The sequence below is a fragment of the Acinetobacter brisouisimilis genome (assembly GCF_000368265.1).
GTDB lineage: Bacteria > Pseudomonadota > Gammaproteobacteria > Pseudomonadales > Moraxellaceae > Acinetobacter.
Genome location: NZ_KB851219.1, coordinates 1 through 56800 on the forward strand (window position 1 = coordinate 1; position 56800 = coordinate 56800).

General features: G+C 43.5%; 47 protein-coding genes, 2 tRNA genes, 5 rRNA genes and 1 pseudogene. 35 read left to right on the forward strand and 20 right to left on the reverse strand.

Going from position 1 to position 56800, the window contains the following annotated elements; genetic code table 11:
- Positions 1-221 precede the first annotated feature (221 nt).
- The 4 genes and pseudogenes from F975_RS03665 to F975_RS03680 all read left to right on the forward strand — a co-directional run bounded on the left by F975_RS03665 (position 222) and on the right by F975_RS03680 (position 7001).
- Positions 222-3115 (forward strand): 23S ribosomal RNA (locus F975_RS03665).
- Between the two features lie 205 nt (positions 3116-3320).
- Positions 3321-3435 (forward strand): 5S ribosomal RNA (gene rrf / locus F975_RS03670).
- Positions 3436-3767: 332 nt separating this feature from the next.
- A pseudogene (locus F975_RS03675) lies at positions 3768-4367 on the forward strand (glutathione S-transferase family protein).
- A 258-nt stretch (positions 4368-4625) separates the two neighbouring features.
- Positions 4626-7001 (forward strand): YgiQ family radical SAM protein, encoded by a 2376-nt coding sequence (locus tag F975_RS03680; RefSeq protein ID WP_004750494.1) that lies wholly within the window; start codon positions 4626-4628, stop codon positions 6999-7001.
- Positions 7002-7056: 55 nt separating this feature from the next.
- Here the strand turns inward: F975_RS03680 and F975_RS03685 are convergent, their stop codons facing one another.
- The 4 genes from F975_RS03685 to rplM form a co-directional block, all read right to left on the reverse strand.
- A complete protein-coding gene (locus F975_RS03685; protein ID WP_004750496.1) occupies positions 7057-7710 on the reverse strand; it encodes a hypothetical protein in 654 nt (217 codons plus the stop codon).
- Between the two features lie 19 nt (positions 7711-7729).
- Positions 7730-8140 (reverse strand): ClpXP protease specificity-enhancing factor, encoded by a 411-nt coding sequence (locus F975_RS03690; RefSeq protein ID WP_004750497.1) that lies wholly within the window; start codon positions 8138-8140, stop codon positions 7730-7732.
- Positions 8141-8287: 147 nt separating this feature from the next.
- Positions 8288-8674 carry a 30S ribosomal protein S9 gene (rpsI, locus tag F975_RS03695; protein WP_004750500.1) on the reverse strand — a complete coding sequence of 129 codons (387 nt, stop codon included), beginning with the start codon at positions 8672-8674 and terminating at the stop codon, positions 8288-8290.
- Positions 8675-8686: 12 nt separating this feature from the next.
- Positions 8687-9115, reverse strand: coding sequence for a 50S ribosomal protein L13 (gene rplM, locus F975_RS03700; protein WP_004695096.1), 429 nt, complete (start codon positions 9113-9115; stop codon positions 8687-8689).
- Between the two features lie 465 nt (positions 9116-9580).
- Between rplM and pdxA the strand changes: the two genes are divergently transcribed.
- From pdxA to F975_RS03715, 3 genes are read left to right on the forward strand one after another with little or no spacing between them, the layout of a single operon-like run.
- Complete coding sequence (gene pdxA / locus F975_RS03705) at positions 9581-10552, forward strand: 4-hydroxythreonine-4-phosphate dehydrogenase PdxA (RefSeq protein WP_004750502.1); 972 nt, start codon at positions 9581-9583, stop codon at positions 10550-10552.
- 19 nt (positions 10553-10571) lie between these two features.
- Positions 10572-11384: a 16S rRNA (adenine(1518)-N(6)/adenine(1519)-N(6))-dimethyltransferase RsmA gene (gene rsmA / locus F975_RS03710; RefSeq protein ID WP_004750503.1), complete on the forward strand. Its 813-nt coding sequence runs from the start codon at positions 10572-10574 to the stop codon at positions 11382-11384.
- A gap of 1 nt (position 11385) precedes the next feature.
- Positions 11386-12228: a symmetrical bis(5'-nucleosyl)-tetraphosphatase gene (locus F975_RS03715; protein WP_004750505.1), complete on the forward strand. Its 843-nt coding sequence runs from the start codon at positions 11386-11388 to the stop codon at positions 12226-12228.
- Positions 12229-12272: 44 nt separating this feature from the next.
- Here F975_RS03715 and F975_RS03720 read toward each other — a convergent pair whose 3' ends face one another.
- The 4 genes from F975_RS03720 to hflX all read right to left on the reverse strand — a co-directional run bounded on the left by F975_RS03720 (position 12273) and on the right by hflX (position 15282).
- A complete protein-coding gene (locus tag F975_RS03720) occupies positions 12273-12713 on the reverse strand; it encodes a DUF2147 domain-containing protein (RefSeq protein WP_004750507.1) in 441 nt (146 codons plus the stop codon).
- A 105-nt stretch (positions 12714-12818) separates the two neighbouring features.
- Positions 12819-13487, reverse strand: coding sequence for an LrgB family protein (locus F975_RS03725; RefSeq protein WP_004750510.1), 669 nt, complete (start codon positions 13485-13487; stop codon positions 12819-12821).
- Positions 13488-13497: 10 nt separating this feature from the next.
- The gene (locus F975_RS03730; RefSeq protein ID WP_004750511.1) at positions 13498-13869 is read right to left on the reverse strand and encodes a hypothetical protein; all 372 of its coding nucleotides are present in this window, start codon (positions 13867-13869) and stop codon (positions 13498-13500) included.
- An 81-nt stretch (positions 13870-13950) separates the two neighbouring features.
- Positions 13951-15282: a ribosome rescue GTPase HflX gene (gene hflX / locus F975_RS03735; protein WP_004750513.1), complete on the reverse strand. Its 1332-nt coding sequence runs from the start codon at positions 15280-15282 to the stop codon at positions 13951-13953.
- Positions 15283-15672: 390 nt separating this feature from the next.
- Between hflX and F975_RS03740 the strand changes: the two genes are divergently transcribed.
- Entirely contained in the window at positions 15673-16488 is an 816-nt protein-coding gene (locus F975_RS03740; RefSeq protein ID WP_004750515.1) for a lysophospholipid acyltransferase family protein, read from the forward strand.
- Position 16489: 1 nt separating this feature from the next.
- Here F975_RS03740 and F975_RS03745 read toward each other — a convergent pair whose 3' ends face one another.
- Entirely contained in the window at positions 16490-18091 is a 1602-nt protein-coding gene (locus tag F975_RS03745; RefSeq protein WP_004750517.1) for a phospholipase D-like domain-containing protein, read from the reverse strand.
- Between the two features lie 87 nt (positions 18092-18178).
- On the opposite strand from F975_RS03745, the gene F975_RS03750 reads away from it, so the two are divergent.
- A complete protein-coding gene (locus F975_RS03750) occupies positions 18179-19189 on the forward strand; it encodes a metallophosphoesterase (RefSeq protein WP_004750518.1) in 1011 nt (336 codons plus the stop codon).
- 40 nt (positions 19190-19229) lie between these two features.
- On the opposite strand, the gene polA is transcribed toward F975_RS03750, so the two are convergent.
- The gene (polA, locus tag F975_RS03755; RefSeq protein WP_004750520.1) at positions 19230-21995 is read right to left on the reverse strand and encodes a DNA polymerase I; all 2766 of its coding nucleotides are present in this window, start codon (positions 21993-21995) and stop codon (positions 19230-19232) included.
- Positions 21996-22137: 142 nt separating this feature from the next.
- Between polA and F975_RS03760 the strand changes: the two genes are divergently transcribed.
- Positions 22138-24714: a DUF2339 domain-containing protein gene (locus tag F975_RS03760; protein WP_004750522.1), complete on the forward strand. Its 2577-nt coding sequence runs from the start codon at positions 22138-22140 to the stop codon at positions 24712-24714.
- A 38-nt stretch (positions 24715-24752) separates the two neighbouring features.
- Here F975_RS03760 and F975_RS03765 read toward each other — a convergent pair whose 3' ends face one another.
- The 6 genes from F975_RS03765 to F975_RS03790 all read right to left on the reverse strand — a co-directional run bounded on the left by F975_RS03765 (position 24753) and on the right by F975_RS03790 (position 29992).
- Positions 24753-25622, reverse strand: a complete 870-nt coding sequence (locus tag F975_RS03765; RefSeq protein ID WP_004750524.1) for a mechanosensitive ion channel family protein — start codon at positions 25620-25622, stop codon at positions 24753-24755.
- A gap of 8 nt (positions 25623-25630) precedes the next feature.
- Positions 25631-26434, reverse strand: coding sequence for a DUF432 domain-containing protein (locus F975_RS03770; RefSeq protein ID WP_034425715.1), 804 nt, complete (start codon positions 26432-26434; stop codon positions 25631-25633).
- Between the two features lie 131 nt (positions 26435-26565).
- Positions 26566-27390, reverse strand: a complete 825-nt coding sequence (locus tag F975_RS03775) for a carbon-nitrogen hydrolase family protein (protein ID WP_004750528.1) — start codon at positions 27388-27390, stop codon at positions 26566-26568.
- A gap of 26 nt (positions 27391-27416) precedes the next feature.
- Positions 27417-27938 (reverse strand): anti-anti-sigma factor GigB, encoded by a 522-nt coding sequence (gigB, locus tag F975_RS03780; protein ID WP_004750530.1) that lies wholly within the window; start codon positions 27936-27938, stop codon positions 27417-27419.
- Positions 27939-28050: 112 nt separating this feature from the next.
- Positions 28051-29019 (reverse strand): RsbU family protein phosphatase GigA, encoded by a 969-nt coding sequence (gene gigA / locus F975_RS03785; protein ID WP_004750532.1) that lies wholly within the window; start codon positions 29017-29019, stop codon positions 28051-28053.
- A 70-nt stretch (positions 29020-29089) separates the two neighbouring features.
- Entirely contained in the window at positions 29090-29992 is a 903-nt protein-coding gene (locus F975_RS03790; protein WP_004750534.1) for an MlaA family lipoprotein, read from the reverse strand.
- Positions 29993-30565: 573 nt separating this feature from the next.
- Between F975_RS03790 and F975_RS03795 the strand changes: the two genes are divergently transcribed.
- The 7 genes from F975_RS03795 to F975_RS03825 all read left to right on the forward strand — a co-directional run bounded on the left by F975_RS03795 (position 30566) and on the right by F975_RS03825 (position 37060).
- A 16S ribosomal RNA gene (locus F975_RS03795) occupies positions 30566-32103 on the forward strand.
- A 60-nt stretch (positions 32104-32163) separates the two neighbouring features.
- Positions 32164-32240, forward strand: a tRNA-Ile gene (locus F975_RS03800).
- 67 nt (positions 32241-32307) lie between these two features.
- Positions 32308-32383: transfer RNA gene (locus F975_RS03805), tRNA-Ala, on the forward strand.
- Between the two features lie 401 nt (positions 32384-32784).
- Positions 32785-35678 (forward strand): 23S ribosomal RNA (locus F975_RS03810).
- 205 nt (positions 35679-35883) lie between these two features.
- A 5S ribosomal RNA gene (rrf, locus tag F975_RS03815) occupies positions 35884-35998 on the forward strand.
- The 16S, 23S and 5S rRNA genes sit together here with 2 tRNA genes alongside, the layout of an rRNA operon.
- Before the next feature lie 222 nt (positions 35999-36220).
- Positions 36221-36643 carry a cupin domain-containing protein gene (locus F975_RS03820; RefSeq protein WP_004750536.1) on the forward strand — a complete coding sequence of 141 codons (423 nt, stop codon included), beginning with the start codon at positions 36221-36223 and terminating at the stop codon, positions 36641-36643.
- 105 nt (positions 36644-36748) lie between these two features.
- Positions 36749-37060, forward strand: coding sequence for an ankyrin repeat domain-containing protein (locus tag F975_RS03825; protein ID WP_004750538.1), 312 nt, complete (start codon positions 36749-36751; stop codon positions 37058-37060).
- 62 nt (positions 37061-37122) lie between these two features.
- Here F975_RS03825 and F975_RS03830 read toward each other — a convergent pair whose 3' ends face one another.
- Positions 37123-37656, reverse strand: coding sequence for a lytic transglycosylase domain-containing protein (locus F975_RS03830; protein WP_051064848.1), 534 nt, complete (start codon positions 37654-37656; stop codon positions 37123-37125).
- A gap of 295 nt (positions 37657-37951) precedes the next feature.
- Between F975_RS03830 and F975_RS03835 the strand changes: the two genes are divergently transcribed.
- The 8 genes from F975_RS03835 (at position 37952) to F975_RS03870 (ending at position 45492) form a co-directional block, all read left to right on the forward strand.
- Positions 37952-39409, forward strand: a complete 1458-nt coding sequence (locus F975_RS03835) for an RNA polymerase factor sigma-54 (protein ID WP_004750542.1) — start codon at positions 37952-37954, stop codon at positions 39407-39409.
- A 162-nt stretch (positions 39410-39571) separates the two neighbouring features.
- Positions 39572-39910 (forward strand): ribosome hibernation-promoting factor, HPF/YfiA family, encoded by a 339-nt coding sequence (gene hpf / locus F975_RS03840; protein WP_004750545.1) that lies wholly within the window; start codon positions 39572-39574, stop codon positions 39908-39910.
- Between the two features lie 139 nt (positions 39911-40049).
- Positions 40050-40301 carry a BolA family iron metabolism protein IbaG gene (ibaG, locus tag F975_RS03845; protein ID WP_004750547.1) on the forward strand — a complete coding sequence of 84 codons (252 nt, stop codon included), beginning with the start codon at positions 40050-40052 and terminating at the stop codon, positions 40299-40301.
- Between the two features lie 6 nt (positions 40302-40307).
- Positions 40308-41567: a UDP-N-acetylglucosamine 1-carboxyvinyltransferase gene (murA, locus tag F975_RS03850; protein ID WP_004750549.1), complete on the forward strand. Its 1260-nt coding sequence runs from the start codon at positions 40308-40310 to the stop codon at positions 41565-41567.
- A gap of 3 nt (positions 41568-41570) precedes the next feature.
- Entirely contained in the window at positions 41571-42266 is a 696-nt protein-coding gene (gene hisG / locus F975_RS03855; RefSeq protein ID WP_004750551.1) for an ATP phosphoribosyltransferase, read from the forward strand.
- Positions 42267-42496: 230 nt separating this feature from the next.
- Entirely contained in the window at positions 42497-43804 is a 1308-nt protein-coding gene (hisD, locus tag F975_RS03860) for a histidinol dehydrogenase (protein ID WP_171063137.1), read from the forward strand.
- A gap of 53 nt (positions 43805-43857) precedes the next feature.
- Positions 43858-44943: a histidinol-phosphate transaminase gene (gene hisC / locus F975_RS03865; RefSeq protein ID WP_004750555.1), complete on the forward strand. Its 1086-nt coding sequence runs from the start codon at positions 43858-43860 to the stop codon at positions 44941-44943.
- A gap of 75 nt (positions 44944-45018) precedes the next feature.
- Positions 45019-45492, forward strand: coding sequence for a surface-adhesin E family protein (locus F975_RS03870; RefSeq protein ID WP_004750557.1), 474 nt, complete (start codon positions 45019-45021; stop codon positions 45490-45492).
- Between the two features lie 96 nt (positions 45493-45588).
- Here the strand turns inward: F975_RS03870 and F975_RS03875 are convergent, their stop codons facing one another.
- Together F975_RS03875 and F975_RS03880 are read right to left on the reverse strand one after the other, a co-directional pair.
- The gene (locus F975_RS03875; protein WP_004750559.1) at positions 45589-46941 is read right to left on the reverse strand and encodes an anthranilate synthase component I family protein; all 1353 of its coding nucleotides are present in this window, start codon (positions 46939-46941) and stop codon (positions 45589-45591) included.
- A 96-nt stretch (positions 46942-47037) separates the two neighbouring features.
- Positions 47038-47586 carry an NUDIX hydrolase gene (locus tag F975_RS03880; RefSeq protein ID WP_004750561.1) on the reverse strand — a complete coding sequence of 183 codons (549 nt, stop codon included), beginning with the start codon at positions 47584-47586 and terminating at the stop codon, positions 47038-47040.
- A 107-nt stretch (positions 47587-47693) separates the two neighbouring features.
- On the opposite strand from F975_RS03880, the gene F975_RS03885 reads away from it, so the two are divergent.
- The 7 genes from F975_RS03885 (at position 47694) to fghA (ending at position 53715) form a co-directional block, all read left to right on the forward strand.
- Complete coding sequence (locus tag F975_RS03885) at positions 47694-48311, forward strand: CoA pyrophosphatase (protein WP_004750563.1); 618 nt, start codon at positions 47694-47696, stop codon at positions 48309-48311.
- 37 nt (positions 48312-48348) lie between these two features.
- Complete coding sequence (locus F975_RS03890) at positions 48349-48885, forward strand: gamma carbonic anhydrase family protein (protein WP_004750564.1); 537 nt, start codon at positions 48349-48351, stop codon at positions 48883-48885.
- Positions 48886-49011: 126 nt separating this feature from the next.
- Positions 49012-49677: a tRNA (adenosine(37)-N6)-threonylcarbamoyltransferase complex dimerization subunit type 1 TsaB gene (gene tsaB, locus F975_RS03895; RefSeq protein ID WP_004750566.1), complete on the forward strand. Its 666-nt coding sequence runs from the start codon at positions 49012-49014 to the stop codon at positions 49675-49677.
- A gap of 12 nt (positions 49678-49689) precedes the next feature.
- The gene (locus F975_RS03900) at positions 49690-50511 is read left to right on the forward strand and encodes an undecaprenyl-diphosphate phosphatase (protein ID WP_004750567.1); all 822 of its coding nucleotides are present in this window, start codon (positions 49690-49692) and stop codon (positions 50509-50511) included.
- The gene (locus tag F975_RS03905) at positions 50511-51311 is read left to right on the forward strand and encodes a class I SAM-dependent methyltransferase (RefSeq protein WP_004750570.1); all 801 of its coding nucleotides are present in this window, start codon (positions 50511-50513) and stop codon (positions 51309-51311) included. The genes F975_RS03900 and F975_RS03905 overlap by 1 nt, the downstream gene beginning before the upstream one ends.
- 130 nt (positions 51312-51441) lie before the next feature.
- On the forward strand, positions 51442-52863 hold the full coding sequence (locus tag F975_RS03910; protein WP_004750571.1) for a C13 family peptidase: 1422 nt from the start codon (positions 51442-51444) through the stop codon (positions 52861-52863).
- 15 nt (positions 52864-52878) lie between these two features.
- On the forward strand, positions 52879-53715 hold the full coding sequence (fghA, locus tag F975_RS03915; RefSeq protein ID WP_004750572.1) for an S-formylglutathione hydrolase: 837 nt from the start codon (positions 52879-52881) through the stop codon (positions 53713-53715).
- Positions 53716-53761: 46 nt separating this feature from the next.
- Here fghA and F975_RS03920 read toward each other — a convergent pair whose 3' ends face one another.
- On the reverse strand, positions 53762-54046 hold the full coding sequence (locus F975_RS03920) for a DUF2218 domain-containing protein (protein ID WP_004750575.1): 285 nt from the start codon (positions 54044-54046) through the stop codon (positions 53762-53764).
- A gap of 163 nt (positions 54047-54209) precedes the next feature.
- On the opposite strand from F975_RS03920, the gene rpe reads away from it, so the two are divergent.
- From rpe to F975_RS03935, 3 genes are all read left to right on the forward strand, one after another.
- Positions 54210-54896 (forward strand): ribulose-phosphate 3-epimerase, encoded by a 687-nt coding sequence (gene rpe, locus F975_RS03925; protein ID WP_004750576.1) that lies wholly within the window; start codon positions 54210-54212, stop codon positions 54894-54896.
- 142 nt (positions 54897-55038) lie between these two features.
- Entirely contained in the window at positions 55039-55440 is a 402-nt protein-coding gene (locus F975_RS03930; RefSeq protein ID WP_004750579.1) for a hypothetical protein, read from the forward strand.
- Positions 55441-55483: 43 nt separating this feature from the next.
- The coding region (locus F975_RS03935; RefSeq protein ID WP_004750581.1) for a multicopper oxidase domain-containing protein at positions 55484-56800 on the forward strand (1317 nt) is incomplete at its 3' end.

Sequence of the window (56800 nt, forward strand, 5' to 3'; positions counted from 1 at the left end):
ATTTAATTCAAGATTGACAGTAATGCGTAAGTGTTACGGTTTAATTAAGAATTGAAATGAGAACTAGCAAATTAACTGAATCAAGCGTTTTGGTATATGAATTAGATTGAAGCTGTACAGTGATTAAGTTCACAGTACTTCAAACTGTAAGAGATTGATGAGAAATCATTGATCATGTCTTATTACTACTTGTAGGTAATAACGACTGTTTGGGGTTGTATAGTCAAGTAATTAAGTGCATGTGGTGGATGCCTTGGCAGTCAGAGGCGATGAAAGACGTGATAGCCTGCGAAAAGCTTCGGGGAGGCGGCAAATATCCTGTGATCCGGAGATGTCTGAATGGGGAAACCCACTTACCATAAGGTAGGTATTGCAACATGAATACATAGTGTTGCAAGGCGAACGAGGGGAAGTGAAACATCTCAGTACCCTTAGGAAAAGAAATCAATTGAGATTCCCTCAGTAGCGGCGAGCGAACGGGGATCAGCCCATTAAGTTATATGTGTTTTAGCGGAATGCTCTGGGAAGTGCAACCGTAGAGGGTGATAGTCCCGTACACGAAAGGGCACATATAATGATGACGAGTAAGGCGAGGCACGTGAAACCTTGTCTGAATATGGGGGGACCATCCTCCAAGGCTAAATACTCCTGACTGACCGATAGTGAACTAGTACCGTGAGGGAAAGGCGAAAAGAACCCCTGTGAGGGGAGTGAAATAGATCCTGAAACCGCATGCATACAAGCAGTGGGAGCACCTTCGTGGTGTGACTGCGTACCTTTTGTATAATGGGTCAGCGACTTATATTCAGTGGCGAGGTTAACCGAATAGGGGAGCCGTAGAGAAATCGAGTCTTAATAGGGCGTTTTAGTCGCTGGGTATAGACCCGAAACCGGGTGATCTATCCATGAGCAGGTTGAAGGTTGGGTAACACTAACTGGAGGACCGAACCCACCGTCGTTGAAAAGCCGGGGGATGACTTGTGGATAGGGGTGAAAGGCTAATCAAACTCGGTGATAGCTGGTTCTCCCCGAAAGCTATTTAGGTAGCGCCTCGGACGAATACCATAGGGGGTAGAGCACTGTTTCGGCTAGGGGGTCATCCCGACTTACCAAACCGATGCAAACTCCGAATACCTATGAGTACTATCCGGGAGACAGACTGCGGGTGCTAACGTCCGTAGTCAAGAGGAAAACAATCCAGACCGCCAGCTAAGGCCCCAAAATCATAGTTAAGTGGGAAACGATGTGGGAAGGCATAGACAGCTAGGAGGTTGGCTTAGAAGCAGCCACCCTTTAAAGAAAGCGTAATAGCTCACTAGTCGAGTCGGCCTGCGCGGAAGATGTAACGGGGCTAAAACTATGTGCCGAAGCTGCGGATTTACGCTTATGCGTAAGTGGTAGGGGAGCGTTCTGTAAGCCGATGAAGGTGGATTGAGAAGTCTGCTGGAGGTATCAGAAGTGCGAATGCTGACGTGAGTAACGACAAAACGGGTGAAAAACCCGTTCGCTGAAAGACCAAGGGTTCCAGTCCAACGTTAATCGGGGCTGGGTGAGTCGACCCCTAAGGCGAGGCCGAAAGGCGTAGTCGATGGGAAATTGGTTAATATTCCAATACTTCTGTGTAATGCGATGAGAGGACGGAGAAGGTTAGGTCAGCCTGGCGTTGGTTGTCCAGGTGGAAGACAGTAGGCATGCATCTTAGGCAAATCCGGGGTGCTCTATGCTGAGAGTTGATAGCAAGCTGTACTTGTACAGTGAAGTGGCTGATACCATGCTTCCAAGAAAAGTCTCTAAGCTTCAGTTACACAGGAATCGTACCCTAAACCGACACAGGTGGTCAGGTCGAGTAGACCAAAGCGCTTGAGAGAACTCTGCTGAAGGAACTAGGCAAAATGGTACCGTAACTTCGGGAGAAGGTACGCTGCTGACGGTGATTCTCCTTGCGGGATGAGCTGTTGGCAGCCACAGAAACCAGGCCGCTGCAACTGTTTATTAAAAACATAGCACTCTGCAAACACGAAAGTGGACGTATAGGGTGTGATGCCTGCCCGGTGCTGGAAGGTTAATTGATGGGGTTAGCGTAAGCGAAGCTCTTGATCGAAGCCCCAGTAAACGGCGGCCGTAACTATAACGGTCCTAAGGTAGCGAAATTCCTTGTCGGGTAAGTTCCGACCTGCACGAATGGCATAATGATGGCGGCGCTGTCTCCAGCAGAGGCTCAGTGAAATCGAATTCGCCGTGAAGATGCGGTGTACCCGCGGCTAGACGGAAAGACCCCGTGAACCTTTACTGCAGCTTGACATTGAACTTTGATCTTACTTGTGTAGGATAGGTGGGAGGCTTTGAAGTTGGGACGCCAGTTCCAATGGAGCCATCCTTGAAATACCACCCTGGTAATATTGAGGTTCTAACTCTGCTCCATAATCTGGAGCGAGGACCATGTCTGGTGGGTAGTTTGACTGGGGCGGTCTCCTCCTAAAGAGTAACGGAGGAGTACGAAGGTGCGCTCAGCGTGGTCGGAAATCACGCGTAGAGTATAAAGGCAAAAGCGCGCTTAACTGCGAGACCCACAAGTCGAGCAGGTACGAAAGTAGGTCTTAGTGATCCGGTGGTTCTGTATGGAAGGGCCATCGCTCAACGGATAAAAGGTACTCTGGGGATAACAGGCTGATACCGCCCAAGAGTTCATATCGACGGCGGTGTTTGGCACCTCGATGTCGGCTCATCTCATCCTGGGGCTGAAGCAGGTCCCAAGGGTATGGCTGTTCGCCATTTAAAGAGGTACGCGAGCTGGGTTTAGAACGTCGTGAGACAGTTCGGTCCCTATCTACCGTGGGCGCTGGAAATTTGAGAGGATCTGCTCCTAGTACGAGAGGACCAGAGTGGACGAACCTCTGGTGTACCGGTTGTGACGCCAGTCGCATCGCCGGGTAGCTATGTTCGGAAGGGATAACCGCTGAAAGCATCTAAGCGGGAAGCCTACCTCAAGATAAGATTTCCCTAGGAATTTATTCCTCTAAAGAGCCGTTCGAGACTAGGACGTTGATAGGTTGGGTGTGGAAGCATAGTGATATGTGAAGCTGACCAATACTAATTGCTCGTGAGGCTTGACTATACAACACCCAAGCAGTTGTATATAAAGCTCAATCGATTCATAAAACAGCAAAACAGCTTGATTAAGTTAAGCAAAACGCTAAAATGAACTGCTTAAAGTAAGACTCAACAAACCAATTTGTTAATAACTCATTTGGTACACAGTACGGTAGCAACAAGATCAACGTGATCTGAGCATAAAACCCGAAAATGTCCATAACAGTTGTGCTGGCGACCATAGCAAGAGTGAACCACCTGATCCCTTCCCGAACTCAGAAGTGAAACCTCTTAGCGCTGATGGTAGTGTGGGGTTACCCATGTGAGAGTAAGTCATCGCCAGCTCATTATTCCAGGCACCCTCAACTTAACCGTTGGGGGTGCTTTTTTATGCGTGGATTATGGGTTATTTTAAAATCCATAAGTCAGTTTAAAATTTGCTAAATGGTGATGGTGAAATAATATTTTTAAGCGAGATTCCTGTTCAAGGAAAAGTACTTTATCAAGCAATTATACAAAGTTTAGCAAGTCAACTGAGTAATTATGAGATCTATTTTACAAAGACGAAAAAGCCTATTTATTCAGGTTATAAGAATTAATCATTATTTTCTAATCTTTTGAAATAAGTAGTTTCAAGATTTAAGAGATTAACTTTAAAACAATCTGGAGAATAAACATTGAAAGTCTATGGAGATATGCTGTCTGGAAATTGCTATAAAGTGAAGTTACTCCTTGAATTTTTAGGCATTCAATATGAACGGTTACATATCAATGTACTGAAAGCAGAGAGTCATACACCTGAATTTTTACAGATGAATCCAAATGGTAAAATTCCTGTATTAGTGCTGGATGATGGGCAAATTTTGACGGAATCCAATGCGATTTTGGGCTATTTGGCAGAAGGAACAAATTTTATTCCGACAGATCGCTATGCTAAAGCCAAAATGTATGAATGGATGTTCTTTTAACAGTATAGCCATGAGCCTTTTATTGCAGTTGCACGTTTTATCAATAAATACTTAGGTTTACCCGAAGCTCGTGTTGAGGAATATCATGCATTGCAGCCGAAAGGGCATAAAGCTTTAGCCATTATGGAGCAAGCATTGGGTCAACATGATTATTTAGTCGGAAATGAACTCACTTTGGCAGATATTTCTCTCTATGCTTATACCCATGTTGCTGATGAAGGTGGTTTTGATTTAAACCTTTACCCAAATATTCAAGCATGGTGTCAACGAATTCAAAATTATCCTGCTTATAGGAGCATGGTTGTTTAATTCAATTTAAGTTTTTTGTGCGATTTTTTGTAGATTGATATGAAAAATTCATGGAAGTCAAAGCAATACTTAAGTTTTGAACAGGTTTGATCAAGATTCAAGTTTTTAATTTGATTAAACTTTAAGCGAATTATTTTTTATCTCTTTGTTTTTGCAATTCTTAAATTTACAAAACTGAATGGAATTCATGGTAAAATGATCGGCTTTCATCTTTGATCTATTTTTGATCTTCCATCTGCCAGCCGAGAATTGCTAGCCATGTCTACTGCTTATACTATGCAGACTGCGCCAAAAGCGTTGTTTGATTACGACAAATATTGGGCGTCATGTTTTGAACCCGCACCATTTTTGCCGATGTCACGCGAAGAAATGGATCAACTGGGCTGGGATGCTTGTGATTTTATTTTAGTCTGTGGTGATGCCTATATTGACCATCCATCTTTTGTGTCTGGTGTGATTGGGCGGGTTTTGGAAGCGCAAGGTTTCCGTGTCGGCATTATTTCTCAGCCAGACTGGACCAATGTTGAAAGTTTCCGTGTTTTAGGCAAACCGACCATTGCTTGGGGTGTGACCGCAGGCAACATGGATTCGATGATTAACCGTTATACTGCAGATCGTAAAATCCGCTCGGATGATGCTTATTCTCCTGACAATGTTCCAAACAAACGCCCAGACCGTGCCGCAACCGTTTATAGTCAGCGTTGCCGTGAAGCCTTTCCTGATGTTCCTGTACTTTTGGGTGGTATTGAAGGTAGTTTACGTCGTATTGCGCATTATGATTATTGGTCGGATAAAGTCCGCCGCTCGATTTTGATGGATTCAAAAGCGGATATGCTGATGTATGGTAATGGTGAACGCGCCATTATTGATGTGATGCATCGTTTGGCAAAAGGTGAAAAAATTCATCAGATTACTGATGTTCGTGGTACAGCATTTATTATCAATAAGCTCAACAAACCATCTAAAGCAAAGTTTGTCGAAATTGCCAGTAATGATGTGGATAGCATCGGACGTGTTGATCCGATCATTAATCCGTATGTGATGACGGAAGATATTGATGGCTGTGAAGTTGAAAAAGAAAAAGGCAATTCTTTAGCACAATATCAAAATTTCCAAAAAGAACTGGTTGCAAATCCGATTGTTCGTGAAGGCGACAAGCTAGATGAACATACCCAAGTTGTTCAGTTGCAAGTGACATCTAAAGCCATCAAGCATAAATTGCCACCACGTGAATTAGCGGTGATTCGTTTGCCATCGTTTGAGCAAGTGGCAAATGACCATGTTTTGTATGCACATGCCAACCGTATTTTGCATTTGGAAACCAATCCGGGCAACGCACGCGCCCTAGTGCAGCGTCATGGTGAACGTGATGTTTGGATCAATCCTCCGCCGATTCCATTGACCACTGAAGAAATGGATTACGTGTTTGATTTGCCGTATGCACGGTTGCCACATCCAGTGTATGGTAATGCGCGTTTCCCTGCATTTGATATGATTAAATTTTCGGTGAATATCATGCGGGGCTGTTTTGGTGGTTGTACCTTCTGCTCGATTACTGAGCATGAAGGGCGGATTATCCAAAACCGTTCAGAAGATTCTATTCTGCGTGAAATTGAAAAAATTCGAGATACTGCACCACAATTTACAGGCATTATTTCGGACTTGGGTGGCCCAACAGCCAACATGTATCGTTTGCATTGTAAAGATCCAGAAATCGAGAAGAACTGCCGTAAACCATCTTGTGTGTATCCGGGTGTTTGTCAAAACCTTCATACTGATCATGCACCATTGGTACAGTTATATCGTAAAGCCCGTGAAATTAAAGGCATTAAGAAGATCCTGATTGGTTCAGGTCTGCGCTATGACTTGGCGGTACTCAATCCTGAATATGTCAAGGAATTGGTGCAGCATCATGTGGGTGGTTATCTGAAAATTGCGCCTGAGCATACCGAACAAGGTCCATTATCGAAGATGATGAAACCGGGAATCGGGACTTATGATCGCTTCAAACAAATGTTTGACCGTTTCAGTAAGGAAGTCGGTAAAGAGCAGTACCTGATTCCGTACTTTATTGCAGCGCATCCGGGTACAACCGATTATGACATGATGAATCTGGCGATTTGGTTGAAGAAAAATGGTTTCCGTGCCGATCAGGTACAAACCTTCTATCCATCACCAATGGCAACTGCCACTACCATGTATTATTCGGCGAAAAACCCACTGGCGAAAGTGGCACGTTATACTGAAAATGTGGATGTTGTCAAAGGTGAAAAACGTCGTCGTCTGCATAAGGCATTCTTGCGTTATCATGATCCAAACAACTGGCCATTATTGTGTGAAGCCTTGAAAGAAATGGGACGTGCTGATCTGATTGGTAATTCCAAGCAGCATTTGATTCCAACTTTCCAGCCGAAAGCCGCTGATGGTGAATATAAAGCTGCACGTAAGAAAAATTCGAGTGTGGCGGGTGATTCGCAAAAACGTACTGGTGAAAATACAGCACGTCAGCAAACTTCACAGCGTCAGCAGCCGAAAAAAGGCCAGATTTTGACCCAGCATACAGGCTTGCCACCACGTGAAACAGGCGATCGGAAACGTCCTTTCAATAAGTCGAAACAGAAAAACCGTGCTTAAAGTCTAAAAATAAAAAAAGCCAAGTTGATCTTGGCTTTTTTTATGGGTCGATTATTTAACCAACAATTTGCTGATAAGCACAGTATAAATAACCAATAATGACTAGACCGACAGCAGGTTCTAGAATTTTTGCCCAAGTAGGAATGGCTGCAACAGTAGGTTCGGCAACTTGATGATCGTCGTGATGGTCAGCATGAGAAACCATGTGATTAAACTCCTTGATTGTTTCATCTAATGATACCTGTTTTGTCTCGACAGGTTTAGAGCCAATCAGTTGAATCAAGTTATTTGTTGTCCAAACCCAGTCTTGAGCTTGTCCAGCTAAATAGCTGATTTGCCCAAGTAGCAACTCATTGAGTCCTTTTTGTCCTAAGTGTCCTGTATCATCTAGCTGTTTGAGCTCAGCAAGTTGTAGTGACAACACTTCTTTGAGGCTTTGTTCAAAATCAAGTTTGCTCAGCGTCGATTTATTATGCGCCGATGTAGTCATATGTCGTGCGACTTGCTGAATATACAATTGATCTTGCTGCTGTAATTCCAGATAGACACGGCTGGCATTTTGCTGCCATTCAGTGATCAGTTTGCCTAAAGCCAAAGCATTTAACTCGAGCAACAGGGCTTGTCGTTCTGCTGGAGAAAATTGATTGAGAAGCTGAGGCTTTTGAATTCGTGTTTGCTCAGCAAAATAATGAAATAAATCAAAAGCCATGAACTCCTCCTTAAGAGCGCTAATCGACTATTCTTAAACTTGGTTTTTTCTTCGGTGTTTCTGGTTCTGGGTTTTCTGTTGTTGGACTTATATTTGCATATTCGCTTGCATCAAAAAAGAGCCCTTGACCATTTTCACGGGCATAAATCCCAATAAGTGCTGCAAATGGTACATAAATATTTTGTGCCACACCACCAAAACGAGCAGAAAAACTAATTGCTTGGTTGTCCATGTGTAGTTGATGTACGGCATGCGGTGCAGTATTTAAGACAATTTGCCCATCTTTTACAAATTGTGCAGGAACATTGGTGTTCGGTTGAGTCGCATCGACCAAGAGATAAGGCGTAAGCTGATTGTCGCAAATCCATTCGTAGATTGCGCGTGCCAAATATGGGCGTGTAGGGGTTAAATTAATTTCTTGATCAGACATAACAAAGCTCTAAATATTTCTTAGTACACAAATTACTATACCGATTTTTGTTGCATCATGTCATGGTTTTGACATAGTTCGTACATTATATCGGGCATAAAAAAACCTCGGTAAAACCGAGGCCTTTTGTCCAATTCGGAAAACGAATTAACGTTTAGAGAATTGAGGACGTTTACGTGCTTTACGTAAACCAAGTTTCTTACGTTCAACTTCACGAGCATCACGAGTAACGAAACCAGCTTGACGAAGAACAGGTTTTAAAGTTTCGTCAGCAGCGATTAATGCACGAGTAATACCGTGACGGATCGCGCCAGCTTGACCACCGATACCACCACCAGCAACGGTGATGTAAAGGTCAAATTTTTCAGTAGCTTCTAAAAGCTCTAAAGGTTGACGTACAACCATACGAGCAGTTTCACGACCGAAATATTGCTCTAAAGTACGGTTGTTGATAACGAGTTTACCTGTACCAGCTGACAAGAAAACACGTGCAGTTGCGGTCTTACGGCGACCTGTACCATAATTAGTAGCCATGTGCTGTATCCCTTAGATGTCCAAAACTTGTGGCTGTTGAGCAGCGTGTGGATGCTCAGTACCAGCGTACACTTTCATTTTTTTGATCATTGCATAACCAAGAGGACCTTTTGGCAACATACCTTTTACTGCTTTTTCAAGAACAGCTTCAGGTTTGTGAGCGATTAACTTCTCGAAGTTAGTCTCACGGATACCACCAGGGAAACCAGTATGGCGATAGTATTTCTTATCAAGCGCTTTTTTACCAGTCACTTGAATTTCTTCAGCATTGATAACAACGATATAGTCGCCAGTGTCAACGTGAGGAGTATAAGATGTTTTATGCTTACCGCGTAAACGACGAGCGATTTCAGTCGCAAGGCGACCTAAAGTTTTGCCAGAAGCATCAACAACGTACCAGTCGTGTTGAACTTCAGCAGGCTTAGCGCTGAGAGTTTTCATTAAACCACTACCTATTATAGTTGGTTTGGACTATGGAATCTGTCCAAACAAAAGGAGACGCGATTCTAAACGAAAACGTTAAGAATCACAAATGAAAATACGAATTTCAAGCGCTGTATTTTAAGCCAACTACAAACAAATAAAAAGCCTTTCGTGCAGTATTTTTTGTGTATTCACATATCATTGGTAAATTGATACTTAAACTAAAAAATAATCAAGATAAATAAAAACTTATGTTGTCGCTGGTAAAATTAGCAGAGTTGGCCGAAAAGATGACATTGGCTTTATTGAAATGGGTAAGGATTAAAGTCTTTTTTTGTTGCAATGCCGTGTATTGCGCTAAAGGCTTCTTACTTTGTATTTTCAGCAGCTGAGTATTTTTTAAGGCTTTTACCAATATAGACACTGAACTTTGATGGCAGAAATTTTATAATAAGTAAAATTTCTGAAAAGTAAGAGAAAGCCATGCTCCCTTTATATGTCACCAGTGGTGAACCTGCAGGAATTGGCCCAGATATTTGTTTAAGTTTGGCTGATCGAACAGATGAGCGCCCGATTGTGGTACTGGCTGATCTTCAAATGTTGAAAGATCGTGCTAAAATTCTGCAAAAAAAAATTGAACTGATTGAATATAAAGGACAAAGTGAAGTCTTGCCACAAGGACAACTATATGTTGAACATGTGCCTTTAAATACTGATGTGGTTTTGGGTGAATTGAATCCTCAAAATTCAGCCTATGTTTTGGAACAATTGCGTCGTTCGGCTGCATATGCCATGCAAGGCAAAAGTGTTGGGGTTGCAACTGCACCCGTGCAAAAATCGGTGATCAATGATGCGGGAATCCATTTTAGTGGACATACCGAATATTATCAGGAGTTTGCAGGGGTGGAACGGGTAGTGATGATGCTCGCTACTAAAACCCTGCGCGTAGCTTTAGCCACGACTCATTTGCCTCTGCGTGAGGTTGCTGATGCTATTACCACAACGCGGTTACAGCAAGTGATTGATATTTTACTACATGATTTAAAAAACAAATTTCAGATTGCAAAGCCACGTATTCTAGTTTGCGGCTTAAACCCGCATGCGGGTGAAGGTGGTTATTTGGGGCATGAAGAAATCGAGGTGATCAATCCTGTTTTAGAACAGTACCGCGCATGGGGTGAACAGCTCAGCTTGTGTCTGCCAGCCGATACTTTATTTACTCCTGAACATTTGCAACATGCTGATGCTGTACTTGCCATGTACCATGATCAGGGCTTACCTGTGTTAAAATCACAAGGTTTTGGTGAAGCGATCAATATTACTTTAGGTTTGCCATTTATTCGGACTTCAGTTGACCATGGCACAGCACTGTCACTAGCAGGTACAGGGCAGGCAAAAAGTTCTAGCTTGCATGTCGCAGTCGATTTGGCACTAAGCCTCGCTCACTCGTTATAATTTTTCTTGGAAATTGTCTATGTATCAAATTAATGCCCTAAACCCGAAAGAAGAAGGGCATCAGGCGCGGAAACGCTTCGGGCAGAACTTTTTGCATGATCAGCGTGTGATTGCCAAAATTGTACGCTCTGTAAATCCACGTACAGGTGACAATATTGTTGAAATTGGCCCAGGTTTAGCAGCGCTGACTTCGCCATTGATTGGTGAATGTGATGCCTTGACGGTGGTTGAATTAGACCGTGATTTGGCAGCAGGTTTGCCGAATCGCGTACCGCATCCTGAGCGTTTAACTATTGTTGAAGCCGATGCATTAAAGTTTGATTTTAGTCAGCTTTTTCAGGAAGGTCGCCCACTGCGTGTGGTGGGGAACTTGCCGTATAATATTTCGACGCCTTTGCTGTTTCATCTCTTGGAATTTGGCGGTAAAGTCAAAGACATGCATTTTATGTTGCAAAAAGAGGTGGTTGATCGCATCACGGCTGTACCCAATACCAAGGAATACGGGCGTTTGTCTGTGATGATTCAGTATTATTGCCAGCCAACATTCCTGTTTGAAGTGCCACCAGGCTCATTTAACCCACCGCCAAAAGTTACCAGTGCTGTATTCCGTCTAGTCCCGTATGCTGAAAAACCGATTGTGGCAAAAGATGAACAGGCTTTGACGCGTTTGGTCGGTCATGTGTTTACTCAGCGCCGTAAAACGCTACGTAATAGCCTAAAAGGTATGTTGCGTGAAGATGGCTTTGAACAAGCTGGGGTTGACCCGATGGCGCGCCCAGAAACCCTAACATTGGCACAGTTTGTTGCACTTTCCGATCAAATGGTTGCTTGAAATGACAACACGCTATAACTATGTAATTGGTGATCTGCAAGGCTGCTTTGAAGCATTAAAACTGTTACTCAAACAGATTCAGTTTGATCCTGATCAGGATTTTCTCTGGTTCACGGGTGATTTGGTCGCACGTGGTGAGAATTCTTTAGGAGCGCTACGTTTTGTCAAAAAACTGGCGGAACGAGGTAGTGCGGCAACAGTCTTGGGTAATCATGACCTGAACTTGCTGGCATGTGCACGTAATATCAAAAAAATCAAAGCAAAAGATCAGACACAAGATATTATTGACGCAATTGATAGTGATGAACTGATTGATTGGTTGCGCCGCCAACCGCTTTGTCTGTTTCCAAATGAAAAGACGATTTTGACCCATGCTGGTATTCCGTGTATTTGGTCAGCCGAGCAAACGGCGGAACTGGCGCAGGAAGTTCAGGCGGTAATTGGGCATGAAGACTTTGCCGTAGTGGATGCTTTTTTGGCGCAAATGTATGGGGCAATGCCTGACTTGTGGGAAGATCATCTGCAAGGGCATGAGCGGCTGCGTACCATTACCAACTATTTGACCCGTATGCGTCTAACCAATGCCGAAGGACGTCTGGAATTTTCGTTTAAAGATAGCCTGGATGCTCCGATGCCAAAAGGCTTTTTACCTTGGTTTGAGTTTGATGGTCTGACGACCCGTACGCACCAGATTGTATTTGGGCACTGGGCTGCATTGGCAGGCAAAACCATCAGTGCACAGGTACAAAGTGTGGATGGTGGTTGTGTGTGGGGTGGAACCTTACTGGCATACCGTCTGGAAGATCGAAAGTTGTTTGCCGTAGAGAATCCAGTTCTGGTCTAAGTCTCAAAAGCGGTCATTGTATGATGATCGCTTTTGATTATAATTTAATTTTCTCGAATCCAGACTTGAGTGCGTCCAAGTGTTGAAATGCCTAAATAACCACGTAACTGTAACAGACGTCCGTTTGAGAGTAACTTCCCTTTGACACTGTAGATCTTGCCAGTTAGAGGATCAAGGATTTTTCCTCCGCCATAGTTGTCATTGCCCATAGGCTTTAAGTCATGAATAATATCTAAACCTAAAATGGGTTTGTTGTTATACGGTGCAGGACAATTGCTACAGGTTTCTTTGGGCACATAGCCTGGTCGCGGAGTAACCTTGATGATTTTCCCGATATAATTGCCGTCTTTTTCTTGGCGAATCTGAATCACTGCTTTAGGCGATCCAGTCTTATCATCGATTTGTTTCCAAGTTCCACGAATATCCGTTGCAAAACTCAGACTACTACATGCTGACAAAGTTAAAATGAGTGGTAATTTCCACATGCTCAACGCTCCTCTGTAATTTCCCTATTGAATGAGCAAAAATTATTCTAAAAGAGAAGTAAAGCAATAACAATCGCACTCACTCCCGAAGTGAGAACTCATGAGTTAATGTAGTAAATGGATCACAATGGGTAGCCAAATTGCGGTAAATACCCCATTAACTGCCATGCCAAAAGCAGCATAACGACCTGCAACTGAACCACGTTGCCACGCCTGTACTGTACCAATGGCATGTGCTGCAAGTCCTAAAGCCAATCCTGAAGCACGTTCATCATGAATATGGCGCAAAATTAGCCCCGAGAAACTAGCACCAATCAGCCCTGATAAAATCACAATCAAAATCACTAAACCAATCGGTGAACCGAGTAAGGTCGCAATATTAATTGCAATTGGTGTTGTCACTGCACGGGTAGCGAACGCCAAAATTGTAGGCTGTGCCATATGTAGCAGATAAGCAAGGCTCATTGGGAGGGCAACGGCACTAACACTGGCAAAGACCAAAATACCTGTTAAAGATTTGAGCGGTAAATCATCATAACGCATGGTGGCCAGTGGTATCGCGAGCGCAACCGTCACATAACCGAGCAGCCGCCCAAAAACATCATGTGTGCCTTGCATATATTGTTCATAAGGTAGGCCTAATACAGATAGAAGCCCCACCACACAAAACATGCCAATCACTAAAACGGGGACGCGTGGCACATAGCGGCTAATCAATTTTGCGATCAGGTAGGCGACCAAGGTGACTGCAAAGCTAAACAGTACAATATTCATGAATTGCTCCTTATAACCAGCGTTTGGCCATTTTGGCGTAAACCCAAAGCGGAATCAGGGTACTGACCACCAACACCACAAGAAAGAGTGGAATTTCTTTGCCCATATGTACAAGGGTAATCAATGAGCCAGCACAGACAGGCAAAAAGGCAAAGGCACTTTCCCGCATGATTTTGTTGTTGCTGTCGATCAGGCGTAGTGAAATTGGGCGGAACCTGCGCCAGATACTAAGAACCAGAAGCAGCGCCAATAAGCCAGTCAGATTGCCCAGTTCAGGGAAATGCAGTTGCGTCATGATCCATAACGCAGCTTCACGAAATAAAATGATGAGCGAAATATTGGCAATCCATGCTTGCCAGTCGATGGTTTTTATTCCATTCATGGTGAGATCTTCGTGGTTTGGGGGCTGTCAAGATCACACAGCCCTTGGCTAGAAAACGTTATTTTTCCAGTTTTAACCGATCTAAGGTTTAATTTCAAACTCTTCGAGCGGTGTCTGAAACTGAGCGGCACGTTCACCTAAAATTTCATGTAAAGGTAAATGCAATTTTTTAATCAGTTCTTCAAGTTTGTGCGGCGCAATAATCACATCAAGCAGTAAGTTACCGTGATCATCATAATGTTCTGATTGAATCACATTGAGTGCATAAAGCTGGGTACGGAGTTTGCCATAAGCAGGTTTTAAACTGAGCTGAAAGTTTTGAATTTGCCCCATTAGGCACTCTTGCACCGCTTGGCGTAATAGCGTTAAGCCTTGCTGGCTATGGGCTGAGACATAAACACGCTCTGACTGGTGCGGTTTGGCATAGATAATTTTTGCTTCATCGCCGCTTAAGTCAATTTTGTTATAGACTCGTAGCACAGGCACGTCAGCCCCGATTTCTTTGAGCACGGATTCGACAGCATCAATCTGTTCCAGCATGTCTGGGCTACTACTGTCGATGACATGTAGCAGTAAGGTCGCTTCCAGCGTTTCTTCTAAAGTGGCTTTAAAGGATTCGACTAAAGAATGAGGCAGGTCACGGACAAAACCCACGGTATCAGCCAGTACCAACGCACCAATCCCATCCCAGTTTAAACGCCGTAAGGTTGGATCGAGTGTGGCAAACAGCTGGTCAGCTGCATAAACCTCACTTTCAGCAAGAATATTAAATAAGGTGGATTTACCTGCGTTGGTATATCCTACCAATGACACGGTTGGAATCGCGGCTTTTTGGCGGGCAGCACGACCTTGACTACGGGTTTGGCGGACTTTCTCGAGTTTTTCCTTGAGCTGACCCATACGGATTCGTAATAAGCGGCGGTCTGTTTCTAACTGAGATTCACCTGGTCCACGTAAACCAATCCCGCCTTTTTGCCGTTCTAGATGCGTCCAGCCGCGCACGAGACGGCTCGATAAATGCTCAAGCTGAGCCAGTTCAACTTGTAATTTACCTTCGTGGGTACGAGCGCGCTGTGCAAAGATGTCCAAAATTAAACCTGTACGGTCAATCACGCGGCATTTTAAAATACGCTCTAAGTTACGTTCTTGAGCGGGCGAGAGTGAATGATCGAAAATAACCAGTTCTGCTTCAAGTTCTGCGACTAATGCTGCAATTTCTTCTGCTTTTCCCGAACCTACAAATAGTTTAGGGTCTGGTTTTACGCGTTGAGCAGTCATGTGCTGTAAAATTTCAGCGCCTGCTGATTTTGCCAACAGACTGAACTCTTCGCCATCAAGATCATTCAGCATATTGACTGAAACACTGACCAATATGGCGCGTTCGCCGCCTTGATGTCGCTCAAAATATTCCACTAATAACCTAACTCGCCAAGTAAAAAATCTATTGTAGAGAAAACTTGGCGGCTAGGCGAGTCTGAAATCTGCTAGTGCAGTAACATGAAGAGTTTGTTGAGTAAAATCAAAAGCCCAGCACATAAAATACTACAGCCTAATATCCATTGGAGCTGTTGGAGAATATTTTTATGGTGAGGGGTGGAATGATGAAGATTGAACATGTGATTCATGGCATTCTCCTTTTGCTGATTTCCATATCCAGCATAGTGGAAAATTAATTTTAGATGAAATTGGATATTATTATTGTTAACTTCGGTTATTCAGATCAAGATTGTAACTTTTTTGCAGAATTGACACCGTGCTCATTTATAATGCTGCTACAAACTTCATCATGATTCATGCATGTTTATGACGCATCAAAATTCAACAACAGTAGTAAAAAAGAAAGGATTGGCCCGTTTTATTCATTTTGGCAAAAAAATTAGTCATGGAGTAGCGGCTGTTGGGCAGGGGTTTTATGTGGTGTATCGTCACCAATTGTATAAACAGCCAAATCACCCAGACAATACGCGCTATGTACAATGGTTTTGCCGACGGTTATGTGATGTTTTTAATATCGAAGTACGTTTGTATGGTGAATCTGCATCAACTGAACCTGCACTTTGGGTAAGTAATCATATCTCGTGGCTGGACGTTCCGACGCTCGGTTCTGCGGCACGGGTATTTTTTCTTGCAAAGGCTGAAATCGAGGATTGGCCTGTGGTTGGGAAGTTGGCAAGAGGTGGCGGGACATTATTTATTAAACGTGGTTCGGGGGATTCGGTACGTATTCGTCAACAAATCTCGGATTTTCTGTCCCAAAATATTCCTGTGTTATTTTTTCCAGAAGCCACGACTTCCGATGGCACAACGATCAAACGGATTCATGGTCGTTTGTTGGGCGCTGCACTCGAAGCGCAAAAACCTGTACAGATTGCCCTGATTTGCTATGTTAACCAGCAAGGTGAGCTAGATCATATTGCGCCATATGTGGGTGAGATTTCTTTTAGCGATCATGTTAAACAAGTTTTAGAAATGCCGAGAGTAACTGCACATCTGATGTTTTTGCCACGGATTGATGTAACAGGGCATAATCTCGACTCGCTGACCTCTGAAGTACAACATAAAATGTATAAGGGGTTACAAGAGTTGCAGCAACATGTTTTGCATCAGATTGAGCAATAAATTACATCATGCCTTCAATCGGGAACCATGAAATCAGCTTTAAGCCAATTTTTTGCCACCATTTCATGTCTGGTTCATGCGGGTAGACTTTGCGGAAATACTGGGTCTTACGCTCCCAGTGAATCTGTTGCTCTGGGGTGAGGGACAGTGTATAGCTGTAGAGTCCCAAGTTTTGATCCATGGTGTCATGAATTGCTTTGGCTAGACTTGGGCTGTCTAGCACCACGCCAATCTCGGTATTGAGTTTCGCTGAACGTGGATCGAGGTTAAAAGAGCCAATAAAGACTTGCTGCTGATCCAGTTCCATGAGTTTGGCATGTAAGCTGGAACGGCTTAAACCTTTTAAACTGATTTTGGTTTTCTTTGAAATTTCTTCGGTTTGTGGGTTGAGGCTTTTGCCCGCGAGTGCGGGTAAAAATTCATACAGTTTGACATTATTTTTGAGTAAATCTTCACGGTACTTGCTATAAAAAGCATGTACTAGCCAAACGTCATTGGCTTTAAATGAGTTGGTCAGTACACGGACCTGAATCCCATTTTGTGCCATGCTGTTCAGCGCGCGCGCACCTGATTTTTCAGGAACGAAATAAGCAGAAATAATATCGACATTATGCTGTGGTGAGATTAATTCTTTCTGGAGTTGTTCTCTTAAATAATCATTGCCTTGCGCCTGATCACGGATTTTGGCAGGAGAGTCTTTAACGACTTGCGCTTTGACCCATTCGAAGTGAATTTGATGATTCATCCATTCATCAAATATATAGGTGCGGTTGGCAAGTCCCAGATAGTTTTGTACCGTAGCTTTCTGATAGTGTTCGGTCAGTTGTTGCTTTAAACTTTCATAGCGCAGGCGATGTTTTTCTGGATTGACAATTTGCCGTACAGGATAGGCATAGCTATCATTCCAGTATTCATCAAAGGAATTGGAAATATCATCGACAGCTTGCCCTACCAGCATGACATCAATATCTGAAAACTGGTAGTTGTCGCTGACGTTGTAGTATTGGTCACTCATGTTACGCCCGCCAATCAAAGCAATTTCATTGTCAACAATGAAGCTCTTGTTGTGCATGCGACGGTTGATGCGTTTTAAGTCGAGCACCATATCCATAGCACGAAACTGACGAAAGCGATAAGGGTTATACAGTTTGACCTGAATATTTTGATGTTGATCCAGTGCTAAAAATGCACCTTCCATGCCTTTAGCATTGTTGTCATCAATGAGCAGGCGGACTTTGACACCACGATCGGCTGCCTGAATAATATCATAGAGTGCCAATGCACCAATTTTGTCGTTATCCCAGATATAATATTGTAAATCCAACGTTTTTTGTGCTTTGTTAATGAGGTTGAGGCGGGTTGAAATCGCTTCTAGCGGGTCATATAAAATGTGATACCCTGTCAAGCCCGGATTGGCTTGTCTTAATGGCGTAATCCGATGCGCCAATGTGGTTTGTGAAGTATCGACATCATGGGCATAACTCGGAGTCTGTACCTGTTGATGTGGCAAGGTGCTACACGCCGTGACACTCAATGCGATACAAAGAGCCACTGCTAAGCTTGAAAAAGCTGGCGTAAACTGTTGTTGTGATAAGTGGCTCATGTTGGTTATCAGATCTCACGCGAAAAACCTATAGATCAATTATTGCACGACTTGTCATGCTCGTTTTGTATTGATCCGAGAAAAAGTATGTGGAATTCTAATTCAATTATTTCAATCTTCTATATTATTTTCTTTACTGTTGCATTATGGGCAACAGCACACGCATGGCATAGTCAGTCTAAAACACAAACAATTCATCCATTTAAAGCATTTATTCATTTATGGGTTTTTTATGCCTGTTATTTGTTGCCACCGCTTTTATTGTTCAGTATTTATGCAGGAATCACAGGGTATTATTCGATTCAACAAGCCATTTTTAGCGGATTGCTCAGTACGATTTTAATTTATGCCCGTTTTATTGAGCCGAATCGGATTCGAGTCAAAACGACACAGTATCAAATCAATGAACCACACAGTTTTCATCAACCTTTTAAAATTGCCTTGATTGCTGATTTACATGTCGGGCTATTTTCAGGTAATGAACGTCAGCTCAAGCTGATTGTAGAAAAAATTAATCAGCAGCAGCCCGATATTGTTGTGGTGGCAGGAGACTGGACTTATGAGCCTGAAGACACACTGGTCGAGGAACTTGCCATTCTCAAGCAAATTCATGCGCCTGTCTATTCAGTTTTGGGTAACCATGACGAACAGTATCCGGGGCCGCCGATTCGGCAGTTGCTCCAGCAGGCTTTAGATGCCAATCAGGTGATGGATATCGAAGGGGAAGTGATTGAATTTGAAGAATTTCGTCTGATCGGTGTGGGTGACTTATGGGCAGGTAAGACCGATATGCGTTTTATGCCTGATTTACCACAAGACAAACCATGGGTAATTGTGTCGCATAATCCTGACACTGTGGACATGGTGCCCGAGCTGCCAAGCCATCCACTTATGCTGTCTGGGCATACTCATGGTGGGCAGATCGAGTTGCCATGGTTGACCAGTTATATTATGAAGCATGTTTCAATTTCGGGGCATAAACAGGGTTTGTATCAGCACGAACATGCCGATGTTTATGTGACTGTGGGAACAGGTATGGTGGGCGTGCCTTTTCGTTTTCGTGTACCGCCCACTGTCGATATGATCGAATTGATTTAAAAAAAGCGCTCAAATCTGAGCGCTTTTTTATGGGGTGGGTTTAGTGGGCTTGATCCCAGTTATGTCCTTGTCCAACTTCAACCAGCAATGGTACAGACAACTGCATTACCGATTGCATCACTTCACTAATCTGAGGGGCAAGCTCTGCTGCATAATCCTGATCGACTTCCAGCACCAATTCATCGTGCACCTGCAATAATAATTTAGCGTGCTGAGCAGGCAGGATTTTTTTCACTGCAATCATCGCCAGTTTAATAATATCGGCAGCACTTCCTTGTAATGGTGCATTAATCGCAGCACGTTCAGCCGCTTTACGCACCATGACGTTACGTGCATGAATATCTGGTGTATATAAACGGCGCCCTAAAACAGTCTCGACAAAACCTTGTTCAGCTGCAATTTGACGGGTACTTTGCATGTATTCGTAGACACCAGGGTAACGGTGGAAATACTGCTTGATATAGTTTTGTGATTCTTCACGGGTGAAACCCAGTTGACGAATCAGACCAAACTCCGACATGCCATATAACAAGCCGAAATTCACGGCTTTGGCTTGGCGGCGTTGATCACTGGTAATTTGATCTAGCGGAATACCCAGCACTTCTGAGGCTGTACGGCGATGCACATCCTGCCCATGATGGAAGGCGTGTAGCAGGGCTTCATCCTGAGAAAAATGTGCCATTAAACGCAATTCAATCTGTGAGTAATCGGCAGCCAGCAACACGCGACCTTCAGGTGCAACAAATGCCTGACGAATCTGGCGTCCAATTTCCCCTCGGACTGGAATATTTTGCAGGTTCGGGTCAGATGACGATAGTCGTCCTGTTGCCGTCACTGCCTGATGATAACTGGTATGCACGCGCATGGTGGCAGGATTGGCTTGCTCTACAAGGCGGTCCGTATAGGTGCTTTTCAGTTTGGCCAATCCGCGATGCTCTAAAATCACTTCGGCAATCGGATGTTCGATTTTTTCCAGAATACTTTCACTGGTACTGTATTGCCCAGTTGCAGTTTTTTTACCGCCTTTGATGCCCAGTTTATCAAACAGAACTTCACCAACCTGTTTTGGCGAGGCAATATTGAAACTTTCACCTGCCAGAGTTTCCGCCTGCTGTTCTAGCTTATGCATGGCTTGGGAGAATTCATCACTGAGCTGTTTTAAAAACTCAGGATCCAGCTGAATGCCATTTTCTTCCATTTCGGTGAGGACTTCAGCTACAGGCATTTCAACCTTGTGCAGAATGTTGACCAGCTCGGGGAATGGCGCCAGTTTTTTGGCTAATACTTCATATAGGCGATAAGTGACATGCGCATCTTCGGCTGCATAATGTGCCGCCGTTTCCAGTTCAATTTGGTTAAAGGTTTTTTGTTTAGCTCCTTTACCTGCAATCTGTTCAAACGTTGTGGTCAGATGGCTTAAGTACAAACGTGCAACATCGTCCATGCCATGACGGGTGGCTGAAGCATTCAGTACATAAGATGCCAGCATGGTGTCAAAGAACCAACCTTGTAGATGAATCCCGTGATTGGCAAAGATATGTGCATCATATTTCAAATGATGACCGATTTTCTCTACCGTAGGGTTTTCTAGAATCGGTTTAAGCTGTGCCAAAATCTGTTCACGATTAAGCTGCTGTGGCGCACCTTCATAGTCGTGAGTAAACGGGACGTAATAGGCATCTTGGGCATCAAATGCTACCGAAAAGCCCACCATCTCGGCAGCACGGTAATCAAGACTGGTGGTTTCTGTGTCAATCGCAAAGCGCTCGGCAGTTTGGAAGCGCTGCCATAGCTGTTGCCAAGCGGCATCGGTGAGTACCGTATGATAGTGCGCCTGACCTAGCTGATCATCGATACTGCTCATCTGTGCAAGATCTTCAGTTTTTACACTTGGCGCTGTTGTGGTTGTTGTTGCCACCGTTGGCCGACTTTGCTTATAGCTTGGGTTATCAGGGTTATTCGGATGATCCAACGACTGTAACTGGTTACGAAATTCCAGTTCGGTATACAGGCGACGTAACTCATCGACATTCGGGTTACTGAGTTTCAGTTCATGCCAGTCCAGATTTAGCTCTAGATTGCAGACAATGCTTGCCAATTGGTGGTCAATCTTGATGCTTTCGGTGCTTTCTTGTAATGTTTTGCCGACTTTGCCTTTGATATTGGCCGCATTGGCTAAAATATTATCGAGGGTTTGATATTCGTTTAGCAGTTTTGCCGCCGTTTTTGCACCTACGCCCGCTACCCCCATAATTCCATCGGATGCATCGCCCATCAGGGTCAGATAATCCACCATCTGATGTGGCCAAACCCCAAATTTTTCAAACACACCATCTACATCGAGTGAGCGCTCTTTAAAGCTGTCTTCCAGTTTAATATGTTCGGTGACCAGTTGCGCCATGTCTTTATCGCCTGTCGAAATCAGGACATGATGCCCTTCACTGACAGCGCGTTTTGCGAGCGTACCAATAATGTCATCGGCTTCTGCACCTGGGAGCATGTGCAAAGGTAGACCTAATGCACGAATCAGAGCATGCAGATATGGAATCTGTTCAGCCAGTTCATCGGGCATGCCTGGGCGGTCACCTTTATAAATCGGCGATAACTGATGGCGGAAGGTGGGTTCAGGCGTATCAAAAATCACCGCCATATGGGTGGGTTGAGTACGACGAATCAGTTTCTGGATTGCAGAAATTGCGCCACGTACAGCGTTGGTATGTAGTCCTGTCGAAGTGGTGAGAGGTGGTATCGCATGGAAGGCACGAAACAAAAAATAAGACCCATCAACCAAAACAAATGGTGGCATTACACAACTTCCTCAATCTAATCTGCGGGCTATTTTACGTGAATTTTAACTTTGATGCAGAAGTAGATCCGTTGAAGGGAGTTTTATCTCGTTCAGATGATCGGTTAACATCAATAAAACGGCTGCACCAATCAGGAAATCTATGTTGCAGAAAAAATCAGCGGTCATGATGAGCCTTGTTTTGATGTTCTCGGTAATATTGGCGTGGTTTGCCTATGTATTCGGGAAGCAGCAATGGGCATATTTGCTGTTACTGGCAGGATTGTGTTTTTTTATTGTGCTGATTTTTCGACTGCAAAATCAGGTAGATCGACTTGAACAACGCTTATCTGATCTGGAAAGGCAGCAAATACCATATCAGCCTGCATCGGCACCAGTTCAGGTCGTTCCACCACCAATTCCTGTATCAATAGCGATCCCACCGCAGCCAACAGAGCCACAAACAGCATTCCCCAGTCAAACAAATCCTCATTGGCAAGCTGTTTTAGAGTGGCTGGTAAAAAGCAATCCAATTTTGAAAGTTGCTGTGGTATTGCTGCTGATCGGGGTGGTGTTGTTACTGCGCTTTGCCAGTGAATATTGGCAAGTCAGTCTGGGTATGCGATTACTCTCAATCGGAGTGGTGGGTGCAATCACCACTGCAATAGGCTACTGGCTTGGAAATCGTAATCTGCGCTTTGCCGTAGCGGTACAGGGTGTTGGGCTGGCGGTGATTTTTCTGACCTTGATTTTCGCCTATCATTTTCTTTTGATTAACAGTGTGATCATAGCAAGTGTGGTGTTGGCAGGATTGCTGCTTATCACGACATGGCTGAGTTTGAAACAAAAAGAAATTTCACTGGCGATTTTGGCGTTAGGTATGGCGTATCTGGCACCGTTACTGATTCCGCAATATCGTCCCGATCCGATATTTTTATGGGAATACTATTTGGTGGTGAATCTGGCGGTTGCCGCAATTAATTTTGTGCAGTCGTGGAAGTTACTCAATCATCTGGCATTTTTTTCAACAATGGGACTGGCAGGCATGAGCCTGTTTATGCACGATGTCTCGAGTCAGCGCAATTATCTGGATATGTTGCTGTGGCTACATTTGGCATTGTTTATTTGGCTTAGCATTCGTTATAGCCAGTTAATGCTGCGGCAAAAATTAGAATTACAAGGCTACGTGTCTATTTTAGATGTCGGTTTGATTTTTAGTGTACCTGTGTTCGGATTTACCTTGCATGCCAGTCTCATGCACCAGTCCAGTCATGCCTTGACCTTGGCTGCGGCAGGTTTGGCGGCAGTGTACTTCGGGTTGACGGTGTGGATTCGTAAGCGGCAAGCTGAGCTTTCGCTGCTTGGCAAGAGTTTCATGATTTTGGCGACCGCATTTTTTGCCCTGATTTTTCCACTGGCAAAAGGTGCACACTGGACCAGTCTGGGCTGGGTGATTCAGGGTACTGCACTGATTGTATGGGGTGTCACTGAACGTTATCGTTTTAGTCGTATCATTGGTGAGGCCTTATTGTTTTGTAGTGCAGGTGCGCTATTTTTTCAGATCTGGTCAGATGAAGTTTTCCCAACCCTAAGTGCCTGTATTTATACTCTAGTGCAGTCCGTTGCCGTGTATTTTCTCTTGCAAGATACGCGTACGCCAGAGCGCCGTGTTGCAGCGATTCCGCCCATCAGTTTCTTTTTGGCATTTGCCTTATACAGTGGCAGTGCCGCCAGCGTAGAAATTTTCCACTGGCAATCCTATGGTTTATTGGCAAAGCTGGCAGTTGCATCGGTGTTATATGCAGCCTTTTATGTGGTAGTTACTCTGAAACAGTCGATTGAATGGATAGCCGAGCAGCTGATCATCAGTACAATCATCCTGATCGGGCTGGTCATAGCCTTGGAGCAATTACAGATTTGGCAGGGTTTACAACACTGGAAAAATAGCGGCTTTGCATTGTTTTGTGCAGTTGCTGCGTTATTACAGAGTGGATTGTTGTACTGGACACAGCGTCAGCATAATTCGAACCGTTTGCTTGCACTCTTACTCTGGGCGAGTCTGGCACTGGTAGGTCTAAGTCTATGGGTACAGGCACCGATCATGGCATTGGGCGCGTTACCTACAGTCTGGTTATGGACTGCGATCATTCAAAAGAACAAAGTATGGCTACAACATCCTGAGCTATGGCTTTGTAATCTGCTTTGGTTGTTGCTGGTCAATATCGATCAAGATGCTATACAGGCATACTATGTCATCCCTTTATTCAACCCGATTGATGTACTGAGTCTTGCCATGCTGTGTGGCCTGCTCTGGTTACAGCAGATTCAGCTACCTTCACTGCTTTGGCAACGCCTCTTGAAAGCGAGCCTGTTTTTTATGCTGCTTTGGGTGTTGAGCAGTGTGATGGTACGTGCCTTACATCATCTGTTAAATACGCCGTTATGGAGCATGGACATCTGGCACAATGGTGCGGTTCAACTGAGTCTAACCTTGCTATGGACATTACTGGCATGTGTGGGGATGACCGTTGCGAGCCGTAAAGCCATGCGTGAAGTCTGGTATATGGGAGCATGTATTCTGGCGATTGTGGTGTTTAAACTGGCGTTGCTGGATTTATCGCAAAGTGCGACTTTGACACGGGTGATTTCATTTATCGGAGCAGGGGGAATGATGTTGATTATTGCCTATCTGGCGCCCTTACCCCCTGTATCACCGCAAGCTGAATCATCAGCCGACTGAGCTGATGATTGCTTTTGATTGGTTTTAAAAAAATCCAGTTAGAGGGTGGGCAGATGATTGCTGCTACCAACAAAACCGATTTTCGGTACAGGAATCTCGATATTGTTTTTCACAAAGGCATCGCGAACCCGTTCTTGCATTTCGTCTTTGACCAGCAGGTAATTTTCTTGCTGACACCAAATGGTAAATAGCAGTTCAATTGAAGACTCCCCAAAAGCCGTAACTGTCATGGCAGGTTTAGGGTCATCCAGTACTAGAACATGATGCTTGGCAGTGGTTAGGAGCACTTCACGAACTTTGCTTAGGTTTTCATGAAAGCTGACTGCAAGGGTAATCGGAATCCGCCGAATCGGATATTTTGACAGGTTATAAACTGGGGTCTTGATCAGTTGTTCATTGGGCAAGCGAATATAAATATTGTCTAAGGTCAGTAATTTTACGGACAGTAAATCAATTGAAATCACTTCACCTTCAATCACTTGACCACGCAACAAGGTCAGTTGAATGGTATCACCGACCTCAAAAGAACCTTCGCCAATCAGAAATAACCCGCTGATCAGGTTAGTTGCTGAAGTTTGTGAAGCAAAACCTAAAGCAACAGTCAGAATCCCCGCTGCGCCCAAAAAGACACTGACTTTAAAGCCTGCTTCCCGTAAGCCTGCCATGACAAAAAACAGGAAAATTGTATAGAAAATCCCGCGCCGCCATACCATACGCTGATGGGCATTAAACTTCGCACCAATTGTACGAATAAAGGCATTCGAGACCAGACGGGCAAGTGCAAAACCAATCAGACATAGCATGGCTGCCACAAACATATCGGAAATGCGTTCGACACTAATATGCATGTTGGTGAACACGTCTTTGAAACTCGAGAGCAGGTCTTGAGGAATTTGTGATTTTTCCATTCACGATCCTAAAAAAATGAGTCAAACATATTAAACAATGCACCACCAGGGGAGCGCGGTTCATGCACATAAACGACTTCACCCGCTTTCGGTGGAGTCCGATTTTCAATCCGTATCCGAGGCGGACGATCGGAAGATTCATGAACCACTTTAATGTGCGATGTCCATAAGCGCCCTGTACTTTCACTATAAAATAAAGGCAGGGCAGGAACAGGCACATTCATGCGGTCAAAACGTAACTGTTCGTGGCTACTGTTATGAAAAATAATCGGAGTGACTGCGCGAAAGGCACGAGGTTTAAGTTGTTCCAGCTCCGTACGGCCATCAACTGCCGTAGCATAGCAAAGCTCGCCAGAGCGTTTGTCTGGGCCAAACCAAGTATCTTTTGGGCGAATGACTGGAATATCAAAAAGCGGTTCGCGTTGCCCTTCGGCAAAACCCGTAATCCAAAGTGGAGTACTGATATATAACAGACCGCGTTGCCCTGCAGGAATATACATTGGATCGACAGGGCGAATCACCACGGAACGATCGGCAAGTCGTGGTAACAGTTGGAAGGTATTGCCCATTTTGCGAAACATATAGCGCTCGACATGTACAGGCGGTGGAAATGGAAAATCAGGCTCTAATATTTCTTTCCATTGCTGCTCATAGTCAAACTGGATCGTCGGACGATGATATTCCATACGCCATTCTTGGGCGCCGCGAGTCAGGCGAAACAGTAACGAACCAAATTGCCAAGTACGAGTTTGGTGTAACTCAAAATGATATTCGCCCCACCATTTAATATGTTTTTCCCAGTGATCATCCATGAGACCTAAATCTGACACAATATTTCCTTAGATGACTAGCTTTGCCTATCACTTTAATGGGTTAAAAGTCAGGAGTATAGAGGGTAAAAGTACAATTAGAGGCGTGATTGTATTCAATAAAAACTAAAAAATTAAAATTGTAATAAGCGGCGGTGTTGTATTAAAGGCATGGCTGCCTGAACTTGTTGATGTTCATTGTGGTCAAAAGCAACGGTAATTAATTGTGCGCCTTCATCTTCCACTAGTGCGAGTAACTGACCACGGCTATTGGTGACTCCAGCATGTCCCCAAGTCTGGCGTTTTTCGCCATGCCAACCCTGCTGAGCTGCGCCGAGGACATAGCATTGACTATCCATTGCTCGGGCTTGCAGTAAAAGCTGCCAGTGCATTTGTCCTGTCGTGTAAGTAAACGCTGCGGGTGCTGTTAAAATATCCGCACCACGTTGTCTTAACGTAAGTGCCAACTCAGGGAAACGCAAGTCATAGCAGACCATTAAACCAATCTGACCAAACGGAGTTGATGCAACCACCACTTCATCGCCAGGTTCAAAAAACTTGGATTCCTGATAACCACCTACGCCATCCGCTACCTGCACATCAAACAAATGAATTTTGTCATAACGTGCTTCAGTTCCTTCTGGGCTGATACATAAACTACTGGTGCGCACACGACCATCAGGAACAATTGAACCATCAGGGCGAAACGGGCAAGGCAAAGTTCCTGCAATAATCCAGATTTGATACTGATGTGCAAGCTGTTCTAAACGCTGCTGAATACTTTCAAATTGTTCAGCCGTTTCGCGCTGTTTACCTGCTGCAAAACAAATAAAATTTTCAGGAAAAGTAATCAGCGATGCACCTTGTGCTTTACTCTGCTGAATAAGTAACTCAACCTGCTTGAAGTTATCTTCAATGCTATTTTGTGAGTTCATTTGGGCGACAGAGAGTAAAGTCATGGCAAGCGTTCCTTTGCTATTTTTAATTAAGCGTTATGAGGATGTACAACTTCTTCTTCAAATTGATCTTGTTCTTTTTCGAGTTGTTTCACTAAAGGTTCAAAAATATTTTGATTACTATCATTCAGTTCCATCAAAGTGCGGTGGGCATCTAAGACAGTATTCAGCATTGCCTTGTGGGTAATATTTTCATCAACAAGCGTGCGCGTACAGACATTGTTATCACCACAGTTGAGCATGATAAAAACCTGCCCTAAGCCCATGCTATTTGCGAGAGTAGTGATATCTGGGTTCGTCGATAGCATCACTGCCTGAATCTGATGTGCCTGTTTCAGCTTGATCCCGAGTTTCGCTAAAATCCCGAGAACTGTACTATCGATAAATGTAGTCTGAGTTAAATCGACAACCGCACCTTTAACGTTGCTTTGCTGTTCAATCTTACTCAAAAGTTTGTCTAAACTAATACAAGATTGTGCGCGAACTTCTCCAATAATCTTGAAAAAATGCGTGCCATTCAAACTTGCATATTCAACATGACCTGTTGACATATATATGCCATTTTTTGAGAAGGATTAGAAAATTATCACATAGGGGGGGGACATACTCAAGTGGTTGAGCAGTGAAAATTAATTACAAAAAACTACGATATAGGTTTTTTTGCTACTTTACTCGGCATAAACTTAGAATTGCGATATCATCGGCGACATGTGCTGGTGCTTCAAATGTATGATTTTGCAGATGTTCGACAAGTTTTTGAAATTGTTCATTTAAACCACCTTCAAATGGCTCTAGTGCCCCATCCGAGCACACAATGAAACGTGCTTGTTTGCTTAAAATACATTCAAATTCCTCAACTTCTAAGTCTTCAGTTAGGCCTAGGGGAAAGCTGCTGGTATTTAAAATTTTCGGGGGCTGATTCGGCTCAAATAAGATCGCTGGAGGGTAATGTCCTGCACTGGACCAACGTAAATGATGGGTTTCAAAATTTAAAATTCCCGTAATCATCGTGATATGTTTTTCAATATTTTCTTGGACTAACATTCCATTGAGCTTTTTAATTAGCTCGCGAGGTGTTTTAGAACGACCATGAAAAGCAGCCATCCATGAAGTCAGTAAACTACTGGTTACGCCGTGACCTGAAACATCCGCGAGATAAAAAATAATTTCTTTATCACTGATTTTCCAGTAATCGTACCAGTCTCCTGACAAATAGGCAGAAGGTTTGAAAAATGATTCTATTTTATAGTTAGGCAATTCAAGCGGGGTTGGAAGCAGTTTTTTTTGTAATATGGCAGCAGAGGGTAAATCGCGGCTATCTTGATTACGCTTATATTGCGCATCAATTTTAGCGAGCGCTTCAATAGGTTTTTCAGGGAGCTGATACCAAATCCATCCTGCTAACGCACCCGCTTGCCATGCTTGTGCAAGCGCAGAGCCTTCATTTTCAAAAGCAAGTACAATCGTTGGCAACTCCCATTGATGTTCTAAAAAATCCTGTACGTCAGCAATTGCAATAATGCTTTGATCGTAAAGGGGAATGTCCTCTATATGAATCATTTGTAGGCTCGGTAAAGCACTTAATACACGCTCTAGATGAGGTATTGTTCGAGTAGGTTGAATGAAATACATAAATGAGAGAACAGTCCTTTTACATCAATGGTTGATTCAAAATATAATAAATAATGTTAATCACAAATCATTATTTATTATTAGGCTGAGAATCGGCTGGTGCACTACTATCTACTCCATCATTCTCATCAATAAAAGAAGTTTCTTGACTCGAATCCCCTTTTTTCTCTGCAATGACAAAGCGTTTGCGCTGTAAGTAGGCATCTCGGATTGCTGCGTAACGGTCACCTTGTAAACCCTGATCAACATCTAGCAATGAACTACGCACATCAATTGCATAAACCGCCCAATCTCCCCAATATAATCCAGGGTAATTTTCTTGCAAAATATACTTTTGTGGGCTTGCCTGAGTATCAACAATAAAACCTAAACCATCACGTAAAGTACTTGGACCAAAAAATGGCACCATCAAGTATGGACCTGAAGAAACACCATAATAACCCAATGTCGTGCCTAAGCTTTCTTCTTCCTGATCTAGGCCTAGGCGACTTGCTGGATCTGCTAAGCCTAATGTTGTAATACTATTAATTAAGAATCGCCCCACCGTTTGAAATGCGCGCTTAGGTTTCCATTGAATAATTTGGTTGGTTGCATTCCAAGGTTCAGCTAAATTGCCCCGAAATTGACGATATGAACCACGTACTTCGGCAGGAATCTTCGCTTGATACTGTACAGCTATAGGTCGTAGAGCATAGCGATCTATATAGTCATTAAAGACAAAAATCTTACGGTTGAGTGGTTGAAAAGGGTCTTTAACTTCATCAGGCTGACTTGCATTGGCATCGACTTTTAAATCTTTAACTGTCTTTTCGGAAAATGCCTTAATTTTATCAATACGAGAGCCTTTTGCAGCAGTCGATTGAGCCTGAGTTTCATTTACAGAAGTAGAAGCGTCTGATTCTGCTGCTAGAACAGAACCACTGACACACAGCGTAACTAAAGAAACCCACAATACAGAAAACTGACTACGCATACGCATTTCCGACATTTTAGTTAGATAATTTAATTTTAACCATTATATAGCATGAATAAAATTGAAATGTGATTATCACAATATGAAAAAAAGAAACTAATTTATCAAAACAGTTGGATAATTAAGCAAAAAATGCAGAAAAGCGCCGAAATAGTCTAAAAAAGAGACAGATGATATTATTGGGTTGAAAAAAGGGTTGCGTTAGAATGGTTATGGTCTATAATGCGTATCCATCGGCGGTGATGCAGATAAAAACTTGTTGATTAACAAGGATTTAGCTTGATAAGTTAGATTTTAGGTTGATTGAATGAGTTTTAAAAATATCGAAATTACCTGTTGACTTTATCATAAAATAGAGTAACATAGCCGACCTAGCTTGATGATGACGAATCATCGAGAAGATCATTAAGAGAATTGGAAGAACAACTTGTGTGGATTTTTACTGGTTGATCAGTCGAATATATATTTCATTGATTGAATTGGTAGAAATTTCTCGAAGTTTATTTGAGCGAATTTTTAGTCAGTAAGATTAATGAGCCAGATTTAGCACTTTTAGTAAAGTGCAATGATTTTAAACTGAAGAGTTTGATCATGGCTCAGATTGAACGCTGGCGGCAGGCTTAACACATGCAAGTCGAGCGGATGAAGGGAGCTTGCTCCTGGATTTAGCGGCGGACGGGTGAGGAATGCTTAGGAATCTGCCTATTAGTGGGGGACAACGTTTCGAAAGGAACGCTAATACCGCATACGTCCTACGGGAGAAAGCAGGGGATCATTAGACCTTGCGCTAATAGATGAGCCTAAGTCGGATTAGCTAGTTGGTGGGGTAAAGGCCTACCAAGGCGACGATCTGTAGCGGGTCTGAGAGGATGATCCGCCACACTGGGACTGAGACACGGCCCAGACTCCTACGGGAGGCAGCAGTGGGGAATATTGGACAATGGGGGGAACCCTGATCCAGCCATGCCGCGTGTGTGAAGAAGGCCTTTTGGTTGTAAAGCACTTTAAGCGAGGAGGAGGCTTCTTTGGTTAATACCCAAAGTAAGTGGACGTTACTCGCAGAATAAGCACCGGCTAACTCTGTGCCAGCAGCCGCGGTAATACAGAGGGTGCAAGCGTTAATCGGATTTACTGGGCGTAAAGCGTGCGTAGGCGGCTAATTAAGTCAAATGTGAAATCCCCGAGCTTAACTTGGGAATTGCATTCGATACTGGTTAGCTAGAGTATGGGAGAGGATGGTAGAATTCCAGGTGTAGCGGTGAAATGCGTAGAGATCTGGAGGAATACCGATGGCGAAGGCAGCCATCTGGCCTAATACTGACGCTGAGGTACGAAAGCATGGGGAGCAAACAGGATTAGATACCCTGGTAGTCCATGCCGTAAACGATGTCTACTAGCCGTTGGGGTCTTTGAGACCTTAGTGGCGCAGCTAACGCGATAAGTAGACCGCCTGGGGAGTACGGTCGCAAGACTAAAACTCAAATGAATTGACGGGGGCCCGCACAAGCGGTGGAGCATGTGGTTTAATTCGATGCAACGCGAAGAACCTTACCTGGCCTTGACATACTAAGAACTTTCCAGAGATGGATTGGTGCCTTCGGGAACTTAGATACAGGTGCTGCATGGCTGTCGTCAGCTCGTGTCGTGAGATGTTGGGTTAAGTCCCGCAACGAGCGCAACCCTTTTCCTTATTTGCCAGCGAGTAATGTCGGGAACTTTAAGGATACTGCCAGTGACAAACTGGAGGAAGGCGGGGACGACGTCAAGTCATCATGGCCCTTACGGCCAGGGCTACACACGTGCTACAATGGTCGGTACAAAGGGTTGCTACCTAGCGATAGGATGCTAATCTCAAAAAGCCGATCGTAGTCCGGATTGGAGTCTGCAACTCGACTCCATGAAGTCGGAATCGCTAGTAATCGCGGATCAGAATGCCGCGGTGAATACGTTCCCGGGCCTTGTACACACCGCCCGTCACACCATGGGAGTTTGTTGCACCAGAAGTAGCTAGCCTAACAGCAATGAGGGCGGTTACCACGGTGTGGCCGATGACTGGGGTGAAGTCGTAACAAGGTAGCCGTAGGGGAACCTGCGGCTGGATCACCTCCTTAACGAAAAGACGGATTGATTGGTAAGAATCCACAACAAGTTGTTCTTCTGGTATATCGAATGGGTCTGTAGCTCAGTTGGTTAGAGCACACGCTTGATAAGCGTGGGGTCACAAGTTCAAGTCTTGTCAGACCCACCAAGTCTACAACTGAGATTGAGAGATCAAGGTTACAGAAACTTAGATATACAAATCGAAATGATAAGCTGGGGACTTAGCTTAGTTGGTAGAGCGCCTGCTTTGCACGCAGGAGGTCAACGGTTCGACTCCGTTAGTCTCCACCACGAATTCTGAAGATTAGAATTCGAGCTAAAGATTACAGAATTTAGTAAGAGAAAAACCTAAGGGTTTTAATTTTATTAACTTCTGTGATTTAAGTATCACGGTATTAGTGTGATCCGACGAGGACACATTAACTCATTAACAGATTGGTAAAATTGAGTCTGAAATAAATTGTTCAACTCATTTAATTCAAGATTGACAGTAATGCGTAAGTGTTACGGTTTAATTAAGAATTGAAATGAGAACTAGCAAATTAACTGAATCAAGCGTTTTGGTATATGAATTAGATTGAAGCTGTACAGTGATTAAGTTCACAGTACTTCAAACTGTAAGAGATTGATGAGAAATCATTGATCATGTCTTATTACTACTTGTAGGTAATAACGACTGTTTGGGGTTGTATAGTCAAGTAATTAAGTGCATGTGGTGGATGCCTTGGCAGTCAGAGGCGATGAAAGACGTGATAGCCTGCGAAAAGCTTCGGGGAGGCGGCAAATATCCTGTGATCCGGAGATGTCTGAATGGGGAAACCCACTTACCATAAGGTAGGTATTGCAACATGAATACATAGTGTTGCAAGGCGAACGAGGGGAAGTGAAACATCTCAGTACCCTTAGGAAAAGAAATCAATTGAGATTCCCTCAGTAGCGGCGAGCGAACGGGGATCAGCCCATTAAGTTATATGTGTTTTAGCGGAATGCTCTGGGAAGTGCAACCGTAGAGGGTGATAGTCCCGTACACGAAAGGGCACATATAATGATGACGAGTAAGGCGAGGCACGTGAAACCTTGTCTGAATATGGGGGGACCATCCTCCAAGGCTAAATACTCCTGACTGACCGATAGTGAACTAGTACCGTGAGGGAAAGGCGAAAAGAACCCCTGTGAGGGGAGTGAAATAGATCCTGAAACCGCATGCATACAAGCAGTGGGAGCACCTTCGTGGTGTGACTGCGTACCTTTTGTATAATGGGTCAGCGACTTATATTCAGTGGCGAGGTTAACCGAATAGGGGAGCCGTAGAGAAATCGAGTCTTAATAGGGCGTTTTAGTCGCTGGGTATAGACCCGAAACCGGGTGATCTATCCATGAGCAGGTTGAAGGTTGGGTAACACTAACTGGAGGACCGAACCCACCGTCGTTGAAAAGCCGGGGGATGACTTGTGGATAGGGGTGAAAGGCTAATCAAACTCGGTGATAGCTGGTTCTCCCCGAAAGCTATTTAGGTAGCGCCTCGGACGAATACCATAGGGGGTAGAGCACTGTTTCGGCTAGGGGGTCATCCCGACTTACCAAACCGATGCAAACTCCGAATACCTATGAGTACTATCCGGGAGACAGACTGCGGGTGCTAACGTCCGTAGTCAAGAGGAAAACAATCCAGACCGCCAGCTAAGGCCCCAAAATCATAGTTAAGTGGGAAACGATGTGGGAAGGCATAGACAGCTAGGAGGTTGGCTTAGAAGCAGCCACCCTTTAAAGAAAGCGTAATAGCTCACTAGTCGAGTCGGCCTGCGCGGAAGATGTAACGGGGCTAAAACTATGTGCCGAAGCTGCGGATTTACGCTTATGCGTAAGTGGTAGGGGAGCGTTCTGTAAGCCGATGAAGGTGGATTGAGAAGTCTGCTGGAGGTATCAGAAGTGCGAATGCTGACGTGAGTAACGACAAAACGGGTGAAAAACCCGTTCGCTGAAAGACCAAGGGTTCCAGTCCAACGTTAATCGGGGCTGGGTGAGTCGACCCCTAAGGCGAGGCCGAAAGGCGTAGTCGATGGGAAATTGGTTAATATTCCAATACTTCTGTGTAATGCGATGAGAGGACGGAGAAGGTTAGGTCAGCCTGGCGTTGGTTGTCCAGGTGGAAGACAGTAGGCATGCATCTTAGGCAAATCCGGGGTGCTCTATGCTGAGAGTTGATAGCAAGCTGTACTTGTACAGTGAAGTGGCTGATACCATGCTTCCAAGAAAAGTCTCTAAGCTTCAGTTACACAGGAATCGTACCCTAAACCGACACAGGTGGTCAGGTCGAGTAGACCAAAGCGCTTGAGAGAACTCTGCTGAAGGAACTAGGCAAAATGGTACCGTAACTTCGGGAGAAGGTACGCTGCTGACGGTGATTCTCCTTGCGGGATGAGCTGTTGGCAGCCACAGAAACCAGGCCGCTGCAACTGTTTATTAAAAACATAGCACTCTGCAAACACGAAAGTGGACGTATAGGGTGTGATGCCTGCCCGGTGCTGGAAGGTTAATTGATGGGGTTAGCGTAAGCGAAGCTCTTGATCGAAGCCCCAGTAAACGGCGGCCGTAACTATAACGGTCCTAAGGTAGCGAAATTCCTTGTCGGGTAAGTTCCGACCTGCACGAATGGCATAATGATGGCGGCGCTGTCTCCAGCAGAGGCTCAGTGAAATCGAATTCGCCGTGAAGATGCGGTGTACCCGCGGCTAGACGGAAAGACCCCGTGAACCTTTACTGCAGCTTGACATTGAACTTTGATCTTACTTGTGTAGGATAGGTGGGAGGCTTTGAAGTTGGGACGCCAGTTCCAATGGAGCCATCCTTGAAATACCACCCTGGTAATATTGAGGTTCTAACTCTGCTCCATAATCTGGAGCGAGGACCATGTCTGGTGGGTAGTTTGACTGGGGCGGTCTCCTCCTAAAGAGTAACGGAGGAGTACGAAGGTGCGCTCAGCGTGGTCGGAAATCACGCGTAGAGTATAAAGGCAAAAGCGCGCTTAACTGCGAGACCCACAAGTCGAGCAGGTACGAAAGTAGGTCTTAGTGATCCGGTGGTTCTGTATGGAAGGGCCATCGCTCAACGGATAAAAGGTACTCTGGGGATAACAGGCTGATACCGCCCAAGAGTTCATATCGACGGCGGTGTTTGGCACCTCGATGTCGGCTCATCTCATCCTGGGGCTGAAGCAGGTCCCAAGGGTATGGCTGTTCGCCATTTAAAGAGGTACGCGAGCTGGGTTTAGAACGTCGTGAGACAGTTCGGTCCCTATCTACCGTGGGCGCTGGAAATTTGAGAGGATCTGCTCCTAGTACGAGAGGACCAGAGTGGACGAACCTCTGGTGTACCGGTTGTGACGCCAGTCGCATCGCCGGGTAGCTATGTTCGGAAGGGATAACCGCTGAAAGCATCTAAGCGGGAAGCCTACCTCAAGATAAGATTTCCCTAGGAATTTATTCCTCTAAAGAGCCGTTCGAGACTAGGACGTTGATAGGTTGGGTGTGGAAGCATAGTGATATGTGAAGCTGACCAATACTAATTGCTCGTGAGGCTTGACTATACAACACCCAAGCAGTTGTATATAAAGCTCAATCGATTCATAAAACAGCAAAACAGCTTGATTAAGTTAAGCAAAACGCTAAAATGAACTGCTTAAAGTAAGACTCAACAAACCAATTTGTTAATAACTCATTTGGTACACAGTACGGTAGCAACAAGATCAACGTGATCTGAGCATAAAACCCGAAAATGTCCATAACAGTTGTGCTGGCGACCATAGCAAGAGTGAACCACCTGATCCCTTCCCGAACTCAGAAGTGAAACCTCTTAGCGCTGATGGTAGTGTGGGGTTACCCATGTGAGAGTAAGTCATCGCCAGCTCATTATTCCAGGCACCCTCAACTTAACCGTTGGGGGTGCTTTTTTATGCGCGAGATGAAGTGGAATAGAACAATAATTAAACTAAAATAGCCTGTATTGACAATCGGAAAAATATAAAATAATTAACTAAGTCAAAATAGTTATACTTTATTTACTGAATAGTGATATAGATAGCATACACGCTGTATAAATTTAGCTAAGCACTTTTCTCAGGAGCCGAAAATGACTCAACCGGAATTAGTGAAAATCGGAAAGCTAGAAATTAAATACCTGATTGATGGATCTGTTCATAAGGGGATGGGATTATTTGAATTGACTGTCCCTTCAGGATCGAATGTCCCGCCACCACATAGCCATATCCATAATGAAGAATGCATCTACGTCCTTGAGGGAATATTACGTTATTCGGTCGATGATGTTACACGTGATTTGCATCCAGGTGACGTGATGTGTACGCCTAAAGGTTCCGCGCATGGATTTAGTAATCCATATGAAGAGAAGGCACGCGTACTCATTATGCTAACACCTGATATTGGTGTACAGTATTTTCGTGACGTTGCCAGCATAGTCAATGCTGCTGAACCGCCAGACATTACGCAAATTCTTGCGGTGATGGCGCGCTATGGTCTTGTTCCCGCTTCGTAGTATATTTAACAGTACCATCCTTTATGTATGGCTAGTCAGCTTTCTTCGATATTCGCTCTCTAAACCCAACTGTTTAATTATTTAAGAAAATTAGGTCATTCCACTATGAAACTCAATTCTTTCACTCCAATTCCTGAAGATGATGAAGAGCTGCATCTTCCAGAGCTTGTTTATTGGGCATCTTTAGGTGATATAGAACAAGTTGAACAATTATTGCTAGATGGTTTAGATCCAAATCAGACCGATGATGAAGGCTATAGTGCACTGCAAGCTGCTGCTGAAAATGACCATTTAGATGTGGTCAGATTGTTAATCAGTAAAGGTGCAAGAATTGATCATCGGGTTAAATATACGGCACTTGAGCTTGCAGAAATGGCTGGAAATACAGACGTGGTCGCATTTTTAAAATCCTTGTAACGCATTTAATAAATACGTAAGCCCAATATCTTGATTGGGCTTAAATCCATTTTATCCGAAATTTATAATGCTGCTTCTAACTCTTTTTCGTGATGCCTAACCTGACGTGCATATTTCTTGGCTTTATGCCGTGTCCAAAAACTGGATTCATAGCCTGTTGGCCCAACATTATAATAAGCTGTGGCTTTAAACCAACTTCCAGATAATTCATGGTAGTGGTTTAAAATATAGGCACTGCATTGGATATTAGTCGCTTCATTGTGTAAATCTCCCACACATTTTTCTTGCCAATAGCTTGGAATAATTTGTGTGAGGCCAACTGCACCCGTAGCTGAGTGCGCTGCACTATTGTAGTTAGATTCTTGCTTAATGAGTGCAGCAACCAGTAATGGAGGGACTTGGTACTGATCGGCACTTTGAATAATCATTGGAGAAAGTCGCTGTGCTTTGGATGGCGATACCGTATAGGCTTTTTGTAACCCTGAAGATAGACGTACAGAACGAGAGGCAACCGAGCCACTATGTGGTCCAAGACTGGTGCAGCCTACTAATGTTGAAAGTAATATTATTGGTAAAATGTTATTGAAATAAAATATTTTTCTCTCTTGAGTAAGCAAAATTTAAATCCTAAGTGTATTGAGAATACTAAGATATTAATTTTCTTCAATTTATACAGCCAAGTATTGATAACTATTTTATATCAATTCAAATTGTTGGACTTTTATGCGCAATTTTCAGTATTGCAGACTTATTTGAAATAGGTAAAAGTGGATATTTATCTATTTTGAGGCAGGCATAATTTACGTTTTCTTGTATGTTTTTTATTAACTATATGCTATAACCATAAGAACGGCATAAAAATTGCTTGGGTCTCTTGGGATAGAAATCTTTATGAAGTTGTCTGTAGGATTAAAAATTGCCAACTCATTGTCGCTCACGCCACAATTGCAACAGGCTATCCGACTTTTACAGCTTTCTAGCCTTGAATTAGAACAAGAAATTCAAATTCAGTTAGAAAGTAATCCATTGCTTGAAAAAGTCGAAGAGTTGTCGAGTGCGGATGCCGATAGTAATAGTGAGGCAGAGCATGAGTATGAAAATAAGGATTTAACCCAAGAGTTAAATGCCGATTATTTACCTGATGATTTGCCCGTTGATACCGATTGGGATGAGGTCTATACCCATCAATCGACAGCATTGGGTGCAGCAGAATTTGAAGAGCGTGAAGATAATCGCCAAAGCCATTTGAGCTTGCAAGAGCACATGCTTAATCAGGTCAATTTATTGCATTTCTCTAAAATTGATCAATTGATTGCCTATTGTATTATCGACTCATTGGATGAAAAAGGTTTTCTGGATGCTGAAATTGAAGAAATTACAGCGTCGGCACAGCATTTATTAAAAGAACTAGATTACGATGACATTATTGAAGATGAAGAAGTTCTGGTTGTTTTAAAACATTTGCAACGTCTTGATCCGATTGGAATTGGCTCACGTAATTTGGCAGAGTGTCTAAAAATCCAGTTGGAATATCTTCCGGCAACGACGGCTTCGCGTTATGAAGCTTTGAAAATGCTTGAGTATTATCCATTACTGGTTACTAATGACATTAACAAACTGATGAAACAAACTGGATTAAATGCAGAGCAATTAAAAGCTGCCATTAATTTGGTTAAAACTTTAAAACCGTATCCAGGTAGTGATTTTGATTTGTTGGAGTCGGAATATCAGATCCCTGATGTGGTTGTGATGAAAAAACAGGATCATTGGCAAGTTCAGTTGAATCCAGATGTCATACCGAAATTACGCATTAATTCATTTTATTCCAGTATGATTCGCCGCGCTGATCAAAGTGCTGACAACCAGTATTTGCGCAATCAAATGCTGGAAGCCAAAAATTTTATTAAAAGTGTTGATGAACGCCATAAAACTTTGCTGAAAGTAGCAAGTTGTATTGTGAGACATCAGAAAGCCTTTTTGGAGCAAGGCCCAGAAGCGATGAAGCCTTTGGTGCTGCGTGATGTTGCGGAAGAAGTTGAGTTACATGAATCTACTGTATCTCGGGTGACGACCAATAAATATATTTTGACGCCGCGCGGTTTGTTTGAGCTGAAATATTTCTTTTCAAGTCATGTAGGCACAACAGCTGGTGGAGAATGTTCCTCAACAGCGATTCGCGCCATGATTAAGAAAATGATTTCGGTGGAAAACCCACGTAAGCCATTGTCTGATAACGCAATTGCTAATTTATTGAAAGAAGATGGAATTGATGTGGCACGGCGTACGGTTGCCAAATATCGCGAATCACTGAACATTCCGTCATCTTCTGACAGAAAAGTATTGATTTAAACAGGTGAATTTGTTAATTCTAAAGATTCATTATGACAACATGATGAATTTGTTTTCTTGGAGTGGCTCAACATGATCGAATGATAGTCAAATGAACTAAGATTGCATTCATATCATGAGCCGTGACGATCTTTATCCTGAACATTAATGAGGGATAGTGGTATGCAATTAACAATTCGTGGACATCATTTAACAATTACACCTGCGATAGAAGAAAATATTCGCACTAAGTTTGACCAGATGACCAAACATTTTGATCAGGTCAATAGTATGCAGGTGAAACTCTCTAGAGATCATCAACTTGATAAACGCTCTCGTAAAGGCAGTGCCAATCATATTGCCGAAGCGATTGTTCGTTTACCCGGTGTGGAATTTTTTGCACAAGCTTGTGCCGATGATATGTATACTTCCATTCAGAAATTAACTGAGAAAATGAAAAAACAACTGGAGAAACATCGTAAAATGCAAACGATTTTTCCACAAGTTATTGTTCCAGTTTAATTTTTAACTTAAGGAAAAGAGGTTTTTTATAAACCTCTTTTTTTATGGCAATTTTACGATTGCCTAATGAATAATTTTTTTCAGATATAGTAAAATAACCAGCTTTTACAACGTAGGTCTTACACGAGGTCTTTTAACCATGAATAGTGAACAGCTCACTGAAATTTTGAAAGCAACTTTTCCACATGCGGAAGTTGTTGTGAGTGGACAAGCGGGAAAGTTTGACCTACGTATTGTCGATGATCAGTTTGAAGGTAAACGTCCAGTTGCTCGTCAACAAGTCGTTTATGCACCATTGAATGATTACATTGCCAGTGGCGAAGTGCATGCCGTGACGATTCGCGCAATGACAAAAGAAGAATGGCGCAAAGCTAGCTTGTTTGGAGCTTAAGGATTTATGGATAAATTTCTGATCCAAGGTGGTCAAAAGCTAGAAGGTGAAGTGCGGATTTCTGGGGCAAAAAATGCGGCATTACCGCTATTGGCTGCCACCATTTTAGCCGATTCACCGATTCGCATTTCTAACATGCCAAACCTACGCGATGTCAATACACTAGTGAAGCTGATTGCAGGCTTGGGTGTTGCCATTGAATATGTTGGTGATACAGTTACAGCCGATACTTCAACACTCAACAACCAGTTTGCACCGTATGATCTGGTCAAAACCATGCGTGCCTCGATTTTAGTGCTTGGTCCATTGGTGGCTCGTTATGGTGAAGCGAAAGTATCTTTACCGGGTGGTTGTGCCATTGGTTCACGTCCTGTGGATCAACATTTAAAAGCACTTGAAGCTTTGGGTGCGCATATCGAAGTTGAGAATGGTTATGTACATGCCAAAGTTGACGGACACTTAAAAGGTGGTGAAGTCATCTTTGATATGGTGACTGTCGGCGGTACGGAAAACATTTTGATGGCTGCTACACTAGCTGATGGTGTAACGACTATTCGTAATGCTGCACGTGAGCCTGAAATTACCGATTTAGCAAACATGTTGATTAAAATGGGCGCTAAAATTGAAGGTCTAGACACCGACACCTTGGTTGTGACAGGCGTTGAGAGCTTGCATGGCTGTGACTATGCCGTGGTGGCTGACCGTATTGAAACTGGTTCATACTTGGCTGCGGCTGCGATTACGGGTGGGCGTGTCAGAACCACGCATACCGATCCTGCCTTGCTGGAATGTGTCCTCGACAAGTTTGAAGAAATGGGCGCAGAAGTGACCCGTGGTGAGGACTGGATCGAGTTGGACATGCAAGGTAAACGCCCTAAAGCAGTTAGCTTCCGCACTTTACCGCATCCTGATTTCCCAACTGACATGCAAGCTCAGATCATGGCAGTCAATGCAATTGGTCGTGGTTTTGCAACGATTTCGGAAACCATTTTTGAAAACCGTTTTATGCATGTTCCTGAATTGTCACGTATGGGGGCTAATATTCAGGTGGAAGGCAATGATGCGGTGGTGACAGGGGTTGAGAAACTTTCGGCTGCACCTGTAATGGCAACTGATTTACGTGCGTCATTTTCACTGGTGTTGGCAGCACTTGCCGCAGAAGGTGAAACCCTGATTGATCGTATTTATCATATCGATCGTGGTTATGAGCATATTGAAGCGAAACTGCAAGGTATTGGCGCAAAAATTAAACGAGTAAGTGGATAAGAAATGAACGAGTTTAGAAACGATGATCCAAATTTTAACGTCATGGGTAATTTTGATCATGGTTTAACTTTAGCACTCAGTAAAGGTCGAATTTTAAAAGAAACTTTACCTTTACTGGAAACCGCAGGCATTAATCTGCTTGAAGACCCAGAAAAATCACGCAAATTGATTTTCCCAACTACGCATAAACTGGTTCGTATTTTGATTTTACGTGCTTCAGATGTGCCAACGTATGTGGAAAATGGCGCGGCAGATTTGGGTGTTGCAGGTAAAGACGTGTTGATGGAACATGGTGCTCAAAATGTCTATGAGCCATTGGACTTGAAAATTGCCAATTGCCGTTTAATGACTGCTGCCAAAGTGGGGATGGTTCACCCACAAGGTCGTCTCAAGATTGCCACCAAATATGTCAACTTGACTCGTCAATACTATGCAAGCTTGGGCGAGCAAGTCGACGTGATCAAACTGTATGGTTCTATGGAATTAGCACCATTGGTTGGTTTGGGTGATTATATTGTTGACGTGGTGGATACTGGAAACACTTTGCGTGCCAATGGTTTAGAACCACTTGAAGAAATCTGTAAAGTCTCTTCTCGCTTGATCGTTAACAAAGCCAGCTTTAAACGCAAACAAGCCTTGTTGAATCCGATTATTTCGCAGCTTGAAATTGCTGTGAATGAGTGTCAAAAGCAAAAATAATTGTTTGTGAATGAAAAAACCGTCAAATTTTGGCGGTTTTTTTATGCTCAAAATCATATGAATCTGAGAGCGTGAAGTTTCTTGTCATTGACGAATTTTTATCGCACTCTATTTTTATCTATCTTCATAAAAGTAATTTTCCATCAAGCTTTTGTGATAGATGTCGAGATGTTATCCACAAGTCAGCTGAAACAGGGTAAACTAAAACCTCATTTTTGTTTAAACACCTTGTGGGTAAATTGATGCGACGTTTATCGACTCAAGCGCAGGACTTCAAGCAAGCCTTCGCTGATTTATTGGCTTTTGAAACAGTCAATGATCCAGAACTGCTCAAAACTGTAGACCAGATTATTGCCGATGTGCGCCAACATGGCGATGCACATGTACTTAAATTAACTCAGCAGTTCGATCGACATCCAGCGCATCAATTTTCAGATCTTGAATTGTCTCAAGCTCAGCTTAAAGCTGCATTTGAGGGTTTAAACGCAGAAGTGCGTGAAGCGCTGGAACTGGCTGCCAACCGTATTCGTTCTTTTCATCAGGCACAAAAGCAAGATGGCTGGAGCTATGTGGATGATCTGGGTAATACCTTGGGGCAGAAAGTTACTCCATTAGACCGTGTCGGGATTTATGTGCCAGGTGGTTTGGCATCTTATCCATCGTCAGTGCTCATGAATGCGGTGCCTGCACATGTTGCGGGTGTACCTGAAATTATCATGGTTGTGCCTGCACCAAATGGTGAATTAAATCCATTGGTTCTAGCAGCTGCTTATTTGGCAGGGGTACATCGCGTGTTTACCATTGGTGGTGCGCAAGCTGTTGCGGCATTGGCATACGGTACAGAAACCATTCCTCGTGTGGACAAGATCACAGGACCAGGTAACCGTTTCGTGGCAGCAGCAAAACGTGCGGTGTTTGGTCAGGTTGGTATTGACATGATTGCAGGGCCGTCTGAAATTTTGGTGTATGCCGAAGGTCAGAATGATGCCAAATGGATCGCGATGGATGTGTTGTCACAAGCTGAACATGACACCGTGGCCCAAGCGATTTTGATCACGCCAGATGAAAACTTTTTAAATGAAGTGGCTGAAGCGATTGAAGAACATTTGGCTGCGTTGCCAAAGGCAGAGATTGCCCGTACTTCAATTGCCAATCGTGGTGCATTGGTATTGGTCAAGGATCGCGCGGAAGCAATTGAGCTGATTAATCAGGTTGCGCCTGAACATTTAGAACTTTGCCTAGATGATGCAGAAGCCATGAGCCAAGACATTCGTCATGCAGGTGCGATCTTTATGGGACGTTTTACACCTGAAGCGATTGGGGATTACTGTGCAGGGCCAAACCACGTTTTGCCAACTTCAGGTACAGCCCGTTTCTCTTCACCATTGGGTGTTTATGATTTCCAAAAACGCTCAAGCTTGATTATGTGTTCTGAGCAGGGTGTAAAAACACTGGCGAAAACTGCAGACATTTTGGCGCAAGAAGAAAATCTGGATGCGCATGCACGTTCTGCACGTTACCGTTATCAGTCTGCTTAATTATTGATATAGATTTAGGGGCTGTTTTTTCAGCCCTTTTTTGAGATTGCACTATGAATATTTCAAATCAGCAAATGCGCTTCTGGAGTCCAGAAGTTCGCGAGCTTGAGCCTTATGTACCAGGCGAACAGCCAAAAATTCAAAATTTACTCAAACTGAATACCAATGAAAACCCATATCCACCATCACCAAAAGTTGTGGCAGCAGTACAAGCGGTGTTGGCAGACGGGGCGGATGCGTTACGTTTGTACCCAGACCCTGATGCAAGTGCTTTAAAGCAAGCTATTGCAACACAGCAACATGTCGATGTCTCACAGGTTTTTGTGGGTAATGGTTCAGATGAAGTTTTGGCGCATATTTTTAAGGCATTTTTCCTGCAAGATCAGCCAATTTTATCGCCTGATATTTCTTATAGTTTCTATCCTGTATATAGCCAGTTTTTTGGCGTAAACACGAAAACTGTGCCATTAAATGAGCAGTTTGAAGTGGACGTTGCTGATTATCAGCAGCCAAATGGCGGCATTATTGTTGCCAACCCAAATGCACCGACCAGTATTGCCTTATCACTCGACAAAATCGAACAGTTGTTACAAGGCAATCCTGATCGTGTTGTGGTGATTGACGAAGCTTATGTGGACTTTGGTGCAGAATCTGCGGTGGCATTGGTCAACAAATACGAAAATCTGGTGGTGTGTCAAACAACCTCGAAGTCCCGTTCTCTTGCAGGCTTGCGGGTTGGGTTTGCGATTGCACAACCACATCTGATTGCGGCACTTGAAGCAGTCAAAAACAGCTTTAACTCGTATCCGATTGACCGTTTTGCGATTGCGGCGGCAGTTGCATCATTTGAAGATCAGGCTTATTTTGCTGAGCACTGCCAAAAAGTGATTGATTGCCGTGAGCAGTTGGTTGCAGATTTGACCAGTGTTGGTTTTAAGGTATTACCATCGAAAGCCAACTTTATTTTTGCAACACACCCTGAGCGTGATGCGGGTGAGTTGGCGGCTGAGTTACGAGCGCAAGGTATTATCGTGCGTTACTTCAATAAACCACGTATTAACCAATACTTGCGTATTACTGTCGGTACGACTGAGCAAAACCAGCGTTTGGTCGATACCTTAAAAAATCAGATTTTATAAGCTGTTCTTAAAATAAAAAAACTCGCAGTTTCGGCTGCGAGTTGATCTGTTTCATAAAAAATAATGAGAAAATTGATGAAAAAAATCCTTTGTTTATTTAGTCTTTTATATTGTTCATACTCAGCTGCTTATACCCCTGATTTAATTTTAATTGGGCAAACCAGTGTGGGTAAGCATTACCTTGATAAGAATTCAATTAAAAGAATAAATAGCTCGCTCAAACAAGCTGTGATTTATGAGAAATTTTCGAAACCTGTAAAATTTGATTCAGAAACACCGTATCAGTCGGCAATCAAGTATCATCTTTTTAATTGTAAAAAGAGAGAAATTGTTGATTATAAAGGTGAATTATATCAAGGCTTAACTTCTAATACTGCATTTATCTCTGGTTTTAATAATGCGAAATATATAAATGGCGATACAGGTGAAACGCATTATAGCTATGACATCCTTGAGTTCACGACCTTAGCACATCTCAAGAGATACGGGACACAAAGCTCTTATATCACACCTTATTATCAAGAAGCTTTTGATATCGTTTGTCGCTAGACATTCAAGATTTTTACAATGAGAAAAGTCTAATTCTATTCATAAAAAACTCGCAGTTTCGGCTGCGAGTTTTTTATTTTTGAGAACTCAAAAATCTTAACTTTGCCAAGTGTTAAGTAAATTCAACATGGCAGAAATTTTGTCAAAACATTCCTGATATTCCGCTTCGGCTTGTGAAGCAATGGTAATGCCGCCACCTGCCCACATCGACACTTCCTGCTGATACTTTTGTACTGAGCGAATCAGAATATTCCAGCGCCCCGTACCATCTTGGTTAAAATAGCCCAATGAACCACAATAGGCGCCACGTGGCTGCTGTTCCAGTTCTGCAATAATTTGCATGGCACGGATTTTCGGTGCACCTGTAATTGAACCACCTGGCAGGGCTTTCAGCAGCATTTGCATGGGTTGAATTTCAGACTTCAAATTTGCCTGAATCTCGCTGACCATATGATGCACTTGTTCAAAGCTTTCAATTTCAAACAGCTTGTTGGTTTTGACCGTGCCAATTTCAGCATAGACACTCAGATCATTACGCAGCAAATCCACAATCATCAGGTTTTCTGCCTGATCTTTTTCTGACTGGCTCAAGCGCTGCTTAGACTCAGCATCTAACATAGGGTCAGTATAACGAGGCATAGTGCCTTTAATCGGACGCGTGATAATCTGCTTCTGTGCCTGAAAATCAATAAATAGCTCAGGCGAACAACTGAGCAATTCAAATTCGCCAATTTTTAAATAGCCTGCATAAGGGGCATTGGTCAGTTGCCAGAACTGTTCAGCAGTTCTAAGCAGTAAACCTTGTGCCTGTCCAATAAATTGCTGGGTCAGATTAATCTGATAACAGTCACCTGCGCGAATATAGTCAATGATCTGATTGAATGCCTGAATATATTCAGTTTTTGACCAGCGTGCCTGACAGGTTTGGGTTAATTGGAATGTAGTTTTTGGTGCTTCGAGATGAAGTAGATTTTGTATTTTTTGAAAAATATGTTCAGCGATTTCAGGGCTTTCTAAGCTATAAAACACCCAGCCTTGTGCATGTTCATATTTCAGAAACGATAAATATTGCCCTAAATACAATGCAGGCTGGGCATGTAATGGGGCTTCAACATCCTGACGAGCTGCGTAGTCGTAACCGACAAAACCCATCCATCCCCCTTGAAACTGGGTTGCAGTTGACTGTGCTGGATTTGACTGACATTGAATCCAGTCTTCAAGTGACAAATGTTGCGCTTGAGCTTCATAATCAAATTGTGCATCGCGCACAAAATGCTGGGTGTGTTGATGTTGAATCAACTGATACTGTTGCGGTAAAAACGCAATCACAGGATGATCATCATCATTCAGATAAATCAAACCTGTGAGCTGTTGTAAACACAGCAATAGATCGGCTGTGGAAAAGTCAAATTGTGATAGTGCTTTTTGCAGGGAATAGCAACTGGACATATAACAATAGGTTGCAAAAAAGAAAGGCAAATAGTGAAGCAATTAACGCAGATAATCAATGCCTAGTCGGGACTAGGCATGATGAGGTATTGAGTTTTAGCCTGTTTCGTCAATACGTGTACCTATGGTTTCCATATGCATTGGAAACTGGTCAGATTTACGATCAGCAAAATAATGCTGCAAGGTGTGTTGCACACTTGGGAAGGCTAAATCGTCCCATGGAATCTCATTTTCAGCAAACAGGCGACATTCGATGGTTTCAGGCCCTGCACCAAATTTTCCATCTTTTAGCGAGGCTTTGAACAGCACGTAAATTTGCCCGATACGGGGAATGTTGTACATGCAATACAGTTTCTCAATGTCAATTTCGGCTTCAGCTTCTTCAAGGGTTTCGCGTGCAGCGCCTTGTTCCATGGTTTCAAACAGCTCCATGTAACCTGCGGGCAATGTCCACAAACCATAACGTGGTTCAATCGCACGGCGACATAGTAAGACTTTATCCTGCCAAGTCACTAAAGCACCACAAATAACCTTTGGGTTTTCATAATGAATATTGCCACAATGTGTACAGACTTGACGAAATTTACTATCGCCCAAAGGGATTTGGTCGGCTGTAGGATGTCCACATTTTACGCAACAGTTCATAATGAATGATCGGTGAAAAAAGAGATGGTTCAGCATAACTGAAAAATTGAGCTTTCGCATCATTTGCATGAGCGTTGAACAGGGAACAGCAAAAAATAGGTGATGACATGAGTACGAAAACATTAATTGATTATTTACAGCAACAGTTACGGTTTGCCCGACATGTAGAGCCTGCACAGGCAGCGGTACTGATTGCCATTACCAAAGAAGATGATCCTAAAGTTCTGCTGACTCGCCGTTCTAAACATCTGAATCAACATGCAGGAGAAGTGTCTTTTCCTGGCGGAAAACGCGATCCTGAAGACATTAGTAATATTGCGGTTGCACTGCGTGAAGCACATGAGGAAACAGCATTAAATCCTTATGATGTTGAACTGATTGGTGATTTGCCGATGCTGCAATCTAAAAGCGGTTTGAGTGTCAAACCTGTTGTGGGCTTGATTCCTGCGCAGGTCGATCTGGTGGCGCAGCCTACTGAAATTGATCGAATTTTTTTTGCCTCACTGCAAGAGTTGATGGAAACGCCAACCCAGCCACATGCAGTCCAGTATCAGCAACAAACTTTATATTTTCCGAGTATGCATGTTGAACAAGAAATTGTTTGGGGACTCACCGCACGGATGCTGGTCAGTCTGTTCAAATATGGTTTAAAGTACGATAAAGAATGGCCATTTTTGCTGAATACAGCACCACTTTCAGTCGATTTACACGAAATGACAAAGTGACAAAATGCAATGTCACAACAATAAGGAAATCAGAATTATGATGTATAAGTTTCAGGGATATACACCAACAACACAGCAGCCGTGGAATGGCTGGATTGCAGAAAGCGCAAACGTGATCGGGCGGGTCGAATTGGGGCATCAGGTCAGCATCTGGTTTGGTGCTGTGATTCGGGGTGACAACAGTCTCATTCGGATTGGTGATTTTAGTAATGTGCAGGACAATGCAGTGCTGCATACTGATGCAGGAATTGATTTAACCATTGGCAAATATGTCACGATTGGACATAAAGCCATGCTGCATGGTTGCACGATTGGTGACAATACCTTAATTGGCATCAATGCCGTGATTTTGAATCGTGCTGTGATTGGTAAAAACTGTATTATCGGTGCGAATGCCCTAATTCCTGAAGGAAAGGTTATTCCAGATAATTCTGTGGTCATGGGTTCACCTGGAAAAGTGGTGAAAACTGTTGATGCCGAAGGCGAAGAAAAACTCAAACAAAGCGCTTTGCATTATGCTGAACATTTTAAAAAGTATTTGAACTTAGAACCGTACTGGTTTCATCAGGATTAAATAAAGTAGGCTTAAGCTGCAAATCATAAAACGATGCTAAGTTTGTACTGGGTATTTTTATATTCGCGAAGTATGGACGACTAGAGTATCATACGTGCGTTTTGTATTTTGTAATGTAGGGCATGCATGAAACTGCTAGCACTCGAAACAGCAAATGAACACTGTTCAGTTTGTCTGGTCGAAGATTCACATTCTGTTTTTTTTGCACTGAATGAACAAGCCAAAGCACAAACGCAAACTTTGCTCCCGATGATTGAACAAGGTTTGAGTCAACAGGGCTTAACAACGTCACAACTCGATGTGATTGCATTTAGTCGTGGGCCAGGCTCATTTAGCGGTGTGCGAATTAATGCAGCAGTGACACAAGCGCTGGCATGGGCAAATGATCTTCCTGTCATTGCTGTATCGACTTTGCAAGCTTTGGCTCAGGCAGCTTATCGGATACATGGGCTGCGTGAGGTGACTGCGGTTTTAGATGCACGTATGAAAGAAGTCTACATTGCCAGTTTTCAACTGGATGCAGACAACATTATGCAAGCTGTCGATGAAGAACAGTTACTTGATTATGCAACTGCTGTTCAAGCTCAGCGTTTTACGCTGGTTGGCTCAGGTAGTCATCTTTTAGATGTTGCATCAAGCCAATACAATACACTTTGCCCAAACGCACAAGATATCGCCACCATCGCCATACCTCAAGCACAACAACAACACTGGGTGAGCGCCGAGTATGCACTGCCTGTGTATTTACGTGACAATGCCTGGAAAAAAATCCCAGAGCAAGGTAAACCTTAACTAGGACAAAACATGGATCTTATACTGCTTTTTAAAGCTGCAATTATGGGCTTGGTTGAGGGGATTACCGAATTCCTACCCATTTCCAGTACTGGACATTTGATTCTGACTGGGCAGTTGCTTGACTTCTGGACTCTGGAAAAACGTGAGATGTTTGCAGTCTCAGTGCAGATTGGAGCGATTGCTGCTGTTATTTATCAATATTGGGGCAAGTTGTGGGGTGCATTGATTGGTGCACTCACAGGAGATCCTGAAGGTCGCCGTTTAAGCTTCAACCTCATCGTGGCGACGATTCCGATTATGCTGATTGGCTTGACGATTGGTGAAACGGTTAAAGCGTATTTATTTAATGCCGTGACGGTAGCATTAGCACTGATCGTGGGTGGCCTTGTTATTTTATGGGCTGAACGCCGTCAACATATTATTGCTTGCCAAGAGGTCGATGATATCAGCTTTAAGCAAGCCGTATTTATTGGTTTGATTCAATGTTTGGCTTTGATTCCAGGAACTTCACGTTCAGGCTCGACCATTATTGGTTCGCTATTTATGGGCGTATCACGTAAAGCTGCTGCCGAGTTTTCTTTCTTCTTGGGGATTCCTGTACTCATGGGCGCAGGTCTACTCGACATGTACAAAATGCGTCATGAGCTACATACCCAAGACATGGAAGTTTTAGGCGTGGGAATTGTCGTTGCCTTTATTTCAGCGCTTGTGGTGATTCGTGCCTTGATACGTTATGTCTCTAAGCATGACTTTAGCGCCTTTGCCTATTACCGTATTATTTTTGGTTTATTTATTTTACTGACCTGGGGCACAGGCTGGGTACATTGGTAATGCAGTTTGATTGTTGGTATAGCCCTGAATTTGAAGCGCAGTTTATTGCGCTTCAAACACGTTTAGCTGAATTACAGGTTGAGCTAAAGGGACAGGTAGTAGAAAAAATTAATGCCAAGTTTTTACGTTTACATCCTGAATTGGCGCTAATTCTTGATCAGGACGGTTTAAGTCTTGCCGCGAATGGCATGAAAATGCAGCCTGACTGGCAAGCTGAAATTCCACGTTTAAAACGTGCAGGCATGAAATCGGAAATGCTGGCGCGTGCCTGTCAGGTCAATGAACAACCAAATCTGATTGATGCGACCGCAGGTCTGGGGCACGACACTTTGTTGATGGCAAAACTGGGTGCAAAAATCACCCTGATTGAGCGTCATCCGATTTTATATAGTTTGCTTGAAGCAGCACATCAAACCGCACAGCAGGATGTTTTTTTAGCACCAGTGGTTGCCAATATTCAACTGATCCATGCTGATTCTGCCCAGTACATTGAACAGCAGATTCAGGCAGGGCAACAGGTTGATGTGATTTATCTGGATCCAATGTTTCCTCAGCGTGACCAAAACCAGCAAGCCCTTAAAAAACAGGCTCAAGTCAAAAAACAAATGCAATTGTTGCACTTGCTGTTGCCTGAAGATGGTGAAATGGATTTGGGTGAAAACTTGTTGGTACTGGCGCGACAACTGGCACAAAGAGTCATCGTCAAACGCCCACGTCATGCCGTATATTTAGATAACCAAGTTCCTCAGCACCAGTGGCTTGGCGATGCCTGCCGTTTTGACGGTTATTTTCATCCTTAATGTGTTGATGACCAACAGTTTAGAAAATAGCAAAGTTTTGTTAATTCATTCAAAATCACATTGATAAAAAAAAATGCAGGCATAAACTAAGGGGTGCATAAATAAATCCACCGCTGACCAGCAGAATTTTATGATAGACCTGAAACCTTCCATCAACTTTTGGCATGATCTTAAAAGTAACCAAATCGCTGGTTTATGGTTGTTCCTCGGTTCTCGCCGTTCTTTAGAAATTGTTCATCCTTCCATTTTTCAGTTGATTTTCTGGGGAGCAATTGCGGCTGCGGTCAATACGTTGTTTAGCTGGATGGTAGCAGGTCAGGCTGGGCATTTTAATTCGCAAGGTTTGGTCAGTTATGCACTTTGGCCATTTATTGCCTTGATTGTCGGAATTTTCCTGTCACAACGTACCAATAATCCACGCTTGATGTTGGTACCAGCTTTATTGTGGTTAGTACTTGATGCTAGTATTTTGCTGATTCAGTGTTTTCTACAATATCTGGGTGATCAGGGTTACTTGGATTTTTTACCTGACCGCATTTATAACACTTTGCCAAACTTGTTCTTGATTTTGTTTGTATGGCAGAGTCTGGCGGTCATCTGGGTTTTTTCTCGTCAGTTGAAATGGCCGTGGTGGGAGCGTGGTTTAATCATGTTCGCTACCATTTGTACACTTGTAGTATGGCAAATGTCGGTTAAAGAGCAACCGATCTGGAAAGTGGATGATGTGCAACCGACACTTTCAGAAGATGCTTTATATGCTCAGGGGAATTTGCTCAACAAAGCTCTGGAGCAAGTGCAGTTTGGGGATTTCTCACAAACGCACTGGTACTTTTTAGGGGTTGCAGGCGACAGTTACGACTCGGTGTTTAGTTCGGAGATTCAACGAATTAAATCGCAGTTTGATACCCGCTTTGGAACTTTTGGGCGTTCAGTGGAACTGGTCAATGATCCTAACACTCGGACTACATTGCCGATTGCATCGCGTACCAGTATTCAACAGGCACTAAACCGTATTGGTCAGCAAATGAATAAAGAAAGCGATGTGCTGTTTTTATATATGGCATCGCATGGTGAACCGAACCATTTTGAACTGGAAAATGCTCCGATTGATCTCAAACAGATCGACCCGAAATGGTTACGTGAAGCGCTCGACAAGTCGGGTATTCGCTGGCGTGTCATTGTGGTCTCATCCTGTTATTCGGGCAGCTTTGTGCCAGCCCTGCAATCGGACAATACCTTGGTGATTACTGCTTCTGCAGCAGATCGTTCATCGTTTGGTTGTAACAATGAAGCTGATTATACTTATTTTGGTCGGGCGTTCTTTGATCAGGCAATGCGTGAAAAAAGCTCTCTAAAAGATGCTTTTGGCGATGCCAAAGCAACGGTGTCACGATGGGAAACGGCTCAAGGTTTTGAGTCATCTGAACCACAATGGTCACTCGGTAAAAATATGGAGCTTATGCTGCCGCAACTCGAAAAACATTTATTTCCAAGCCCAAATAATTTACCTGCCAATAATCCAGCCATGTTGCCAGCAACAGCATCACCATAATCAGGAGCAGCAGTCATGCAGCAAATACAAAAAAATTTCTGTTTTGATGGGGAACAGCGCACGTATCAATGGCATTCAGATCAATTACAAAATGACGCCAAATTTTCAATTTATTTGCCTGAACAAGCACTGCTGGGTGAAGAATGCCCCGCAGTATTTTATTTGGCAGGTTTGACTTGTACTGAAGAAACTTTTGCGATTAAAGCTCACGCCCAGCGTTTTGCTGCACAGTTGGGTTTAATTTTGGTGATGCCTGATACTTCGCCGCGTGGAGAGTCAGTTGCGCAGGGTGATTCTTGGGATCTGGGGCAGGGTGCGGGCTTTTATATCAATGCCACACAAGCACCGTGGGCGGAACATTACCGCATGGAAAGTTATATTGTCGATGAGCTATATAACGCCGTGCAAACCCATTTCCCGATTCAGCATGGCCGCATTGGAATTATGGGACATTCGATGGGTGGGCATGGGGCATTGACCTTGGCATGGAAATATCCTGAAAAATTCAAGTCAGTCTCAGCATTTGCCCCGATTTGCGCACCGAGCCAGTGTCCGTGGGGTGAAAAAGCCTTTACTCATTATTTGGGGGAAGCACGGGATACATGGCTGGCGCATGATGCCGTCGCTCTGGTTTATAGCAAAGGTGTACTGTTTAGTGAAGTTTTAGTCGATCAAGGTTTGGCGGATCAGTTTTATCATCAGCTCAACCCACAGTTGTTACAGCAAGCTTGTGCCGAGGTGGGGCAAAAACTGACGCTGCGCCAACATCAGCACTATGATCATGGTTATTATTTTATTCAAAGCTTTATCGATGATCATTTGCAGTTTCATGCTTCGGAGCTGACTCAGTAAAATTATGCAGTATAAAAAAGGATCACCGTTGTGATCCTTTTTTCGTTTAAGCCTGTTGCTGCCAAGTCACCTGAAATTCTTGCTGTGCCATGCGATTTAAGTGATCAATGACGACACCTTCTAATCGCGTTTGTTCAGCCAGATCAAGCTGACTTTGAATGCTGACATCCAGTGTATTGCCTTGTGGCGTGAGGGTTACGGTCGCAGTGGGCATGAGAATTTGAAAATGTTGCTCGGTTTCTGCTACTTCAAATTTGTGTTTCCAGTGGTTAAACAGCCGTTTAGCGATACGGGCAGCTTCAGTGGTTGCCAGTTGTGTCTGACTATGCATAGATCAAATTCCTTGTTGTTGTGTTTGGTAGTCTAACAGGCATAAATTTGAAAAAAGAGAATGAAATCGGAACAATGCGTTGCGTTATGCTGCTTCGTTGCCTGTGTCGCTTCGGATTTTGGTATACTGCTCACAGATTTTAAAATTTTGCTAGGTTAGATTTATGTCCAAGCCCTTTCTGATTGCACCTTCGATTTTATCTGCTGATTTTGCCCGTCTTGGTGAAGAAGTTGAGAATGTCTTGGCAGCAGGTGCAGATGTTGTGCATTTTGATGTGATGGACAACCACTATGTACCGAACCTGACCTTTGGTGCAGGGGTGTGTAAGGCGCTGAAAAAATATGGCATTAAAGCACCGATTGATGTGCATTTAATGGTATCTCCCGTTGACCGTATGATTGGGGATTTTTTGGAAGCAGGTGCGGACATTATTACTTTCCACCCAGAAGCATCCGATCATATTGACCGTTCATTGCAACTGATTAAAGCAGGCGGCGCCAAAGCAGGTTTGGTATTTAACCCAGCAACGCCGTTACATTATCTGGATTATGTGTTGGATAAAGTCGATCAGATCCTATTAATGAGCGTTAACCCTGGTTTTGGTGGACAGAAATTCATTCCAATGACCTTACAAAAACTGCGTGAAGCTCGCAAAATTATTGATGCTAGCGGTCGTGATATTCGTCTTGAAGTCGATGGTGGTGTTGGCCCTGCCAATATCCGTGAAATTGCCGAAGCAGGTGCAGACATGTTCGTAGCAGGCTCGGCAATTTTTGGTCAGCCTGACTATAAAGCCGTGATTGACCAGATGCGTGCGGAACTCAACCAAGTGGGTTCAGTCGAAGTTTAAGCTTTTACTTTAAACTTTTTAAAAAGCGTTATACCACAGGGTGTAACGCTTTTTTATTTGTATCTTGCGTTAGAGTTGGCTATGCTTTTAGTTCAAACTTTTCCATTGTACTTGTTATAAGATGCAGCATCGACGCAGAACTATGTTTTCGCAAAGCTTTATCTTGCTGATCGTTTTATGTATCGGCTGGATGGGTGTTGCCAACGCATCTGTGCAAAGTATGCATTGGGAAATGTTGATGCAGTCAGACATGAGCAGTATGCCGCAACATACAATGTCTGAACATTGTCATCAACCGAGTATACCGATGAAGACGAGTAATGATTTTCAGGATCAGGTCAGTTCGTCACAGCATCAGCAGCATCTCAATTGCCCTGACTGTCAGATTATGCACTGTCAAAGTGTTAATGCAGATCTTCCTCAAGCCACTTCTATTCTGACCGAGCAGTCCAGTACTGATGTTGCAACTACCCAGTATTGGTCAGATCATCGAACTAATTTAGCTGGATATTGGCAAGAAATTCTGCGTCCTCCCAAAGCCTGAACTTTAAAAAATTGTCATTTTCATTTTTTAAAGAGGGCGAGTCATGTCTACATTTTCCATGCATGCCTGCATTGTCGCAGCATGTTTAGTTGTCCCACAGAGTATTTTTGCGGCTGTGCGCGAATATCATCTCAATATCAGTGAACAAACCATCAATGTCACTGGAAAACCAACCAAAAAACTGACGGTCAATGGTCAGTTCCCAGCACCCACCTTAACCTTTGAGGATGGGGATGATGCGGTAATTTATGTGCATAACCAGTTGAAAAAACAGTCAACTGCATTGCACTGGCATGGGATTTTGCTGCCAGCCGTGATGGATGGTGTCCCAGGATTTAACGGGTTTCAGGGCATTGCCCCGAATGGTGATTTTGTTTATCGCTTTAAGATTCGGCAAACGGGCACTTACTGGTATCACGCACATAGTGCAGGGCAGGAACAAGATGGGTTATATGGGGCATTGATTATTTACCCGAAAAACCATCAGCCCATTACTCCAGCAGAAAAAACTGACCGTGATGAAGTGATCATGTTCTCTGACTTTCATGAATCTTCCAGCGAGCAGATCATGAACCATCTGAAAAGATCGTCGGACTATTATCAAAATCAGCGTGAAACGCTGGCAGATGTTTGGAAGCAAACCAAACAACAAGGGCTAAAAGCCACATGGCAAGATCGCCGCATGTGGAATCAGATGCGCATGTTGAAAACCGATTTGAGTGATGTCACGGGTTATCATTTCTTGGTGAATGGTAAAACACCACAGCAGAACTGGAGCAGTACATTTAAAACAGGCGAAAAAATTCGTTTACGCATGATCAATGCTTCAGCCATGTCATTTTTCGATGTACGCATTCCAAATCTGAAAATGACTGTGGTCAGTGCCGATGGTCAACCTGTACAACCTGTCGCTGTCGATGAATTTCGTTTTGGGGCAGGTGAAACCTATGATGTGATTGTGGAGCCAAAACAGGCGCAATATCAAATTCAGGCTGAGTCAATTGATCGAAGCGGTTTTGCTTTGGCGACCTTACGTAATCAGGATGCTACTGTGCAACCGCTACCTGAACCGCAGCACCGCCCACGTGCCTTACTGAATATGCAGGATATGGGCATGATGCATGATGATTCTGAACATTCATCTTCAACTCAACATGATATGTCAGCAATGAAAGACATGGATATGTCGAAAATGCAGGGCATGACTCTTGAGCAGCATCAACAGATGCAGCAGCAAATGAATCATTCTTCAATGTCATCAGAACACAAAATGTCAGACATGCAAGACATGGATATGTCGAAAATGCAGGGTATGACTACTGAACAGTATCAGAAAATGATGCAGCAAATGAATCATTCT

Excerpts from the sequence above, each read along its gene's own strand:
- F975_RS03680 (WP_004750494.1), top strand. The coding sequence starts at position 4,626 with ATGTCTACTGCTTATACTATGCAGACTGCGCCAAAAGCGTTGTTTGAT.
- F975_RS03685 (WP_004750496.1), bottom strand. The coding sequence starts at position 7,710 with ATGGCTTTTGATTTATTTCATTATTTTGCTGAGCAAACACGAATTCAA.
- F975_RS03690 (WP_004750497.1), bottom strand. The coding sequence starts at position 8,140 with ATGTCTGATCAAGAAATTAATTTAACCCCTACACGCCCATATTTGGCA.
- rpsI (WP_004750500.1), bottom strand. The coding sequence starts at position 8,674 with ATGGCTACTAATTATGGTACAGGTCGCCGTAAGACCGCAACTGCACGT.
- rplM (WP_004695096.1), bottom strand. The coding sequence starts at position 9,115 with ATGAAAACTCTCAGCGCTAAGCCTGCTGAAGTTCAACACGACTGGTAC.
- pdxA (WP_004750502.1), top strand. The coding sequence starts at position 9,581 with ATGCTCCCTTTATATGTCACCAGTGGTGAACCTGCAGGAATTGGCCCA.
- rsmA (WP_004750503.1), top strand. The coding sequence starts at position 10,572 with ATGTATCAAATTAATGCCCTAAACCCGAAAGAAGAAGGGCATCAGGCG.
- F975_RS03715 (WP_004750505.1), top strand. The coding sequence starts at position 11,386 with ATGACAACACGCTATAACTATGTAATTGGTGATCTGCAAGGCTGCTTT.
- F975_RS03720 (WP_004750507.1), bottom strand. The coding sequence starts at position 12,713 with ATGTGGAAATTACCACTCATTTTAACTTTGTCAGCATGTAGTAGTCTG.
- F975_RS03725 (WP_004750510.1), bottom strand. The coding sequence starts at position 13,487 with ATGAATATTGTACTGTTTAGCTTTGCAGTCACCTTGGTCGCCTACCTG.
- F975_RS03730 (WP_004750511.1), bottom strand. The coding sequence starts at position 13,869 with ATGAATGGAATAAAAACCATCGACTGGCAAGCATGGATTGCCAATATT.
- F975_RS03740 (WP_004750515.1), top strand. The coding sequence starts at position 15,673 with ATGACGCATCAAAATTCAACAACAGTAGTAAAAAAGAAAGGATTGGCC.
- F975_RS03745 (WP_004750517.1), bottom strand. The coding sequence starts at position 18,091 with ATGAGCCACTTATCACAACAACAGTTTACGCCAGCTTTTTCAAGCTTA.
- F975_RS03750 (WP_004750518.1), top strand. The coding sequence starts at position 18,179 with ATGTGGAATTCTAATTCAATTATTTCAATCTTCTATATTATTTTCTTT.
- polA (WP_004750520.1), bottom strand. The coding sequence starts at position 21,995 with ATGCCACCATTTGTTTTGGTTGATGGGTCTTATTTTTTGTTTCGTGCC.
- F975_RS03760 (WP_004750522.1), top strand. The coding sequence starts at position 22,138 with ATGTTGCAGAAAAAATCAGCGGTCATGATGAGCCTTGTTTTGATGTTC.
- F975_RS03765 (WP_004750524.1), bottom strand. The coding sequence starts at position 25,622 with ATGGAAAAATCACAAATTCCTCAAGACCTGCTCTCGAGTTTCAAAGAC.
- F975_RS03770 (WP_034425715.1), bottom strand. The coding sequence starts at position 26,434 with ATGGATGATCACTGGGAAAAACATATTAAATGGTGGGGCGAATATCAT.
- F975_RS03775 (WP_004750528.1), bottom strand. The coding sequence starts at position 27,390 with ATGACTTTACTCTCTGTCGCCCAAATGAACTCACAAAATAGCATTGAA.
- gigB (WP_004750530.1), bottom strand. The coding sequence starts at position 27,938 with ATGTCAACAGGTCATGTTGAATATGCAAGTTTGAATGGCACGCATTTT.
- gigA (WP_004750532.1), bottom strand. The coding sequence starts at position 29,019 with ATGTATTTCATTCAACCTACTCGAACAATACCTCATCTAGAGCGTGTA.
- F975_RS03790 (WP_004750534.1), bottom strand. The coding sequence starts at position 29,992 with ATGCGTAGTCAGTTTTCTGTATTGTGGGTTTCTTTAGTTACGCTGTGT.
- F975_RS03820 (WP_004750536.1), top strand. The coding sequence starts at position 36,221 with ATGACTCAACCGGAATTAGTGAAAATCGGAAAGCTAGAAATTAAATAC.
- F975_RS03825 (WP_004750538.1), top strand. The coding sequence starts at position 36,749 with ATGAAACTCAATTCTTTCACTCCAATTCCTGAAGATGATGAAGAGCTG.
- F975_RS03835 (WP_004750542.1), top strand. The coding sequence starts at position 37,952 with ATGAAGTTGTCTGTAGGATTAAAAATTGCCAACTCATTGTCGCTCACG.
- hpf (WP_004750545.1), top strand. The coding sequence starts at position 39,572 with ATGCAATTAACAATTCGTGGACATCATTTAACAATTACACCTGCGATA.
- ibaG (WP_004750547.1), top strand. The coding sequence starts at position 40,050 with ATGAATAGTGAACAGCTCACTGAAATTTTGAAAGCAACTTTTCCACAT.
- murA (WP_004750549.1), top strand. The coding sequence starts at position 40,308 with ATGGATAAATTTCTGATCCAAGGTGGTCAAAAGCTAGAAGGTGAAGTG.
- hisG (WP_004750551.1), top strand. The coding sequence starts at position 41,571 with ATGAACGAGTTTAGAAACGATGATCCAAATTTTAACGTCATGGGTAAT.
- hisC (WP_004750555.1), top strand. The coding sequence starts at position 43,858 with ATGAATATTTCAAATCAGCAAATGCGCTTCTGGAGTCCAGAAGTTCGC.
- F975_RS03870 (WP_004750557.1), top strand. The coding sequence starts at position 45,019 with ATGAAAAAAATCCTTTGTTTATTTAGTCTTTTATATTGTTCATACTCA.
- F975_RS03875 (WP_004750559.1), bottom strand. The coding sequence starts at position 46,941 with ATGTCCAGTTGCTATTCCCTGCAAAAAGCACTATCACAATTTGACTTT.
- F975_RS03880 (WP_004750561.1), bottom strand. The coding sequence starts at position 47,586 with ATGAACTGTTGCGTAAAATGTGGACATCCTACAGCCGACCAAATCCCT.
- F975_RS03885 (WP_004750563.1), top strand. The coding sequence starts at position 47,694 with ATGAGTACGAAAACATTAATTGATTATTTACAGCAACAGTTACGGTTT.
- F975_RS03890 (WP_004750564.1), top strand. The coding sequence starts at position 48,349 with ATGATGTATAAGTTTCAGGGATATACACCAACAACACAGCAGCCGTGG.
- tsaB (WP_004750566.1), top strand. The coding sequence starts at position 49,012 with ATGAAACTGCTAGCACTCGAAACAGCAAATGAACACTGTTCAGTTTGT.
- F975_RS03900 (WP_004750567.1), top strand. The coding sequence starts at position 49,690 with ATGGATCTTATACTGCTTTTTAAAGCTGCAATTATGGGCTTGGTTGAG.
- F975_RS03905 (WP_004750570.1), top strand. The coding sequence starts at position 50,511 with ATGCAGTTTGATTGTTGGTATAGCCCTGAATTTGAAGCGCAGTTTATT.
- F975_RS03910 (WP_004750571.1), top strand. The coding sequence starts at position 51,442 with ATGATAGACCTGAAACCTTCCATCAACTTTTGGCATGATCTTAAAAGT.
- fghA (WP_004750572.1), top strand. The coding sequence starts at position 52,879 with ATGCAGCAAATACAAAAAAATTTCTGTTTTGATGGGGAACAGCGCACG.
- F975_RS03920 (WP_004750575.1), bottom strand. The coding sequence starts at position 54,046 with ATGCATAGTCAGACACAACTGGCAACCACTGAAGCTGCCCGTATCGCT.
- rpe (WP_004750576.1), top strand. The coding sequence starts at position 54,210 with ATGTCCAAGCCCTTTCTGATTGCACCTTCGATTTTATCTGCTGATTTT.
- F975_RS03930 (WP_004750579.1), top strand. The coding sequence starts at position 55,039 with ATGTTTTCGCAAAGCTTTATCTTGCTGATCGTTTTATGTATCGGCTGG.